At 72.8% G+C, this 57671-nt stretch carries 41 protein-coding genes and 1 pseudogene (2 of these 42 cut by a window edge); 24 read left to right on the top strand and 18 right to left on the bottom strand.

The genetic code is table 11. The features are described 5' to 3' along the window. Positions 1–91, bottom strand: the 5' end (the start) of a protein-coding gene (locus B7P34_RS02065; RefSeq protein WP_223267401.1) for an FxsB family cyclophane-forming radical SAM/SPASM peptide maturase. It extends 1418 nt beyond the left edge of the window; only the first 91 of its 1509 coding nucleotides appear in the window; it begins with the start codon at positions 89–91; its stop codon lies beyond the left edge, outside the window. Positions 92–390: 299 nt separating this feature from the next. Here B7P34_RS02065 and fxsA point away from each other — a divergent pair, with 299 nt between their 5' ends. The 3 genes from fxsA (at position 391) to B7P34_RS02050 (ending at position 5535) form a co-directional block, all read left to right on the top strand. After that, a complete protein-coding gene (gene fxsA, locus B7P34_RS02060) occupies positions 391–597 on the top strand; it encodes an FxSxx-COOH cyclophane-containing RiPP peptide (RefSeq protein WP_189382361.1) in 207 nt (68 codons plus the stop codon). Between the two features lie 154 nt (positions 598–751). Beyond that, entirely contained in the window at positions 752–4435 is a 3684-nt protein-coding gene (fxsT, locus tag B7P34_RS02055; protein ID WP_106674018.1) for an FxSxx-COOH system tetratricopeptide repeat protein, read from the top strand. An 86-nt stretch (positions 4436–4521) separates the two neighbouring features. Beyond that, positions 4522–5535 (top strand): hypothetical protein, encoded by a 1014-nt coding sequence (locus tag B7P34_RS02050; protein ID WP_106674017.1) that lies wholly within the window; start codon positions 4522–4524, stop codon positions 5533–5535. Here B7P34_RS02050 and B7P34_RS02045 read toward each other — a convergent pair. The 4 genes from B7P34_RS02045 to B7P34_RS02030 form a co-directional block, all read right to left on the bottom strand. Continuing rightward, on the bottom strand, positions 5510–7828 hold the full coding sequence (locus tag B7P34_RS02045; protein WP_106674016.1) for a hypothetical protein: 2319 nt from the start codon (positions 7826–7828) through the stop codon (positions 5510–5512). The genes B7P34_RS02050 and B7P34_RS02045 overlap by 26 nt on opposite strands. A 92-nt stretch (positions 7829–7920) precedes the next feature. Next, positions 7921–9048, bottom strand: a complete 1128-nt coding sequence (locus tag B7P34_RS02040; RefSeq protein ID WP_189382359.1) for an ATP-binding protein — start codon at positions 9046–9048, stop codon at positions 7921–7923. Between the two features lie 4 nt (positions 9049–9052). Next, a complete protein-coding gene (locus tag B7P34_RS02035; RefSeq protein WP_146166702.1) occupies positions 9053–10087 on the bottom strand; it encodes a hypothetical protein in 1035 nt (344 codons plus the stop codon). Between the two features lie 95 nt (positions 10088–10182). Continuing rightward, positions 10183–11457 (bottom strand): hypothetical protein, encoded by a 1275-nt coding sequence (locus B7P34_RS02030; RefSeq protein WP_146166701.1) that lies wholly within the window; start codon positions 11455–11457, stop codon positions 10183–10185. A 318-nt stretch (positions 11458–11775) separates the two neighbouring features. Here B7P34_RS02030 and B7P34_RS02025 point away from each other — a divergent pair, with 318 nt between their 5' ends. Then, a complete protein-coding gene (locus tag B7P34_RS02025) occupies positions 11776–12927 on the top strand; it encodes a damage-control phosphatase ARMT1 family protein (protein WP_106674012.1) in 1152 nt (383 codons plus the stop codon). Between the two features lie 39 nt (positions 12928–12966). On the opposite strand, the gene B7P34_RS02020 is transcribed toward B7P34_RS02025, so the two are convergent. After that, positions 12967–14493: an amino acid permease gene (locus B7P34_RS02020; RefSeq protein WP_106674011.1), complete on the bottom strand. Its 1527-nt coding sequence runs from the start codon at positions 14491–14493 to the stop codon at positions 12967–12969. 243 nt (positions 14494–14736) lie between these two features. On the opposite strand from B7P34_RS02020, the gene B7P34_RS02015 reads away from it, so the two are divergent. Together B7P34_RS02015 and galE are read left to right on the top strand one after the other, a co-directional pair. Continuing rightward, a complete protein-coding gene (locus tag B7P34_RS02015; RefSeq protein ID WP_106674102.1) occupies positions 14737–15474 on the top strand; it encodes a class I SAM-dependent DNA methyltransferase in 738 nt (245 codons plus the stop codon). Further along, positions 15456–16568 carry a UDP-glucose 4-epimerase GalE gene (galE, locus tag B7P34_RS02010; protein WP_223267400.1) on the top strand — a complete coding sequence of 371 codons (1113 nt, stop codon included), beginning with the start codon at positions 15456–15458 and terminating at the stop codon, positions 16566–16568. The genes B7P34_RS02015 and galE overlap by 19 nt, the downstream gene beginning before the upstream one ends. Positions 16569–16655: 87 nt before the next feature. Here the strand turns inward: galE and B7P34_RS02005 are convergent, their stop codons facing one another. Genes B7P34_RS02005 through B7P34_RS01985 form a run of 6 tightly spaced genes read right to left on the bottom strand, consistent with a single transcriptional unit; the run spans position 16656 to position 23155 of the window. Next, complete coding sequence (locus B7P34_RS02005; RefSeq protein ID WP_106674009.1) at positions 16656–18044, bottom strand: YcaO-like family protein; 1389 nt, start codon at positions 18042–18044, stop codon at positions 16656–16658. 4 nt (positions 18045–18048) lie between these two features. Continuing rightward, positions 18049–18186 (bottom strand): hypothetical protein, encoded by a 138-nt coding sequence (locus B7P34_RS37140; protein WP_189382356.1) that lies wholly within the window; start codon positions 18184–18186, stop codon positions 18049–18051. After that, positions 18183–19460, bottom strand: a complete 1278-nt coding sequence (locus tag B7P34_RS02000) for an MDR family MFS transporter (protein WP_189382354.1) — start codon at positions 19458–19460, stop codon at positions 18183–18185. Before B7P34_RS02000 ends, B7P34_RS37140 begins: the two co-directional genes overlap by 4 nt. A gap of 38 nt (positions 19461–19498) precedes the next feature. Then, complete coding sequence (locus B7P34_RS01995; protein WP_189382352.1) at positions 19499–20470, bottom strand: cupin domain-containing protein; 972 nt, start codon at positions 20468–20470, stop codon at positions 19499–19501. A 49-nt stretch (positions 20471–20519) separates the two neighbouring features. Then, a complete protein-coding gene (locus B7P34_RS01990) occupies positions 20520–21272 on the bottom strand; it encodes a thioesterase II family protein (RefSeq protein ID WP_106674006.1) in 753 nt (250 codons plus the stop codon). Further along, positions 21269–23155 carry a non-ribosomal peptide synthetase gene (locus B7P34_RS01985; protein ID WP_223267399.1) on the bottom strand — a complete coding sequence of 629 codons (1887 nt, stop codon included), beginning with the start codon at positions 23153–23155 and terminating at the stop codon, positions 21269–21271. The genes B7P34_RS01990 and B7P34_RS01985 overlap by 4 nt, the downstream gene beginning before the upstream one ends. Before the next feature lie 240 nt (positions 23156–23395). On the opposite strand from B7P34_RS01985, the gene B7P34_RS01980 reads away from it, so the two are divergent. Continuing rightward, entirely contained in the window at positions 23396–24292 is an 897-nt protein-coding gene (locus B7P34_RS01980; RefSeq protein ID WP_106674004.1) for a TauD/TfdA dioxygenase family protein, read from the top strand. Between the two features lie 42 nt (positions 24293–24334). Continuing rightward, positions 24335–26329 (top strand): alpha/beta hydrolase family protein, encoded by a 1995-nt coding sequence (locus tag B7P34_RS01975; protein ID WP_106674101.1) that lies wholly within the window; start codon positions 24335–24337, stop codon positions 26327–26329. Between the two features lie 86 nt (positions 26330–26415). Here B7P34_RS01975 and B7P34_RS39245 read toward each other — a convergent pair whose 3' ends face one another. Further along, complete coding sequence (locus tag B7P34_RS39245; RefSeq protein WP_106674003.1) at positions 26416–29388, bottom strand: type I polyketide synthase; 2973 nt, start codon at positions 29386–29388, stop codon at positions 26416–26418. Between the two features lie 130 nt (positions 29389–29518). On the opposite strand from B7P34_RS39245, the gene B7P34_RS01965 reads away from it, so the two are divergent. From B7P34_RS01965 to B7P34_RS01950, 4 genes are all read left to right on the top strand, one after another. Further along, positions 29519–32671, top strand: a complete 3153-nt coding sequence (locus tag B7P34_RS01965) for a non-ribosomal peptide synthetase (RefSeq protein WP_106674002.1) — start codon at positions 29519–29521, stop codon at positions 32669–32671. Further along, positions 32668–33840, top strand: a complete 1173-nt coding sequence (locus B7P34_RS01960) for a cytochrome P450 (protein WP_106674001.1) — start codon at positions 32668–32670, stop codon at positions 33838–33840. The genes B7P34_RS01965 and B7P34_RS01960 overlap by 4 nt, the downstream gene beginning before the upstream one ends. Before the next feature lie 92 nt (positions 33841–33932). Continuing rightward, positions 33933–35339: a RidA family protein gene (locus B7P34_RS01955; RefSeq protein WP_106674000.1), complete on the top strand. Its 1407-nt coding sequence runs from the start codon at positions 33933–33935 to the stop codon at positions 35337–35339. Further along, entirely contained in the window at positions 35336–36346 is a 1011-nt protein-coding gene (locus B7P34_RS01950; protein ID WP_106673999.1) for an alpha/beta hydrolase, read from the top strand. The genes B7P34_RS01955 and B7P34_RS01950 overlap by 4 nt, the downstream gene beginning before the upstream one ends. An 89-nt stretch (positions 36347–36435) precedes the next feature. On the opposite strand, the gene B7P34_RS01945 is transcribed toward B7P34_RS01950, so the two are convergent. After that, positions 36436–37692 carry a helix-turn-helix domain-containing protein gene (locus tag B7P34_RS01945; RefSeq protein WP_106673998.1) on the bottom strand — a complete coding sequence of 419 codons (1257 nt, stop codon included), beginning with the start codon at positions 37690–37692 and terminating at the stop codon, positions 36436–36438. 333 nt (positions 37693–38025) lie between these two features. On the opposite strand from B7P34_RS01945, the gene B7P34_RS01940 reads away from it, so the two are divergent. Both B7P34_RS01940 and B7P34_RS01935 read left to right on the top strand, forming a co-directional pair. Beyond that, positions 38026–38226 (top strand): hypothetical protein, encoded by a 201-nt coding sequence (locus B7P34_RS01940; RefSeq protein WP_106673997.1) that lies wholly within the window; start codon positions 38026–38028, stop codon positions 38224–38226. 5 nt (positions 38227–38231) lie between these two features. Then, on the top strand, positions 38232–39281 hold the full coding sequence (locus tag B7P34_RS01935; RefSeq protein WP_223267398.1) for an aminoglycoside phosphotransferase family protein: 1050 nt from the start codon (positions 38232–38234) through the stop codon (positions 39279–39281). Here the strand turns inward: B7P34_RS01935 and B7P34_RS01930 are convergent. Then, positions 39196–40374 (bottom strand): annotated as a pseudogene (locus B7P34_RS01930) (ATP-grasp domain-containing protein); the annotation flags it as partial. The gene B7P34_RS01935 and the pseudogene B7P34_RS01930 sit on opposite strands and share 86 nt — an antisense overlap. A 208-nt stretch (positions 40375–40582) precedes the next feature. On the opposite strand from B7P34_RS01930, the gene B7P34_RS01925 reads away from it, so the two are divergent. The 9 genes from B7P34_RS01925 (at position 40583) to B7P34_RS01885 (ending at position 50672) form a co-directional block, all read left to right on the top strand. Then, the gene (locus B7P34_RS01925) at positions 40583–41392 is read left to right on the top strand and encodes a phytanoyl-CoA dioxygenase family protein (RefSeq protein WP_223267397.1); all 810 of its coding nucleotides are present in this window, start codon (positions 40583–40585) and stop codon (positions 41390–41392) included. 11 nt (positions 41393–41403) lie between these two features. Beyond that, entirely contained in the window at positions 41404–42453 is a 1050-nt protein-coding gene (locus B7P34_RS01920; RefSeq protein ID WP_106673995.1) for a polysaccharide deacetylase family protein, read from the top strand. Next, the gene (locus tag B7P34_RS01915) at positions 42450–43691 is read left to right on the top strand and encodes an FAD-binding protein (protein ID WP_106673994.1); all 1242 of its coding nucleotides are present in this window, start codon (positions 42450–42452) and stop codon (positions 43689–43691) included. Before B7P34_RS01920 ends, B7P34_RS01915 begins: the two co-directional genes overlap by 4 nt. A 73-nt stretch (positions 43692–43764) precedes the next feature. Next, the gene (locus B7P34_RS01910; protein WP_106673993.1) at positions 43765–44757 is read left to right on the top strand and encodes an aldo/keto reductase; all 993 of its coding nucleotides are present in this window, start codon (positions 43765–43767) and stop codon (positions 44755–44757) included. A gap of 49 nt (positions 44758–44806) precedes the next feature. Beyond that, positions 44807–45598 (top strand): SDR family NAD(P)-dependent oxidoreductase, encoded by a 792-nt coding sequence (locus tag B7P34_RS01905; RefSeq protein WP_106673992.1) that lies wholly within the window; start codon positions 44807–44809, stop codon positions 45596–45598. A 49-nt stretch (positions 45599–45647) separates the two neighbouring features. Further along, the gene (locus B7P34_RS01900; RefSeq protein WP_106673991.1) at positions 45648–46874 is read left to right on the top strand and encodes an ATP-grasp domain-containing protein; all 1227 of its coding nucleotides are present in this window, start codon (positions 45648–45650) and stop codon (positions 46872–46874) included. A 69-nt stretch (positions 46875–46943) separates the two neighbouring features. After that, on the top strand, positions 46944–48167 hold the full coding sequence (locus B7P34_RS01895; RefSeq protein WP_189382350.1) for an ATP-grasp domain-containing protein: 1224 nt from the start codon (positions 46944–46946) through the stop codon (positions 48165–48167). Beyond that, on the top strand, positions 48164–49348 hold the full coding sequence (locus B7P34_RS01890; RefSeq protein ID WP_146166699.1) for an ATP-grasp domain-containing protein: 1185 nt from the start codon (positions 48164–48166) through the stop codon (positions 49346–49348). The genes B7P34_RS01895 and B7P34_RS01890 overlap by 4 nt, the downstream gene beginning before the upstream one ends. After that, positions 49341–50672 carry an MFS transporter gene (locus tag B7P34_RS01885; protein ID WP_106673988.1) on the top strand — a complete coding sequence of 444 codons (1332 nt, stop codon included), beginning with the start codon at positions 49341–49343 and terminating at the stop codon, positions 50670–50672. Before B7P34_RS01890 ends, B7P34_RS01885 begins: the two co-directional genes overlap by 8 nt. Before the next feature lie 739 nt (positions 50673–51411). Here B7P34_RS01885 and B7P34_RS01875 read toward each other — a convergent pair. After that, the gene (locus tag B7P34_RS01875) at positions 51412–52644 is read right to left on the bottom strand and encodes an MFS transporter (protein ID WP_146166698.1); all 1233 of its coding nucleotides are present in this window, start codon (positions 52642–52644) and stop codon (positions 51412–51414) included. Beyond that, on the bottom strand, positions 52635–53960 hold the full coding sequence (locus B7P34_RS37135) for a hypothetical protein (protein WP_189382348.1): 1326 nt from the start codon (positions 53958–53960) through the stop codon (positions 52635–52637). Before B7P34_RS37135 ends, B7P34_RS01875 begins: the two co-directional genes overlap by 10 nt. Before the next feature lie 362 nt (positions 53961–54322). Here B7P34_RS37135 and B7P34_RS01865 point away from each other — a divergent pair, with 362 nt between their 5' ends. Next, on the top strand, positions 54323–56989 hold the full coding sequence (locus tag B7P34_RS01865) for a SpoIIE family protein phosphatase (RefSeq protein ID WP_223267396.1): 2667 nt from the start codon (positions 54323–54325) through the stop codon (positions 56987–56989). A gap of 117 nt (positions 56990–57106) precedes the next feature. Here the strand turns inward: B7P34_RS01865 and B7P34_RS01860 are convergent, their stop codons facing one another. Next, a protein-coding gene (locus B7P34_RS01860) for a GNAT family N-acetyltransferase (protein WP_223267395.1) crosses the window boundary here: on the bottom strand, positions 57107–57671 show its 3' portion. 239 nt of this gene lie beyond the right edge of the window; 565 of the gene's 804 nt are visible here — the last part of the coding sequence; its start codon lies beyond the right edge, outside the window; it ends in the stop codon at positions 57107–57109.

The raw sequence follows: 57671 nt of genomic DNA, 5'->3' as shown, positions 1-57671 counted from the left end.
AGTCACAAGCGAGATCGCAGCGGCTGTGCACCTTGAGGACGAAGGAATGGAGCGGATACGGCTCCCAGCCCGCCGCCTGACGCGCCACCACGTCGGTGGCCCTCGGCCAGGGCGGCCCGGCATGCCTCAGTCGCGGTCGGCTCATCCGCTCCCCCCGAAGACGTGCACCGTCGGCCCGTCGCGTCTCGCACCTCGGGACCGGGGCACACTCCGTGCGGCAAGTATTCGGTCGTCCCGCGCCGACCGTCAACATCACGAATAAGCCAAGAGGGCGTGCGAGGCGCATAGTTGGGGCATTCCGGTGGCGTCTCCGGCTGCCGCGGGGGCATGCTCCGCCGCTACCCTTAAGCGGATACCCGGTTTTCCCGGTCGCACAGGAGGGTGAACCCCGTGACAGTTGCCGAGGACGGCGCACCCGGCCTGAGCGCCCCGGGGGACACGGCCGACGCCGAGTCCGTCGTGGTGGACCTCGTGGGGCTGGACCTCGAGCACATCGCCGCCCTTCCCGACTCCGTGCTCGGTTCCCTGCTGCGCCGGATCCACGACACCTGCGCGGCCGGTGACCCGTTCGTCACGGGTCACCGCGAGAGCCAGTGAGGGGGCTCGCCATGCCCGCCCCTCGGTGCCCACCGGACACGGCGGCCGCCGGGCCCGCCTGCCCGGGAGACCGGGCAGCGGCCCCTATACTGACACCGCCGTACATCCGTTATGTCTATATTTAGCCGCTGTTGCCTCGCCGAGCGGAGAGGTCATGCCAGACACCCGCCCTCAGGACCGCCCGGGTTCGTGCGCCGTCTTCCTCGCGACCTCGGAGAACCTGGGACTGAGCACGACGTTGCGCAACACGGCGGACATCCTTGCCGAGGGCAACCGCAGCGTGCTGCTCGTGGACGGCCGCCCCGGCGCCACGGGCGGCGCCACCGTGCCCGAGCCCGGGCCCGGCCGGGTCGCCACCGTCGCTCGCACCACTCCGCACGCGTTCGCCGCCCTCGGCGACGACGCCGTCGCGGCCCGCTATGACCACATCCTGATCGAGGCACCCGTCCCGGACGCTCCCGACGCGGTGGAGCCGGGCCTGCTGGTGGACTTCGCCGACGCGATCGTGGTCTGCTTCGCACTCACCGCCTGGTCCATCGACGGCGCCGCCGCACTCGCCGAGGACCTCTCCGGCCGCCGCCGCGCCGGCCTGCCCGTACGGCTGCTGGCCCTCGGTCTCAAGAGCGACCCGGCGGTCCGGGACCGGCTGCGCGAAGGACGCGAACGGGTGCGCCGCAAGTTCTCGCCCCTCGCCCGGGCCCGCGGCGAGAGCATGTTCCCCTTCCTGGAGATCCCGTACAACCCCCTCTACCAGGACAGTCGCAGCCTCGCGGTCGAGACCGAGGGCGCCGGGACCGTGACCGGGCTGCGCCCCGCCTACGAGCGGCTCGCCGACTGGTTGCTGGCACACCGCACGACACGGCCCACCGCCGCCACCATCGTCCACTTCCCGCGGCACGCCCCCTGGGCCGCCTGGCTGAGGGAGCGTCTCGCCGAGCAGGGCGTCCGGACCGAGCTGCGCAGGGGAGACATCTACACGGGCGAGAGTCCCGAGCCCGGCCGGGCCCTGCTCTTCCTCGCCCCGGGCGACGCGGACGACACCCTGCGGGCCCAGATCGGCGCGCTCAACCACACCGACGTACGGATCGTGCTCGTCGACGAGCCGTTCCCGGAGGCCGAGGCGGCGCACCACGAGCGGATCGACTTGCGCGAGACCTCCGAGGACGAGGCGCTGCAGGCCCTGTACGCGGGTCTCGGCCTCGGCCCGGCCCGCCCCGGCGAGGGCTCCGCGGCCGCACGCTTCCCGCGCCTGCCCGCGGCCACCAACGTCGCCCCGCGCAACAGAGGATTCGTCGACCGCGACGACCTGCTCACCGCGCTCGAGGAGCAGCTGCGCACGGCCGGCCGCGAGGGCGCGGGCCTGGTGCTGCACGGGCCCGGCGGCTGGGGCAAGAGCGAGACGGCCCGGGAGCTGTGTCACCGCTACGGACCCGGGTACGACGTGGTGTGGTGGGTGCGTGCCTGGGGGCGGGAGCGCATCCGCCGGGGCCTCAGGCCGCTGTCCGCCCTCCTCCGCGCGCCGGAGGAGCGGCGCGGCGCGGTGCCCGAGGACGACGGCGTCGCCCGCCTCCTGACCCGCCTCTCGCGCCCCGGAACGGACTCGCCCAGCTGGCTGATCGTCTACGACGGCGTGGAGGACCCCGCCGACCTGGAGGGCCTGACGCCCGTGCCGCACGAACGGGGGCACGTGCTGATCACCAGCAGGAGCCGGCCGGCCGAGCGGCAGCAGGACGGCCGCCCGCCGTACCTGGCGGCCTTCCCCTTGAGCCCCCTGACGGTCACCGAGGCCCACGTCCTGCTCAGCGAGCGCGTCGCGGAGCTCACCGCCGAGCAGGCCCAGCAGGTGGGCAGCGTCGTGGGCTTCGTCCCCCTCGCCCTGCAGATGGCAGCCCGCTGCCTCGCCGAGAAAGTCGCGGCTCACCACCGCGACGACCACATGAGCCGGGAGACGTCGATCCGCGCGGCCGTCGCGGACCTCTGCGCCGCCTACCGCACCGCCAAGACCGAACTCCTCGCCGAGACCGATGGCGTGTCGCCGGTGGCCGTCATGGTGCGGGTCGCCCGTGAGATCGCGGCAGGCACCCCGGGCGCTGCCGCATGGCGCAACGAGAGCACCGAGCGCGACGCCCTGGGCTGGCTCCTGAACGCCGCCTCCCTGCTCACCGGCCGTGGCATGGGACTCGACCTGCTCCGCTCCCGCCGCATCCTGTCCGAGCTGGCGGGCGACGACCTGGCCGGACCGGAGCAGCCCCCGGCGGGTGCCCTCCGCCCTCGCCACCCCGACGAGGTGCAGCTGCCCGACGAGCACATGGTGAGCGTCGCCCTGTGGTCTCTCGCCCAGGTCGGCCTGCTCGACGTCGACTTCGACAACCGGGATCAGCCCCTGGCGCAGCATCACGCGTTGCGCGACGTGATCCGGAACGGCATGTCCCCCACCGACCGCGCCCACATCGAGTCGGTGCTGCGCGGCGTCCTCGCCGAGTACCGGCGGCAGGACGAGGACCTGCCCCCCGGCTGGGCGCGCGAGGTGTACTCGCTGCGCCTCTGGGAGGACACCCGGCCCCGGGTGCGCCGCTCACTGCTGCGCCACCTCCAGGCGCTCGCCTCCCGTGGCGAGGCCGCCGACCTCGCCCGCCTCCTCGACATCGCCGACCGGGCCCGCGCCTGCTGGCGGCACGAGGGCGACGAGCACAACCCCGAGTACCTGCGCCTGCTCAACCTCACCGCCCAGGCCCACCGGCTGAGCGGCGCGTACGGGAAGTCCCGCGAACTGGCACAGGAAGCCCTGCGCGGACACCGCAGGCTCCTGGGGCTCATGCACCCCCGCACGCTCCTTTCTGCCGACTCGTACGCCGCGACCCTGCGCAGACTCGGCCGGTTCGACGACGCTCTGATGCAGTCCAGGCCGACCTTGGAGGGACTCACCCTGCTGCTCGGCCCGCAGCACCCCGCCACGGTGCAGGTCCAGCACAACCTCGCCCTCACCGAGGCGCTCACCGGCCGGATCGTCGCGGCCCTCGGACGGGTGCTGGAGCACTTCCGCTACCGGCAGGCGGTCGGCGGCCAGGACGACCCGGACGCCTGGCTCTCGGCGGATCTGCTCGCCTACCTGTACCGGGCGACGGGCCAGGACGGAGAGTCCCAGGACCTGCTGCGGCAGCGCCTGCGCCGGCACGGCGACACCTGGGACCGCGAACGCCTGAGGACAGAGGTCGGGCTCGCCATCAGCGAACGCCGCCTCGCCGACGGCTTCCCGGCCGCCAAGGATCCCCGCTACGGCTTCGAGATGGCCTACGAGAGGGACCAGCGAGCCCTGGAGAAGTACGTCCGCCGCTTCGGGGCCGACCGGTACGACACTCTGCGCTGCCGGTTCAGTCTCGCCGCCGACCTGCATGCCCTCGGCAAAGCGGAGGACGCCGAACAGCAGGCACGTGCGATCGGAGAGGCGCTCGCGGCCCTGTTCGGCACGGCCCACCCCTGCACGGCGCTGAGCGACGTCCGGCACGGTGTCTATCTGCGGGCGACGGGCGACTTGGAGCAAGCCGAGGCGAAGGGCCGCTCCGCTCTCGACCGGCTCACCCGCACACTCGGCCTGGCCCACCCGTGGATCGCCGCCGCGGAGAACTCCCTCGCCGCCACCCTCGCCGCGGCCGGCCGCACCGAGGAGGCGGCCGCGGTCGCCGGCGGTGCCCTGGCCCGGCTGCGCGACCTGGGCGCCGCGCGACGGCCGGACGGCCGGCGGGTGAGGGCACACCACGCGTGGCTGACCGGGACCGAGCGCGCCCGCCCGGTCCCGGCTTCGGGCTTCGACATCGACCTGGAGCTGCCCGGGCTGTAGGAAGCCGCACGGGAAGGGGTACAACGTCGTTCAGACCGGCGTCTCCCGTCAGCCTCAGGCAGCCGTCCAGCGAAAGGCGAGCGCACGTGGCAGCTCCCGCACAGCAGTGCACCGAGATCCTCAAAGAGTCCCACTGGACCCAGGAACGGCACGGCCTGATAACGCAGTTGTGCCAGGAGACCGTCTCCTCGAAGGAGTCCGGGATCCGCTCCCTGTCGCACTACACCAACGGCATCCTCGACTTCGCGGTCTGCCGGGCCGGCCGCGGCCCCCTCCGCAGCCCGGCCGCCGACGCCGACGGCGAGCCGCCGGACGAGTCGCTCCCCGGCAGCCGGCTGCTGCTGTGCACCCAGGACCTGGGCGGCATCCTCCGCCCCCTCGGCACCGGAGACCTGATGCGCACCGTCGTCGCCAACGCGGGCGGCGGGCTGTGGGGCGGGCGCGTCAAGACCGGCGAGTTCCTCGCGGCGCTCACCGACGAAGCCGCGAGCGTCGAAGCCATGGACACCGCGATGAACATCCTCGTCACCCGGATCCGCACCGAGGTGCACCGGCTGCCCGACGAACTGCCCGGAGGCGCCCCGGGGGCCGCACCCGGACGCGCCACGTGCCGGGTCCGCCCGCGCATCGACTTCGGGACGGCCGCGCCGCAGAGACCCGTCGACGAGGAGCGGCTGCGCCACCTCCTGCAGGGCCACCTGAACACGACCGACCTGCAGTACGCCGGCTACTACCGGGACTGGACGCTGGTCTGCGTCGGAGACGTCTTCGACGCCCCCGAACTCGGCCCGCGCTTCCTGAACATCAGCGTGCGCAGCCGGCGCAGCGCCTACCGCGACCTCTCCCAGCGCCTGAGCGGGCACCTGAGCCGGCTCACCGACGCCCTGCACCTGGGAGCCCCGCCGGCGCCCGGCGGGGCTCCGGTGGACCGCCTGGTGCTGGACGTGCAGGAAGGGGCGGTGTACGTCGCCTGGATCTCGCCCAGCGAGTTCGTCGTCGGCGTCACGCTCGAACAGCCGCAGGTCGGCAACGCCGAAACGAGGCTCGGCCGGCTGGCCCGCGCACTGGCCGGGGTCACGGCGCCGAACGCGCCTCACTGAGCGCGTCCCACACCTCCTCCGCGAGGGCCTCCACCGTCCGCGCCGCCGTACGGGGGTGCGGGGGACCCGCACTGCCCAGCAGATGCACGGGCAGGACCTCGACCGCGTACTCGTACTCCCGGCAGATCCGACGCAGTTCGCCCAGCCTGTCCTCGGCCGGTGTCCCCGGTGGCGCGGTGCGGTGCCAGGCCGACACGGCCCCCCGGAACTTCTCCGTCAGCGCCCGCACCACGGTGGCACAGCCGACGGTGCCGAGCTCCGCCGGCGACCCGGCTCCCGCACGTCCCCCGGGCCCTTCGGCCGCGCCGCGATCGACCCTGTCCCGCGTGATGACGTCCAGGACGGTGAGCGCCTCCTGGAAGCGGCTTCGCACCGCCCCCGGCAGGTCGGCGGCCGCCGCTTGCGGACCGGGCCGGTCCGGGAGCCGCGCGCCCGCCGGACGCGCCTCCTCCGGGCGGCGCTCCGCGGCCCACTCGGCCATCTCGCGGCGCAGTTCCGCAAGTTGGGCCGACTGCTCCTCCAGGCCGCGCCTCACGCGCTCGCCCAGCCGGACGAGCCCCTGTTCCTGACGGCCGTCCGTCAGCCGCTTGTCGAGCTGCCGCAGCGCCTCGTCCACGCTGTGCGCGAAGTCGCCCTGCCGGTAGACCAGCGGCCGTGAGCCGATCATGCGCCCGAGCCGGTCCTGCATGGGCCCGGAGACATGACCGCGGACCACGAGCAGGGCCTCGAACCGCTGCGGACGCACCGCGTTGCGCAGACCGTGCACGTGGGCGACCACCCGTTCCGCGTCGTCGGCGACGAGGACGGAGTCGGTGAGGACCACCGCGAGACAGGCGTCCGGCGCGGGGGCGAGCCAGTACAGCACCTCTTCGGGCGTCCCCGGCGGGGACGCCCGGCGCGTGGGGACCGGGTCGTGCGTCGCGATGCGCCACTGCCCCAGATCAAGGGCACGGTGCACCTCCTGCGCCACTTGGTGGCGGGACACCCTCTCGTGCAGTTCGCGCACCGCCGCCAGCACCTTGGCGGCCGTCACCTCCCGTACCGTCCGGTCCTCGCCCTCCTCGCTGAGCTGCCATGCCTGGCGGCACGTCTTGAGGACCTCGCGGGGCACGCCCTCGGTCAGCTCGTACAGCAGCCGCAGCGCCTCCGGGCCGAACGGCCCCGCGGGCCGGTGCGCCCCCGCGCGGGAGTCGCCGCCCGCAGCGACATAGGCGGCCACCAGCCGGCCGGTGTCCTGTTCGTCGAGACCGGACGGCCACAGCTGGACCACCCGCTCGTGCACGCTCGGCCGCAGCTTGCGCAACCCCGCCGGCGAGACGCAGAACACCAGCAGACCACCCCCACCCCGGCTCGTGTAGATGTCGATGAGCCGCTCGAAGGCGTCCACGAAGGCGCGCCGGCTCTCGTCCGGCCAGTCGAGCACCTTCTCCAGGGAGTCCATGAGGAGCGCGTACGGGCGGCCCACCCGGCCGTGAAGGAAACCCTGCACCGCCAGAGCGTCGAAGACCCGGTGGATGCCGGCCGCCGACCGCTCCGGCCCGCCGGCCCCTCCCGACGGCCCGATGGCCTCGGTGATGCCCCGCTCGCGCAGCGGCTCGGCCGGTTCGCCGCCCGTGAGCCATTCCCAGACCATCCTGGTGAACGGCGGCTCCTGGAGGAGGGCGAGGGCGATCGCGAACCGGCGGTGTTCGGTGACCTCGCCGAGCGTGCCGAGCAGGTGCGTGTGGATGACGGCGGGGTCGTAGCGCAGCGCGGAGACCACCTTGCCCGGATCGAGACTGCCGTCCCGCAGCCCTGCCGCGACCTCGTCGAGGGCCCCGAGACGGGGGTCGCTTCCCTGCGCGTCGACGCGGTTCGCCGTCACGTACGCGTAGTAGTCCCGGACCAGTTCCTCGAACCCGCGCCGCCCCTCGGGGGTGTCGCCGGGACCGCGTAACCGGTCCCGGTACATCCGTCCCATGTCCTGGACCGGCTCGTCGGCGATCCACACCGCCACGTTGTCCGGCTGGCCGGCGAGCGTGGCGTACACCTCGCGCAGGGCATGGCTCTTCCCCAGCCCGAACCGGCCCACCAGGGCGATCGCCCGTCCCCTGCGGCCACCGGCCGGCCGGTCGGCGAGATAGTCGACGACCAGGTCCGACAGCTCCGCGAGGACGGGAGTCCTGATGCTCGCGTTGCCCGAGTCCGCCGCTTCGACCGGTGCGTCCCCGAGGTCGGCCGAGGGGCCCAGGCGTGCGACGGGGATCAGGGGGAAAGGATTGTCGTGCCAGATGTCTCCACTGTCTGGGCTCACAGCGGCACTCCTTGTATGTGCGAGTCGAGCTGAGCGGCGGACGGGTAGGGGACGGGGCGGGCTGCGGACCGGGCGGAGCGCAGGAGCCGGGATCAGGGGTCGGGCGTGGGGCCGGGCGTGGGGCCGGGCCGGTGAGGCTGACGATCCGGATCCGCCGGGGCGGGACCGGGCCGGGGGTACGGACGGACGGGCCGGCGGCGCAGCGACTGGAGTTGCAGCGGGTCGCGCGCAGCCGCGTGCAGGTTCAGGTCGCGGGCGGTGACCCGGACGGTTCTGCCTTCGCGTATCTGGCCGTCGGCCACCGCGTGGCACGCCTGACGCAGCTCCCTGACGTCGGCGGGCTGCCACGTGGGCAGGGGCGCTTCGTCCGGGTCGGAATGGTCCGCGCCGGTGTCCTGGCTGAACTTCACGGTGTCTCCTTCCCGGAGCCCGCCGAGCATGAGGTGGGTGACCGCGTCGTTGGGCATCAGCGCCTCGACCGCCTCGCCTGCCGTCTCCGTCGTCTCGTGGCTGATCTCGACGAACAGGACGATCCGGCTCTGGGCAGCGCTCAGACAGGTGTCGAGGAACTGGGTCCGAAGGCTTCCCTGGTCGGTCCAGTCGATGTGCGGCACGACCACGAAGAGCAGCGCCTGCTGCTCGGCCAACACGGAGCTGATCCTTCCGAACGCCTTGAACGGTCTCTCCTCGGACATGGAGGGGTCGAGCCCCGCGTTCGGGAAATGGGCGCGCAGCGTGGCGAAGACCTTCTCCCGGATATTGGCGTTGATCACTGCGGCGGACGCGATCTCGCCGTTCTCGTCCCTGCTGATGGCGCGGCCGTTGTTGCCGTACCCGGCGGTCATCGCCACGACGTGCCGAGTGATCGGACGCGGGAACCCGGCCGCGGCGGCATCATCACCCATCTGTTCGATGTGCAGGATCGCCCGGTAGATGCACTGGTGTATGAGAGTGGTCTTTCCCATGCCCCGGGGGCCGGTGACGACCACCAGACTGCCCTGGTCCACGCCGGGGTTGACGAGGTCGGCGATCCTGTCCAGCACCTCGTCGAAGCGCTGCAACTGGTCCTGCGCGTGGTCGACGTCGACCCACTGGCCGGCGTGACTCTCGTCCTGCCATGCGATCAGGGGATGGTCGTCCCGCGGCGGGGACTTCGGGATGCCTCCCCTGGTGACCGGCACGTGCACGGCGTACGGGTTGAAGTGCGTCGGCAGGGTCACGCGGCTACCCCCGGTGCGGTGCGGTGCGGGTCGAGCGCCTGCGCAGCGCACGCCATCTCCAGTACAGCCCACGCCGGTTGATCTCCATCACGGCGCGCGGTTGCGTCTCCACGGACTCCCGTACTTCGCGGCCGAGCCGGGCGCGTCCTTCCGTGCCGAGGATCTCGCCGCCCTGGGCGGCCGGCAGCGGCCGGACCAGAGGGAGCTCTTCGGCGAGCCGCTGGGCCGCCGTGCGGCGTGCGGCGGGCCCCGGTACCTGAGCGAGGACGCCCCGCAGGGCCTCGCGCGAGGTGGCCACCTCCGCGTGGTCCGCCCGGGGGTCGTTCTCGTAGGCCGTGAGGTACTCGTGCACCGCCGCACGGAACGCCGCCTCGCGGCTCGCCAGCTGGTGGCTGAGCTGCCGTCGTTCGGACGATATGCGTTCGGAGAACTGGCCGCCGAGGGTCAGCAGTGCGCCGGCCGCCAGCAGAGGAAGGGACTTCACGAACGCCGTGAGCCAGTCTTCCTCCTCCTTCTCCTCGGCAGCGGTACCCGGGGAGTCGGAGGCAGCGGCCATGAGCGCGGAACAGGACCGCCCGAAGTCCTCCTCGCGGCGCTCGGCCCACTGCTCCAGCGTCATGCTGCCGGCGCCGGCGGCGGAGGGCCGGACGACACCGTCGGGGGTCGCGTCCTGCTGGAGGAGGCCGAGGCGTATCGCGGCCGTGACGAGGGCTCGGCGGTGCTCGGCGTCGAGGCAGTACACGAGCTGGGCGTCCCGCTCCTTCGACCCGCCGGCCGCGGCCGGGACGTACGCCGGGGCGACGGCGTGCGCCGGGGCGGGGACGTACGCGGGAGCGAGGGCATGGGCGGGTGCGGCGGCGTAGGCGGGGGCGGCAGCGGCCATGGTGGTCAGCAGGTAGAGCGCCGAGGCGGCCGTGAGCAGCCGGTGCTCCGGGCCGGCGGTGCGGCCCCGTCGGCCCGGCGGGCGGCCGCGCACACCGCGCCCCGGATGCCCGGCGCGTGGCGACGCCGATGGACCGAGCTCCCGTTCCTGCCTCATGTGCATTCCCCCGTCCGGCTCACTGCCCTGTGCCGGTTGCTCCTCTGACTGCCCGCTTGCCGGTTCCGGGCTCGGGCGCACACCCGGACCGGCTGTCACGCCGGGGAGCGTCCGTCCGGCAGCGGGCCCGGCGCGGTCCTGCTCCTTGCCAAGGACCCCAAGGTCAACGGCCCCTGCCCCGACGGCTCTTCTTGAGGGAGAGGACGCTCCGAACCGGGGTCGCGTTCCTCCTTGTCACTCTGCCCCCGCCCGAAGCGCGGCGGATGCGCCGACAGCACCTGCGCGGTCCCGTGCAGGAGGTTGACGGTGATCACAGCGGGCCCGACGATCGCGACCGTGCCGGGGAAGTCGCGTTCCAGTGTGAGAGTGATAAGGACGGCCGTGATGCCGTTCTGCTGGCCGAGCCCCAGGGCGATCCGGTCCCGCCGGTCCAGGCCGCGCACGAACAGCGGCATGACCCCGAGCGCCACCACAGCCTGCGCGCCGAACGCCGCCAGGCCCAGGACGAACCCCGGCACCACGTCCACGCCCCTCGCCAGGAACAGCCCGAGCGCGAGGAACGCGACTAAGAAGGCGCCGCCGACGGCGCGGTCGAGAGCCTTGCCGAACGCTTTCGTGCGCAGGAAGAGGCCGGCGACCCCGACCGCGAGCATCAGCATGTTCGCTGCGGCGATCACCAGCATCGCCACCACCAGCAGACCCGCCAGGGTCACCCCCGTACGCCGGGCCCGCGGAGAGGACGGCAGCAGCGGCGCGGCCCTCCGGCCGGCCCACCACAGCAGCAGCACGCCCGCCAGCAAAGCGGCGTTCAGGGCGAGACCGGACGCGTAGCCGCCCGCGCCGCCCCCCGCGGCCGCCGGTGCGCCCTCGTGCCCCGCTGCCGCGTAGGCGTAGCCGGCGACGTACAGCGTCAGAAGCACCGTCATCGGGTCGTCGAACGACGCCCAAGCGGACAGCAGGGACCTGGCACGCGGGGACATGCGTCCGTCCCTGCCGAGCGCGGCCACGGACAGGGGATCGATCTGGGCCACCGCGATGCCGAGCACCACGTACTCGGAGCGTCCGAACGCCAGCACCATCACGCCGGCGATCAGGGAAGCCTTGAGGACGACGCCGAGCGTCACCGCCGCCACCACGCCGGGCAGGTCCTCGCGCAGGGCCCTGAGGTCGATCGCGTACGTGCTTCCGAACAGACCGATCGCGAGCAGCAGGCCCGCGCCGAAGACGTAGCCGCCGGTACCGATCAGGGCCGAGAGATCGGCCGCGCGGCCGATGACCGCACCGAGGATCAGAGCGCCCGCTCCGCCGACCACGATGCCGGGGACGGATTCCGGCAGCCACCGGGGCAGCATGCGGTTACGTATCGCCATTCTTCTTCCCCCCTCCTGGCGCGCGTGTTCCTCCCTGAGGGCCTTCCCGCTCCACGGGGCAGGAGAATGGTAGGGGCCGCGGGTACCGTATCGAAAGTCGTACTCCCGCCGACTGGTGCGGGAGTTGATCCATCTCCAGGTGGGCGATGCCTGGAACAATGCGCGCCGGAACCGCCTCCCGCGGCTCTCACTTGAGGATGCCCGTCCGCGGGCGTCGTCGAACGCGGGCCGGCCGGGCGGCCTCCCCCCTGGAGTGGAGCGCCCTGCCCGAGTGGGAACTACGCGGGGTGCGGATGGCCCCGAGAAGGATGGACGCTCATGACCCAGCAGCCCCCGCAGATCATTTCGAGTGAGTCGCCCTTCGCCGGCGACGTGTTCGTCAAGCGGCATCCGGCGCTGATCGAACGGCTGGTCGCCGTCTGGCCCTTCGCCCCCGGGCAGCGCCGGGCGCTGTCCGAGCTCGTGGAGGAGAACGTCCAAGGCGTGATCCGCCCGCTTCCGGACAGCGCCGCTGACGCCGGACTCTGGCGTGACTGGGGGAGTGGCTTGTACGGCCAACCGTGGACGTCGGTGCCGTTCCTGTGGGCGGAATCCTTCTTCTACCGGCGTCTCCTGGAGGCCACCGGTTACTTCGAGCCCGGGCCGTGGCGGGGCGTCGACCCGTTCGCGCCTTTCAAGCAGGCGGAGCTCGCGGGTGAGGCGGTGTCGGCGGAGATCACTGCCCTCGACGACGTTGCCGCACTGGCCGACGACGAACGGGGGCAGGCGCTGCTGCTGTCGAGTCTCTGGGGCAATCGCGCGGACCTGGGCTTCCAGATCACTGCAGGCCGCGGAATCGAGGCCTCCGGCCTGGTGGCCGACGACAGCGCACGTCTGTGGGAGCTGCTCCGATCGGAGGCCGGCGGAACAGTCGCCCTGGTCGCTGACAACGCGGGCAGCGAGATGGTCGCAGACCTGGTCCTCATCGACCACCTCCTCGCGCACGGCCTGGCCGACCAGGTCGTGCTGCACGTGAAGCCGTCGCCCTACTACGTCTCTGACGCCACCTTGGGAGACGTCGCCGACTGCCTGCGAGCGCTCCTGCACAGCAAGGGCAAGGCCCGAGCCGTGGGGGAGAGACTGCGCGAGGCAGCCGCGCTCGGACGGTTGCGCATGCGTGCGGACGCGTACTTCTGCGCACCGTTCGACTTCACCGCCATGCCGGAAGGGTTGCGGCGAGAGTTCGCGCCGGCCACAGTGACGATCTTGAAGGGCGACCTGAACTACCGCCGATTGGCCGGCGACCGCTGGTGGGAACCCACGATCCCGTTTGCTGAGGTGACGGACTACTTCCCGGGCCGGGTCGCGGCGCTGCGCACGCTGAAGTCGGACGTCATCGTCGGCCTCGAGACGAGTACTCTCGCGGGGCTCAACGCGGTGCCGCACTGGCGGACGTCCGGCACTCACGCTGTGGTGCAGGTGCGCTCGTGATCTCGGAGCCGGCGGCACCGATTCGATGGACTTCTGTTATCAGACGATGTTCTCGGCCTCTTCGGTCCGGTCGTGGCCGCTCGCCGTGCCGGAGCGGGGCACGCCGTAGGAGCGGCGCCCGACGCGCCACCACAATGCGGCCATGACGAGGGCCACCAACAAGGCGACGGGCGTGTAGTTGAAGCTCGTGGCGGTGACCGGGTCCGACTGCGGCAGCAGGAACAGCACGGTGGCCCCGGTCGCCCAGAGCACTGCCACCCAGCCGATCGGCCGGCTCCAGCGGCCCAGGTGCCAGGGCCCGGGGGTGAACCGCTCTCGGTGGCGCAGTCGCAGCAGTACGGGGATGGCGTAGGCCGGGGTGAATCCCACCACGGAAATCGCGGTCACCGCGGAGAACGCCGTGGCGGAATACAGGGACGGCAGGGCAAGCACGAAGGCGACGACGACCGCGAGCCACACGGCGTTGGCCGGGACGGCCCTACGGCGGCTGACCTTCTGCCAGTGCGCGGAGCCGGGCAGGGCGCCGTCCCGGGCGAAGGCGTAGATCATGCGACTGGCGGAGGCGGTTACGGTGTAGCCGCACAGGAACTGCGCGACGATGATCACCAGCAGCAACGCCTTCGCCGTCGCCACGCCCAGAGCGTCCAGGAAGATCTGCGCCACCGGGACCCCCGTCTCGCTGCCCAGCGTCGCGGCATAGTCCTGGACGCCGAACAGCAAGGCGGCCAGCAGGGCACCGCCGGCGATCCAGGACACCGCCACCGAGCGGACGATCCCGCGCGCCGCGGCCACGGAAGCACCACTGGTCTCCTCGCTCAGATGGGCCGAGGTGTCGTAGCCGGCCAGAGCGAAGCACGGCAGCAACATGCCCAGCATGACCACGTACACCGGGTTCGACCAGCCGGTGTTGTTGGTGAACTCGGAGAACACGAAGCGGGCCGGCTGGTGGTGGGAGGGGACGAGCGTCAGGGCGCCGATGATGACGACGGCCCCGGTCACGTGCCACCACGCGCTCAGGGAAGTCAGGAAGTTCATCAGCCGGGTGCCGAAGAGATTCAAGACGCCGTGCAGCGCGAGGATGACCGCGTACAGGACCAGCAGGGATCCTGGTGTCGGCACATAGCCGGAGTGCAGGTTCGCCCAGGCCCCGGTGAAGGTCGCGATGCCGTAGTCCTGGGCCGCGATCCCGCCGAGCAGCCCCAGGAGGTTGAGCCAGCCGGTGTACCAGCTCCACCGCTCACCGCCGAGCCGGCGGGCCATGTAGTAGAGGCCGCCGCTGGTGGGATAGCGGGAGGTGATCTCGGCCAGCGCCGCGGCCAGGCACAGCACCAGCGGCCCCACGGCGAGCCACCCCCACACCACCACTGCCGGGCCGCCGCTGTTCAGGCCGTAGCCGAGAAGCAGCAACGTCCCGGACATGATGGAGATGACCGACAAGGAAGCGGAGAAGTTGCCGAAGGCTCCCATGCGCCGGTGCAGTTGCTGGGTATAGCCGAGCTCTTTGAGTGTGCGCTCGTCGTCCAGCGGCTCGGACCGCTGCCATCGTGCACGTGCTGGTGTACGCATCGATATTCTCCGCACGGGGATAGGCAGGAAGGGATAGGCAGGAAGGGATAAGGGGGCAGACGGACGGCGGGAACCGGCGCGGCATGACACGATTGTCGGCCGCCGGGACGCGGTTTGAGGAGCAACGAACCGGCCGCTGCCCGCGGGACAGCGGCACATCAGCCGTTGCAAGCTCCCGGCGGGCGAGCCGGACGTGGCAAATGAGTCGACACCGTCCCTCAGCGCACGGCAAAGTTGTTGACCATGACGAGCAGTGAGCTGTGGACCCGTGCGACCGCTGACCGCTATGACGCCGAAGAGACCGAGATGTCCTCGGCCGCCGTTCTCGGACCGACTCTCGCCTTCCTCGCCGAGCTCGCCGGAGACGGCAGGGCACTGGAGTTCGCCGTCGGCACCGGACGAGTGGGGATCCCGCTCCGGGAACGGGGCGTGCCGGTGGTGGGCATCGAACTGTCCGAGCACATGGCAGCGGTCCTGCGGCGCAAGATCGACGAGGACATGCTCCCCGTGGCCATCGGGGACATGGCCACCACCGTCGTCTCCGGAGAGTTCACCCTGGTCTATCTCGTCTACAACACCATCACGAACCTGCTCACGCAGGACGAGCAGGTCGAATGCTTCCGCAACGCCGCACGTCACCTGAAGCCCGGCGGCCGATTCGTCATCGAGCTGGGTGTGCCGCCGCTGCGGTTCCTGCCCCCCGGCCAGGTCGCGGTGCCGTTCGACGTCTCCGAGCAGCATCTCGGCTTCGACACTTTCGACCTGGTCGAGCAGGTTCTCGTCTCGCACCACTTCACCCGCGACGACGACGGCCGCTACCGCCGGGACAACTCCCGGCACCGGTACGCTTGGCCGGCGGAGCTCGATCTGATGGCCCGGATCGCCGGGCTCGAGCTGGAACGCCGCGTCGCGGACTGGGACGGGACGCCGTTCACCCAGGACTCCGCAAAGCACATCTCCGTGTGGCGCAAGCCGGCCTGAGGCCGGCCGCCGGACCGGATCCGCCCGTTTCGCGGGGCAACCCCGAGGGACTTGTTGTCAATTGCCCGTGGCTTTCCAAGGTTCAGGGAGAGAAGATCGTGTCTGTTCTTATTGCCGGGGGAGCCGGATACATCGGAAGCACCATTGCTTCGGCCTGCCTGGACGAGGGAATCACCCCGGTGATTCTCGACAGTCTCGTCCGGGGCCGCCGCGAGTTCACCGGTGACCGGATCTTCTACGAGGGCGACATCTCCGACGGCGCGCTGATCGACCGGATCTTCTCCGAGCACCCGGACATCTCCGCGGTGGTGCACTGCGCGGCGTTGATCGTGGTGCCGGAGTCCGTTGAGGACCCGATCGGCTACTACGAGGCGAACGTCGCCAAGAGCCTGGCCTTTCTCGGCCATCTCCGCAGGGCAGGCTGTGACCGGCTGATCTTCAGTTCCTCGGCCTCCGTCTATCAGGCCGACGACGGATCCTCCGTCAACGAGGACTCTCCGCTCAGGCCGCAGAGCCCCTACGCGCGCACCAAAGCCGTGTGCGAGCAGATGTTCGCGGACATCGCCGCCGCCGGCCGGATGCGCGTGCTCTCGCTGCGCTACTTCAACCCCATAGGGGCGGACCCCAGGATGCGGACCGGGCTTCAGCTCAAGCGGCCCAGCCACGCTCTGGGCAAGATGATCCAGGCGCACCAGGAGGGCACGGCCTTCCCCGTGACCGGGACCGACTACCCCACGCGCGACGGGACCGGAATCCGGGACTACGTGCACGTCTGGGACCTGGCCGCCGCCCATGTGGCGGCGATCGGCCGCTTCGACTCCCTGCTCACGGACTCGGAGCCGTCGATGGCGGTCAATCTGGGCACGGGCTCGGGCACCACCGTGCGGGAGCTGTGCGCCGCCTTCAACCGGGTCGTCGACACGCCGCTCGCCACGGTCGACGCGGAGCCACGGCCCGGTGACGTCGCCGGCGGCTACACCAAGAGCGACCGGGCCCGCAGGCTCCTGGGCTGGACGCCGCGGCTCTCCCTGGAGGAGGGGATCCGGTCCTCGCTGGACTGGATCCCGGTGCGCGACGCGATGCTGAAGGACTGACCGCTCGCCCCTCAGGGCTCCTTCGAGCCTCCTTTCCAGCTTCAGCCGGGAGACGGGCAAGCTTTGAGCTTGCCCTGAAACCGCCTGTCAGGAATGGGGCATGGGGAAGGCGTTGAGTTCTTTCCCGGGAAGCGGGGACCGGCTCCAGCCCAGGCGGTCGGCGGCCTTGCGGAGGCGGTCCGCGCCCAGGAACGGGTAAGCGGCCGGGGCGGTGGTGGTGGTTCCCGGCACGACGGCCCGGACGGTGTGGACGCCTGAGGCCGCTGCTTGCGGGGCGGTGATGTCCACGCTGATGACCTCGTATCCCTCGGCGCGGACCCTGTCGAGCAGGGCTCCGGGATCGTCGCGCGGCAGGGCGGGGACGTCCGACCAGAGGGCGTCCGGTCGGGTCCAGGTCCAGGGCGCTACGCGGTCGGCCGCCCGGCGGTCCAGGTAGAGCTGCTGCTGGCAGAGTTGCTCGACGACGTCCGAGGAGTCGTCGCGGTAGGAGTCCAGGTAGCGGCGGTCACGGCGCCAGGGTTTGAGCGGGGAGGGGCGGCCGGGGGTCCGGACGGTCGCCGTGGGGTTTTCCAGGGTGCGGCAGGTGACGTGCAGGGTGTACGCCTCGGCCAGGGCCTTGGCCGCGGCTTCGACCGGGTCGTGGCGGAGAGCGAATCCATAGGTCAGCCAGCCCTCCTCCCGGCTGCGGACCCCGGCGGCGATCACCGGGGCCCCGAACTCGTTCTCCAGGTACGTCAGCCGGATGTCGAAGTCACGGGGCGCGCCGCTGATCAGGGTGCGCAGATACGGGGTCGGCGGGAGGGCGGGCAATGGCCGCGCGTTGGCCCACCACACCGCGGCGGCGTCGCGCTCCACGACTTCTTCCAGGGCGGAGCGCAGGGCGTGTCCGAGGGTGGGGCCCGCTGCGGTGCCGCCCAGGGCGGGGAAGGCGTACCGCGGCTCGGGGTGCTCGTGGGGCATGCGCCGCCAGGCCGTGTACACGAGGAAGGCGGGGACGAGGACGGGCTCGTCGCCGTCCGCGGAGCGGCCTTCGATCCAGTGGGCCGGGGAGTCCCGCAGGAAGGGGCGGAACGGAAAGCCGGGGGTCGCGTACTGGCGCGGCGAGTACAGGACGAGGCGGCGGGGGTCCAGCGCGGGGACGCCCCGGCGGGTGAGGTCGTCGTGGGTTCCGTAGTGGACACGGGCGGGTGCGGGGGGTACGGAGCCGCAGAACCGTTCCACGGCTTCTCCTTCGGCGGAGCGCCGGGCCTGCTCGGGGACGTTCCAGGAGGTGCCGAACGCTTGCCGGTCGGCCTGCCACGGCCGCGCCGGGCCGGGGTCGGCCAGATCGCTGACAGCCAGGTGCAGGGCGGGCGGGGTGCCGGCCGGTCCGGTGAGGACCCGGGTTCCGGTGATGACGGGCGGGTACGGGCCGGAGCCCGGCACCGGACGGCGGGCGCCGTCCGGGCCGGTCTCCGGGGTGCGGGTGAGTGTCATCGGCTCACACGTAGGCGGCGACGCAGTTGTTGACGACGAGCTCGTCGGTGTCCACGTAGGCGGCGACGCAGTTGTTGACGATGACCTCGTCGGTGTCCACGTAAGCAGCGACGCAGTTGTTGACGATGATCTGCTCGTTCATGAGGTGTTCCCTTCGTCTGGGTTTCCTCGTCCCGGTCGGGAGGAGGCGGTGGGAAGCGGAGTGCCGCTTCCCTCCCGTGCGGTACTCGGGGAGCCCGTACGGAAGTTCTTGTGGCGGGCGGTGACCAGTGCGCCGCCCAGGCCGGCCGTGGTGGCGAGGAGCGCGCACAGGGCCCACAGGGTGGTGGCGCCCCAGTGGTCGAGGATCCAGCCGCCGCCCGCGGGTGCCAGGAACGCGGCGGCCGACCACGCGCCCCCGTACACGCCCTGGTAGCGGCCGCGTTGGTGGGCGGGGGCGCGGTCGGCGGTGACGGCGATGCCGGCGGGGGCCTGCAGGATTTCGCCGAGGGTCCAGATGAGGACGGTGCAGGCGAAGGCCGCGGCACTGTCCGCGAACATCGTCAGGCCGAAGCCGCCGCCGAGGAGCAGGCCGGCGGCCGGCAGGACCACGGCGGGCGGGCGTCCGCTCACCAGCCGGGTCAGGGGGATCTGCAGGGCCACGATCATCAGCCCGTTGGCGGCGCTGACCAGGCTGTACGTCTCGGGCGGGTGGCCCTCGGCGGTCATGACGACCGGCAGGGTGGAGAACCCCTGTTGAAAGACCATGGCGAAGACCGCGGTCATCAGGACGAACAGCATGAAGGGGCCGTCGCGGTGCACCGGTACCGATGTGGTCGTGCCGGCGCCCGGGAGCGGGGCCGTGGGCTCCGGGGTGGGGGAGGGGCGGGTTTCGGGGACCTTGGCCAGGACCAGGACGCCGCAGGCGAGTGTCGCGGCGCCGTCGGCCAGGAAGATCGGGGTGTAGCCGTGGCTGACCATGAGGCCGGCCAGTACCGCCGCGACCGCTCCTCCGGCGTTCAGGGCCCAGTAGTTGAGGGAGAAGGCCCGCTGACGGTCCTCGGGCCGGACCAGGTCCGTGAGCGAGGCCTGCATCGCGGGGCGGACCGCTGCGGCGCCGCCCCCCATGGCCAGGGCGGACGCGGCCACGGCCCACGGCCCGTCGCTCAGCCCGAGCAGGGCCATGCTCGCCGCCGTCCAGAGGTGTGCGGCGAACATGGTCGTGCGCCGCCCGATCCGGTCGGCGAGCGCCCCGCCCAGGAACGTGCCGGCGATCCCGCCGAGTCCGACGAGGGACAGGACGAGCCCCGCGGACGACGCCGAGTAGCCGCGCCCCGCGGTCAGCGACATGGCCAGCATGGGCCCGGCGAAGCCGCCGATCCAGTTCACGAGGACGCTCAGCCAGATCCACCAGAACGCGGGCGGCAGACCGCGCACGGCGGCCGGTGCGATCAGGCGTGCCCGAGCCGGGCGGGTCACCGGGTGCCGGCCGTGTCCGGGAGGGTGAACTGCGGCCGGTGCGGAGCTCCGCCGCCGGCCCGCTCGGCCAGCTCCTCGAGGAGGCCCGGCTCGCGGGCGGCGGTGACCAGGACCTCGCGCAGGGCCGCGTACCAGTCCTGCGCGCGGTCCGCGGCGGCGAACCTCGGCAGGTCCTGGCGTACGAGTGGGTGGCTGCGGGCCAGGTGGACGAGCAGGCGCCGCAGCAGGTCGCCGGCGGAGGGAAGCCGGGTGCCGAGGGTCAGGTGGAGCGAAGGGCGGCCTTCGACGGCCCTGACGGTGTGCCACCAGCCGCGCGGCAGGTAGAGCACGTCGCCTTCGGTGAGATCCCCGGACCACGTGGCGGCGCCCACGGCCGGCGGAGGCGGATCGCTGAGCACTCCGACGGGGTGCTCCTCGGTCGGCGGGTGGATGTCCCAGTGCTTGGCGCCCTCGGCCTGGAGGACGAGGACGTCGTGGTCGTCCCAGTGGGTGTGGAAGCCCTGCGGGGCGCCGCCGAGGTTCACGTAGAGATTGGCCTGGACGAGCGAGCGCAGGGACCCTTCGACGGCGGTGACCAGGGCGCGCAGCGGGGCGTGGAGTTCCTCGACGCCGTCGATGGCGAGGGTGCTGCCGGCGTGGAGCGTCTCGTACAGCCGCTCCGGGCGGAGCCGGGACGGGCGTCCGCGCGGGGACAGCTGCGGGACGGGTTCCGCGCAGGAGGCCAGCGGCACCCCGTCCGCGGACCGCACCAGGTGGATGCGGGACGCGTCGGTGCGGGTGGAGGCGAGGAGCTCGTTGAGCCGGGACCAGCCGAAGAGGCCGCGGAAGCGGCCTTCCCGTCCTCTGATCACCACGGGTTCGGTCCCCAGCCGGTCGCGGAGGAACTCCTGCTCGGTGAGCGGGGAGAGGAGGCCGGCGAGGCCGTCGGCGGGGGCGCAGTGGGCTGCGCCCGCCTCAAGTGTGTGCACAGCGACTCCGGTTCCTCGGTGGGTGCGCGGGCGGGGGATCGCGAGGTGGTCAGGCGGCCGGCCGAGCGGGGACCGCGGCCAGGGTTTCCCGGATCAGGGAGTGCGGAGGGTTGGCCACCAGGTAGAAGTGGTCGCCCCGTGTGCTCTGTTCACGGACGCCGCCCGTGGTCAGTTCGCTCCAGGGACGGCGGTCCGTGTCCGCGTCGGCGTCGCCGGCGATGGTGGTGACGGGGCACCGCACGACGGTGCCGGGGCGGGTGGTGTAGGCGTGGAACATGTTCGCGTCCGCCCGTACGTAGGGCAGGACCAGTTCCTGGAACTCCGGGTCCGCGGCCAGTTCGGGGTCGGTGCCGCCGAGGGTGAGGAGCCGTTCGATGACGGCCGGGTCGTCCTCCTCGCCCGGGTCCGCCCACTCCTCGGGGGACGGGTAGGCGGCGTCGCACGAGCCCGATGCGAACAGGTGGACGGGGTCGATGCCGCGTGCCTCCAGCGCCGCGGCCGTCTCCAGGGCGATCGGCGCGCCCATGCTGTGGCCGAACAGGGCGAGGGGAAGGTCGGCCAGAGGGGCCGCCGCGTCGGCGACGGCGCGGGCGAGCTCGCGCAGATCGGTCGCCAACGGCTCGCCGAGTCGCTCGGCGCGGCCCGGGTAGCGGACCGCGTACACCTCGACCCCGGGGATCCGCTGACCCCAGTCGCGGAAGAAGGAAGCGGATCCCCCGGCGTGCGGGAAGCAGATCAGGCGGGCGACCGGGTCGGTGACGGGAGCGGTGCGGTGCAGCCACAGAGCGGTGTCGGTGTTCACTTGGCGGCCTCCTGAGCCGGGTCCTGTCGTCGGGCGCGCAGGGCGCGGGCGCGTCGTGCGGCGGCGCGTCGTGCGGCCGGGTCGGTGCTGTCGGCGCCCGCGGTGGAGCCGCCGCCCTCGCGCAGCATCGTGACCTGGTCGGCGACGGTGGTGTGCTTGAACAGTGCGATCACCGGCGGCCGCTTGCCGGTATGCCGCTCCAGGGCCTCCCTGAGCTGGAACATCGCGAGGGAGTGCCCGCCCACGTCGAAGAAGTTGGCGTCCAGCGGGACGTGCGGGGTCTTCAGGACCTCGGACCAGGCCGCGGTGACCTGTGCGGTCAGGTCGCCCCGGGGCGTCGGCGCGTCCGCGGGTGCGGGGGCAGGAGCAGGGGCGGTCTCTCCCTCGGCGCGGGCCCGCAGGGCCGCACGGTCCGCCTTACCGTTGACGGTACGCGGGAACACGTCGAGGAGGACGATCCGGGCCGGGACCATGACGGCAGGGAGCCGGTCGGCGAGCTGTTCGCGCAGGGTCTCGGGGGCCGGTGCGGAGCCGGACGGGGAGAGGACGAAGCCGGTCAGCGTGGTGCTCGTGGCGTCCGGGACGACGACGGCCTCCCGCACCCCGGGCAGGGCGGACAACTGTGCCTCGATCATGGCCGGTTCCACCCGGTGACCGCGGATCTTGACCTGGTGGTCACGGCGGCCGCGGAAGGCGAGGGTGCCGTCCGGGTTCCAGCCGGCGCGGTCGCCCGTCCGGTACATACGGGCCCCCGGAGCATCCGCGAAGGGGTCGTCCAGGAAGGCGCGGGCGGTGGCCTCCGGCCGGCCGTGGTAGCCGCGGGACACTCCGGCGCCCCCGATGAAGAGTTCGCCTTCGGCGCCCCGGGGCACCGGGCGGAGCTCGTCGTCGAGCAGGTAAAGCCGTGCACCGGGGACCGCCCGGCCGATGGAGACGGGGCCGGGGGCGTCGAAGCGCCGGTAGCTGGCCCAGACGGTCGCCTCGGTGGGGCCGTACTCGTTGACCAGCGCGGCGGGGGCGGTGCGCACCTCGAAGTGACGCTCGACCAGTTCGGGGGGCAGGGGTTCGCCGGCGACGATGACGGTTTCGAGGGAGCGCAGGCGGTCGCCGCCGAGGGAGCGGGCGGCGTCGAGCAGGACGCTGTAGAGGGACGGCACGCACAGCGTCTGTGTGACCTGGTGCCGCTCGACGAGTTCGACCAGCCGCTCGGGGTCGCGCACTTCGTCCCGGGAGGCGACGACCAGGTGACCGCCTGCGGTGAGGGTGCCCCACAGGCCGGCCACGGACGAGTCGAAGGCCAGTGGCGAGACGAGGAGGAAGACGGGCTGCCCGGGGTAGACCGTGCGGCGGGCCAGGGTGGAGGCGGCCAGCTGCCCGTGCTCGACGACGACCCCCTTGGGTTCGCCGGTGCTGCCGGAGGTGTAGATGAGGTACGCGGCGTCCTCGTCCGCCACCGGGACGCCGGGCGACTCCGGTTCGCGGCCGGAGGCCTTTCCGGTGGCGGGGCCGCCGGCCGGTTCCCGGGCGGTGGCCCCGGCGTCGACCAGGGGTACGTCGAGCCCGGTGAGGCGCCCGCGGGAGGCGCCGGTGACGAGCACGGCGTCGACCCGGGCGTCCGTGAGGATGTCGGTGACACGCAGGTCGGGATGGGAGACGTCGACGGGTACGTAGGCGGCTCCGCAGCGCAGCGCGCCGAGCACGGCGGCGACCATCGCGACGGACGGCTCGATGAGCACACCGACACGGCTGCCCCGGCGGACGCCCGCCTCGGTGAGCGAAGCCGCGATGCGGCCGGCCCAGGCGTCGAGGTCTCCGTAGGCGATGCTGCTCGCGCCGCTGCTGACGGCGGTGCGGGCGGGGGCGGTCCGGGCGAATCCGGCCACGAGTTCATGGACCGGCGGGCGCGGGCCGGCGGGCAGGGGTTCGCCGAGGCCTTCCGGGCGAGGCGCGGCGGTCGGGGGGCCCGGAGGGGTGGTCAAGGTCGGCGTTGCCATCAAAAGTCCTCCGTCTTCAGGAGCTTCATGGCATGCATGTTGCCAGGTGAGTCACAAGCGTGGCAACCTCTTGCCTCGTCTGGAAAGTCAATCCGGTGATCCAGAACCCCGATGGGAAGGGCAAGAGCCATGACCGAAACCCTGCAAGCGCAGACCGGTGTGACCGTCACTCCGCTGACCGGGAACATCGGCGCCGTCATCGGCGGCGTGGACGCGGGCGCCGCACTGAGCGACGAGACCATCGCCCTGATCCGCGCGGCGCTGCTCCGGCACAAGGTGGTGTTCCTGCGCGACCAGGACCTGGACTACGCCGCGCAGACCGCCTTCGCGTCCCGCTTCGGCAAGCTGACGCTCGGACACCCGATCTACGACGCTCCCGAGGGCCGTCCCAACCTCCGGGAGATGGACTCGAAGCAGGGCACGCGCGCCAACCACTGGCACACGGACCTCACCTTCATCGAGCGCCCGCCCGCCTTCGCGTTCCTGCACAGCAAGGTGATCCCCCCGGTGGGCGGCGACACCGTGTGGGCCAACGCCGCGACCGCGTACGCCTCCATGCCGGCGGAGCTGCGCCAGTTCGCCGACCAGCTGCGGATCGTCCACAGCAACGACTGCGACTTCACCGACGACACCGTCATCGAGCGCGGGGCCTACATCTCGACGCCGTACGAGGCCGAGCACCCCGCGGTCCGCGTCCACCCCGAGACGGGCGAGCGGTCACTGCTGCTCGGCGGGTTCGCCCGCCGCGTGGTGGGATACGCCCCGCAGGCCTCCCGCGACCTGATCAGGGTCCTGCAGGAGTACCTGACGAAGCCCGAGCAGACAGTGCGCTGGCAGTGGCGGGTCGGCGACATCGCCATCTGGGACAACCAGTCGACGGCACACTACGCGATCTACGACTACGGCAACCAGTACCGCCGCGGCGAGCGCGTCACGGTCGTGGCCCCCACGCCGGTCGGTGTGGACGGCCGGCCCAGCGTGGCGCTGCGCGGCGACACCACCTCCTACAGCACCGGCCGGGCCTGATCGGCCGGCCCCCCCCCGCACACGGAGACCATGACCTCGGACATGACGGAGACACAGGTGCGCACGTCGCCTTACGGAACCTGGACTTCACCGATCGGCGCCACCGCGGCGGCCGCCGGGCAGAAAAAAGTGGAGTGGGCCGCTTTCGTCGGCGAGGAGGTGTGGTGGACGGAGTGGCGCCCCAGCGAATCCGGGCGCGTGGCGCTGGTACGACGGGCCCCCGACGGCTCGGTCGCCGATGCACTGGAGCCCCGCTGGAACGTGCGCACCCGGGTCATCGAGTACGGGGGACGGCCGTGGCTGCCGCTCGGCACGGACCCCGCCGCCGGGTTCGTGTTCACCCACTGGGACGACCAGCGGGTGTACCGGGCAGTGCCCGGAGGCACTCCGGAGCCGATCAGCCCGGAGCCCGGGCTGCCCGGCGGTGTGCACTACGGCGACTTCTGCCTCGTCGGGGACGAGGTCTGGTGCCTGCGCGAAGTGGCGCTCACCCCGGACCGCGCCAAGGTCCGCCGGGACCTGGTCGCGCTGCCGCTGAACGGCAGCGCGGTCGCGGACCCGGACGCCGTGCGGGTCCTGGCCGCGAGCCACCACCTGATGACCGGCCCCAAGGTCTCCCCGGACGGGCGGTACGCGTGCTGGCTGGGCTGGGACCACCCGCGGATGCCGTGGGACGGCACGGAGCTGATGTGCGCGCCGATCGGTCCGGACGGCACGCCGGGCCCCGCCCGGGTCCTGGCCGGCGGGCCGGGCGTCGCCGTCAGCCAGGCGGAGTGGGCCCCGGACCGGCCCGGTGTGCTGTACGTGCTGAGCGACACCACCGGCTGGTGGAACCTTCACGAGCTCGGCCTGGACGGCTCCGCCCGCCCGCTGTGCCCCCGGGAGGAGGAGTTCGGCGACGCGCTGTGGCGCATCGGCGCGCAGTGGTTCCTTCCGGTGGGCGGCGGCCGGATGTTCGTCACGCACGGGGTGGGCGCGCGGCGGCTCGCGTTGCTGGAGGCGGACGGCTCGCTGCGCGAGCTGGACGGCGGCGAGGACCTCACGGAGTGGGCGGCGCTGACCACCGACGGCCGCCGCGTGGTGGCCACGGCCGCCGGCCCCCGCAGCAGCAGCGCGCTGCTGCTGCTCGATCCCGGCAGCGACGCGGCGGCGCCCGAGGTGCTGCGCGGAGCGGACACCGCGTACGCGGACCATCTGCCCCCGGGATACCACGAGGTGTTCCGGGGCCCTCAGGGCGAGGAAGTGCACGCCTACGTGTACCCGCCGTACAACCCCGGCTTCACCGCGCCGGACGGGGAACTCCCCCCGTACGTGGTACAGGCGCACGGCGGTCCCACCACCCGCAGCCAGCTGGTGGCGGACTTCTCCACCGCCTTCTTCACCAGCCGGGGCATCGGCGTGGTGGACGTCCAGTACGGCGGGTCCACCGGCTTCGGCCAGGCCTACCGCGAACGGCTGCGGGAGGCCTGGGGCGTGGTCGACGTACGCGACTGCGCGACCGCGATCCGCGGCCTGGCCGCGCAGGGGAAGGCCGATCCCGACCGCATCGGCATCCGCGGCGGCAGCGCCGGGGGCTGGACCGCCGCGGCGTCGCTGGCCGCCGAACCGGAGCTGTACCGGGTCGCCGGGATCTACTTCCCCCTCCTGGATCCGGAGGAGTGGCGGGAGCGGGGCACGCACGACTTCGAGTCGCGCTACCTGGAGAGCCTCATCGGGCCGTGGCCCCGGGCGGCCGCGCGCTACGCGCAGGTGTCGCCGCTGCGGCAGGCCGGCCGGGTGCGCGCACCGTTCGTCCTGATGCAGGGCCTTGAGGACACCGTCTGCCCCCCGGTCCAGGCCGAGAGCTTTCTGGAGCGGATGCGGGAGAACGGGGTGCCGCACGCGTATCTCGCGTTCGAGGGCGAGCAGCACGGCTTCCGTCAGGCGGAGACCGTCGTCTCCTGCCTGCACGCCGAACTCTCCGCCTATGCGCAGGTGTTCGGATTCGAGGCGCCGGGCGTGCCCCGGACCGACCTCTCGGTGGCGCGGCGCCCCTGACGGCCGGCCGCCCCGTACGCCGAAGCCGTCCCCGGGATCATCCCGGGGACGGCTTCGGCGTTCCGGAGCGCGGGCGGTCGCGCGGGTCAGCCGGCCTCGGCCGCGCCGGGGGCCGCGGCCCGGGCGGCGAGGGCGGTGACGACCTCCGTCTGGCGGCCGAGCGTCCGGGCGAGGAGCAGATCGCGGATCGGGACCCGGATGCCGAGCTCCGCGCCGAGCCGGCGCGCGAGGCGGGTGACGAGCAGGGAGTCCCCGCCCAGCGCGAAGAAGTCGGCGTCCGCGGCGAACTCCCCGTGGCCGAGCAGCTCCGCCCACAGGCCCGCGACCTTCGCGGGTACGTCGAGCGGGGCCGGGGAGGCGGGCTGCCCGCCGGGGGCGGCGGATTCCGGCAGCGCGGCCGCCGGGTCCGCTTCGACGACGCGGCGGGCGGCGTCCTGGCGCAGGACGGCCTCGGGCGCGATACGGCGCGGCCCGGCGAAGGGGTATCCGGGCAGGCGGACGGGGCGGCCCCGGTCGCAGACGCGTGCGGTGTCGAGCGGCTGGCCCATGGTCCAGAGCGTGCCCAGCGCGGTGAGGACGTCCTCGGGCCGCGCGGCACGGCCGGCGGCCAGGGGAACGGCCGTCAGGTCCGCGGCCTCCGCCAGCGCCGACAGCGTCCGGCCGGGACCGGCCTCCACGACCACCGCGCGGGGCAGGTGCCGGGCGACCGAGTCGAGGGCCCGGGCGAAGTACACCGTGTCGCGGGCCGCGGCGGCGAAGGAGTCAGGTCGGACCTCGGTGCCGGGCAGGACGAGCCGTCCGTCGTCGGTCGCCCAGGGCAGCGCCGGCGGGTGCACGGTGGTCCGGGAAAGCTCCGCGGCGAGGAGGGGGACGGCCGGCTCGATGAGGGACGAGTGGAAGGCCCGTTCGGTGCGCAGCCGGTGCGTGGCGACGCGCCCCGTGAGCCGGGCGTCGAATTCCTCGACCGCTTCGCGGGTGCCGGCCACCACCGTGGCGTCCGTGGAGTTGACGGCCGCGATCTCCAGCGGGAGGCCGCATGCGGCCAGCAGCTCAAGGGCGGTGTCCTCGTCGCAGCCGAGGGAGAGCATGGCGCCCTCCGGGCAGTCCTGCATGGCTCGGCCGCGCAAGGTCACGAACCGGGCGGCGTCGGGTAGTTCCAGGACGCCCGCGACGCAGGCCGCGGTGATCTCGCCGAGGCTGTGGCCGATCACGGCCCCGGGAACGAGCCCGAGACCGCGCAGTGCGGCGGCGACCGCGTACCCGACCGCGAAGAGGGCGGGCTGAGCCAGCCGGGTCTGCGCGAGGCCGTCCTTGGGGAACCCCGGGTCGTGCAAGGGCCGTTCGAGCTCGCCGGCCAGGCCGGGCTCGAACGCGCCGAGGCAGTCGGAGAGTGCCTCGGCGAAGCCGGGCAGGGCCCGGGCGAAGGGCAGGGCCATGCCCGGGTACTGCGATCCCTGGCCGGGGAAGGCCAGGACGAGAGGAGCCGGTCCGGCCTCGGGGCCGCGTCCGCGCACCGCGGCGGCACCGGTGGCGAGGCGCTCGGCGAGTTCGGCCGTGGTGCGGCCCACGACGGCGAGGCGCTCGGGCAGGGCGGCGCGACCGGTGGCGAGGGTGCGGGTCACGTCGGCCGGGGCGGGGGAGTGGGCGGCGAGGTGGCGGCCGAGGCGCTCGGCGGAGCGCGTGAGGGCCTCGCCGTCGGCGGCGGAGAGCAGGGCGAGGTGTCCGGCCTCATGCTCGCTCTGCTCCTCGGACCGGGGGGTGGGCGCGGGCGGGGCCTCGACGAGAACGTGCGCGTTGGTGCCGCCCACGCCGAAGGAGCTGACCCCGGCCCGCCTCGGCTCGGGGCCGGACCACGGCGCGGCGTCAGCAGGCACGTACAGCGGCGAGTCCTCCGTGTCCAGAAGGGGGTTCAGCCGGGTGAATCCGGCGACCGGCGGGACGACGCCCTCGCGGACCACGAACAGTGCCTTGATCAGCCCGGCCAGCCCCGCAGCGTTGTCCATGTGGCCGGTGTTCGCCTTGAGCGCCCCCACGGCGACCTGGCCCGGGGCGGCGCCCGCCGCGCGCAGGGCCGAGGAGGCGGCGGACCACTCGATGGGGTCGCCGACGCGGGTGCCGGTCCCGTGCGTCTCCAGGTAGCCGATGCTCGCGCCGTCGACGTCCGCGGCCTCCAGGGCGGCCCGGATGACGGCCTCCTGCCCGCCGACGGACGGGGCGTAGTACCCCGCCTTGGCTGAACCGTCGTTGTTGACCGCCGTACCGAGGACGACCCCGTAGGGCTCCACGCCGTCCGCGAGCGCGTCCTCCAGCCGGCGCAGGACGACGCAGGCCACTCCGGAGCCCGCCACCACGCCGTCGGCGTGTTCGTCGAACGGCCGGCAGGCCCCGGAGGCGCTGTGGATGCCGCCGGGCACGTGCAGATGGCCGGCCTGGGGGTAGGCGACGCCGGCGCCCACGACGAGGGCCTGGTCGCATTCGCCGTTCAGCAGCGCCTGGACGGCCGTGTGGACGGCGACCAGTGAGGAGGAGCAGGCCGTCTGGACGGCGATGGCGGGCCCCGTCAGGTTGAGCTTGTAGGAGATGAGGCTCGCCATGAAGTCCGGCTCGTTGCCGTGGACGGCGTCCTCCAGGGTCATGGGGTCGAGCCCGCCGCCGGCCACCATGGCGCGGAGATAGCCGCTGCCGCTGGCGGAGGCGTAGACGCCGGTGGTGAGCGCGGTGTCGAGGGGGCTGCGTCCGGCGTCCTCCAGGGCCGCCCACGCGCACTCCAGCATCAGCCGGTGCTGCGGGTCCATCATCTCGGCCTCGCGCGGGCTCACCCGGAACAGGGTGTTGTCGAAGCGGTCGGCGTCGGCCAGGTGGCCGTGCACCGGCACGAAGTCCGGGTCGTCCAGCAGGGCCCGGGACACCCCGGACGCTCTCAGCCGCTGCATGTCGTACCGCGTGGTGAGGACCCGTCCCTCCACGAGGGCCTCCCACCAGTCGGCCAGGTCGGACGACCCGGGGAACCGGCCGCAGACTCCGGTCACGGCTATGTCGAGGGAACGGTCGCGCGTCATGTACCCACCTTCGGTCAGTTTCGCCGGCGCAGATCAACAAGATTGCCAGATCGGGCAACTTGCTGGCAATCTTGTTGCCACCGGCTTATCCGGCAGTTGGGCAACCCGGAACTGAGGGGAGAGGGACGGCTTGCAACCAGACCCGAAGTGGGCTGCTGGCCCACGGAACACCGCACCCGGCGGGGGACTCCACGAGGCGTTCGCCCGCAGGGCGGCGGAACGCCCCGAGTCCGTCGCCCTCGTCGAAGGAGACCGCACCACCACGTACGCGGAGCTCGACACCACGGCCGACGCCTGGGCCGCGGGGCTGGCCGCCGCGGGCGTCGCGCCCGGCTCTCTGGTGCCCGTACTGCTGCCCAGGAGCACGGAACTGGTCACCGCGCTCCTCGCGGTCCTGAAGACCGGTGCGGCCTACGCGCTGCTCGATCCCGACTGGCCGCAGAACCGGCTCCGGGACGTACTGCGCGACCTCGAACCGCCCCTCCTGATCGCCCCGGGCACCCGTGCGGCACCGGAAGGACTCACGCTTCCCGTATGGTCGCCGCCCTCCGCAAGGACCACTGCTCCGGCCGGCTTCTCGCCCGCGGCGGTCGACGCCGGTGATCCGTGCTGCGTCTTCTTCACCTCCGGGACCACGGGCCGGCCCAAGGGCGTGCTCAGCCCGCACCGGGCGACCGCACGCCTCTTCCAGCCGGGCTCCTTCGCCGAGTTCACCACCCGGACGGTGATGCCACTGGCCGCCGCCACCCCTTGGGACGCCTTCTCCCTCGAACTGTGGTCGGTACTGCTCAACGGCGGCACCTCGCTGATCGTGAGCGACCCCTACCTCTCACCCGTGGCCCTGGGCGACGCCGTGTCCCGCCACCGCGCGGACACCGTCTGGCTCACCAGCAGCCTCTTCAACATGATCGTGGACGAGGCCCCGGAAGCCTTCCGCGGGCTGCGGCAGGTCGCGATCGGCGGGGAACGGCTCTCGGCCGGCCACGTCCGCCGGTTCCTGGGCCGGCACCCCGGCATCGTGCTCCTCAACGGCTACGGGCCGGTCGAGTCCACCGTCTTCGCCACCACTCACCGCATCACCGCGGCCGATTGCGACCTCCCCGGCGGCATCCCTCTCGGGCGTCCGGTCCCCGGCACGCAGGTCCACGTCCTGGACGGGACCCGGCCGTGCGCTGTGGACGAGACCGGGGAGATCTGCCTCGCGGGCGACGGGCTGGCGCTCGGATACCTCGGCGACGCCGCCCTCACGGCGCAGAAGTTCACCCGTGTCAGCATCGACGGGCGGGAGGTGCGCGTCTACCGGACCGGCGACCTCGGCCGCTGGGACCGGGACGGGCTGCTGCATTACCAGGGCCGGTCCGACCGGCAGTTGAAGATCCGCGGCCACCGCGTCGAGTCGGCGGAGGTCGAGCGCCAGGTGGAGCGGCTGCTGCCCGCCGTGCGCCACTGCCGGGTGCTGGCCCGCGGCGACGCCGCCCGCGGCGAACGCGAACTGGTCGCCTTCTGCGTGCCCGTGCGGCCGCGGGACCCGCTGGACGGCGCGCTCGCCGTGCTGCACGAGGCTCTGGTCGCCTACCAGCGGCCCGCTTCGGTGGTGAGCGTCGACGCCTTCCCCGTCACCGCGCAGGGCAAGCTGGACGAACGCGCACTGCTGACGCTGGCCGGCACAGCTGCTCCCGGGAGCGCCCGGGGTGCGGCGGCGCACCCGGTGCCGCCCGGCATCAGGCCCGCCGAGCTCCGGGACCAGGTCGTGCGCGCCGTCGCGGAGTCCTTCGCCGCCGTCCTGGAACTCGACGCCGTTCCCCTCGACGTGTCCTTCGTCCGGCTGGGCGGGACCTCGCTCGGCGCGGGCCGGGTGTGCGCGCGGCTGGCGGCCGGCCTGTCCCGGCCGGTCCCGGTCTCCTGGCTGTACCAAGACCCGACCGTCCGCGGCCTCGCCCGCCGGCTGGCCGCCGCGCCGGCTCCGGCCGACGACGCCGCGGCTCCGGCCGGCCACGCGGCCTCCGCCGGCACGCCGCTGTCACCCATGCAGCTGCTGTACCTCACCCCGCAGCTGCTGGACCCCGCGGACCGCACGGGGCACTGCCTGCTGGCATGGGCGGTCGAGGGCGACCTGGACCGGGACGCGCTGGAGGCGGCCGTCGCCGAGGTGCACCGCCGGCACGAGCCCCTGCGTGCGGCCTACGTGCTCGACCCGCGGCCCGCCGCCCAGCTCGTGGACATCCCCCCGCCCCCGCTGGAGGTGCTGCCCGCCCGGGAGTCCGTCGCCGCCGCCGCCCGCGCGGCCCGCGCCGAACTCGCCGGGGAACTGGCTCCGGACGTCGGGGACGTGTGGCGCACCGTCCTGGTCCCCGTCACCGGCGGAACACCCGGGACGAGCACCGCGGTCTTCGGTTGCGCGGTGCACCACGTCGCCTTCGACGGCTGGTCGGAAGGAGTCCTCGCCGAGGACCTGAGCGCCGCCTACCGTACGGCGGTGGCCCGCGGCACCGCCGAGCTGAGCCCCCGCCCGACACTGGCGGAGGTGCACCGGGAGCGCGAGGCACGCCGGCGGGAGGCCGCGCCCGAGACCCATCACGCCTTCCTGCGGAACGAGTTGTCCGGCGTACCGGAGATGCGGTGGCCGAGCGGACCGGAGCCACGGGAGGCGGGGGCGCCGGGCCTGGTCGAGGCGGTGCTGGGAGCCGAGGCGGTCGCCAGGGCCGACGCCGCAGCCGCCGCGGCGGGGGTCACCCGCTTCGTCGTCCTGCTCTCCCTGTGGGCCGCGAGCCTCTCGGAAGCGACCGGGCAGCGGGACTTCGCCGTCGGCGTTCCCGTCGCCCAGCGCGACGGCGCGGGGCTGGAGCGCGCCGTCGGATGCCACATCAACATGCTGTGCCTGCGACTGCGCGGGGCCGCTCTGGACGGCGACGGAGCCGCCCTCGAACGGGTCGCCGAGACCGCCGCCCGCTCCTTCGCCGCCCAGGACGTGCCGTTCCCGGACGTCGTGTCGCTGGTGGACCCGCCGAGGAACGGCCGGCCCCCGCTCTACCAGACCCTCTTCGCCTGCCAGGACAACACCCCGGCGCGGCTCGGACTCGTGGGTGCGAACACCACCCTGCTGCGGCAGCCCTACCTGGACCTGCCCCTCGAACTGCACACCGAGCTGTGGCCCGCGGACGACGGCGGGCTGCTCGTACACATCGCCTTCCGGCCCGACGCCGTCGCGGAGAGCACCGCGCGGGAGGTCGCCAAGCGCTTCGCGGAGCGTGTGCGCACCCTTTACCCAGGAGTCACGCCATGACAACGACCGCCGTTTCCCCCGCCGGGCTGACCGACCCCGGCCTGCACGCCCACGGTGACCCGCACGCGGTGTGGCGGTGGATGCGCGCTCACGACCCGGTGCACCGTCACCAGGAGGCGGAGCTGCCCGCGTTCTGGTCGCTGACCCGCCACGAGGACATCCGGTCCGTGTACCGGGACGCGGCCGGCTTCAGCTCGGCGCGCGGTGTGCTGCTGCGCTCCGGCGACGACCCCGGCGGCGGCATGACGCTCGCGCTGAGCGACGCGCCGAGGCACAGGCAGCTGCGCGGCCTGATGGCGGACTGGTTCCACACGCGCGCCGTGCGCGGCCTGGAGGGCTACGTCCGGGCGGCGACGCGCAGCGTGCTCGGCCGTGCCCTGGAGCTCGGTGAGTGCGACTTCGCGCACGACGTGGCAGGACGGCTGTCGCTGTCGGTGATCTGCCACATCCTGGGCATACCCGAGCGCGACCACGAGGACCTGTACCGGTGGACGAACGAGGCGTTCGAGGCACACCGGTCGCTGGTCTCGCACCCGTTGCTCGTGGAGTACTTCATGGAGCTGCTGTACCAGCGGATGGAAGAGCCCACCGACGACCTGGTCAGCTCCCTCGTCAACGGCACGGTGGACGGCGAGCTGCTGACCGAGGAGGAGGCGGTCTTCAACTGCGAGAACCTCATCGGGGCCACCGAGAACGGGCGGCTGGCCCTGATCGGCGGCATGCAGGCCTTCCTGGAGCACCCGGACCAGTGGCAGCGGCTGGCCGACGACCGGAGCCTGATGCCCGGCGCCGTCGAGGAGGTCCTGCGCTGGACCTCCAGCGCGACGCACAGCATGCGCGTCGCCACCCGCCCCCACGAGATCCGGGGCGCGCGCATCGAGGCCGGGGACCGCGTCGTGCTGTGGCTGCCCTCGGGCAACCGCGACGAGGAGGTCTTCACCGACCCTTACCGGTTCGACGTCTCCCGCAGCCCCAACCGGCACATCGCCCTGGCCACCGGGGAGCACGTCTGCATCGGTGGCACGCTGGCGAGGGCCGAGATGCGCGTCCTGTTCACGGAACTGCTGGACGGAGTGGGCCGGATCGAGCAGAGCGGCCCCGTCCGGCGGCTGCGGTCCATCGAGGTCAACGGCCCGGAGAGCCTGCCGGTCCGCCTCACCGCGAAGTGACGGCCGCCCTGGGCGCCGAACCCTCCCTCCACTCCCGAACTCCCTCCCTCCCGTCCCACACCCACATCGCGAACCCGTCCAGGAGTGAAGACATGACGGACAAGAAGGTGCTGCTGCTCGGCGGACACCTCGAAACGCCGGCCGTCCTGCGCGGCCTCGGCGCCGACGTCACCCACGTACACGCCGCCGCCGGCGCCGGCGAGGCACCGGCGGACCTGCCCACCAGTGCCCGCGGCATCCCCGTGACGGACCCGGCCGACCCCCGGTCGGTGACGGCCGGACTGCGACGGTACGGAATCGCCGTCACGGAGTTCGACCTCGTCTGCACGCCGGACGAGGACCTGCTGGCCACCGCGGCGGTGCTGGACGGAGGCCGCGGCGGTGCGGCACCCGCCGACGCGCTGCTGCCCGGCGAGGCGGACCTGCGGGAGAAGCAGCTGACCGGAGCGGGCATCCCGGTCGCCGGGCCGTGGCCGCAGGCCGGACACGCGCACGCGCCGGAGGACCACGCCCTGCGGATCGACGGCGTGGTCCGTGACGGGGACGTGCTGTTCGTCTCCGTCGGCCGCCGCCTGCCGCAGGACGTCCGAGAGCAAGACATCCCGCCGGGGCACGACACGGTCGTGGCGACCCAGCTGCTGCACCCCGGTGCGCACGAGGAACTGTACGACCGTGCCCGTGAGCTGGCGGGGCGGTCCGCCGCGGCGCTCGGGCACCGGGACGGAGTCTTCCGTCTTGAGGCCCTCGGCGAACAGGGCCGGCTCGCCGTCGCCTCGTACGCCACCGGCGTCCCCACCGGAGCCCTCGCCTCCGCGATCCGGCTGCAGCACGGGGTGGACCTGGAGCAGGAGTGGGCGCGGTCCGTGCTCGGACTGGGGCCGGCGGCGGCGTCCGCACCGGCGGCGGCGTGCTTCGGCGTCCTGTCCCTCGCCGGTGCGACCGGCGTGGACGACGAGCACGCCGTCACGGCCGTCGTGGAGGGCCCCGACGAACAGCGTCTGGCCGGACGTCTGCTCCGGCTGGCCCGGGGTCTCTCCGCGCGCACGGGCGGTGGGCCGGAGGCGGCGCGGGCCGGGAGCGGACAAGACCGGGGCCTCGTGCATCTGTCCCACCCCGCCGGGGTGGCCCCCAGCTCCGGCTACACCCATGTCGTCACCGGAACGGGACGGGTGGCCGCGATCGCCGGCCAGATGCCCTTCGACGCGGCCGGAGAGCTGGTCGGACCCGGCGACCCCACGGCTCAGGCCCGGCAGGTCTTCACCAACATGGAACGCTGCCTCGCCGCCGCCGGAGCCACGTTCGACGACGTCATCAAGCTCACGTACTTCGTGACCGACATCGCCTTCGTTCCCCGGATCCTGTCAGCGCGGGACGAGTTCATCGACACCGAGCGCCCGCCGGCGAGCACGGTGGTCCAGATCGTGGCGCTCTACCGCCCCGACCTGCTGCTCGAAGTGGACGCCCTCGCCCTGCTGCCCGTCGTGCAAGGAGCATCATGACCATCCCCACTTCCCTCTCCCCTCATCAGGCGGGCCTCCAGGCGCCGCCGCCCCCGTTCGACGCCGAGCTGGCCGGGCCCGTACGCGAGATCCTCGGCGGACTCCCGATGCCCCTGACCCCTGAGCTGATCCCCGACCGGCGGCGTCGCTCCGCATCGGGCCGGCTGAGCGACGAGGAGATCCGCCGCGGCGGGGCGTTCGAGATCGAGGAGCGGACGGTGCCCGGCCCGGCCGGAGCCCCCGCGATCACGCTTCTGATCTGCCGGCCTGTGTCGGCCGCCCGGCCCGTGCCGGTCATCTACCACACGCACGGCGGTGGCATGGTTGCCGGCAGCCACCGCAGTACCGAGCTGATCGGCGAGCTGGACCGGGCCCAGGACCTGGGGGCGGCCGTGGTCGCCGTCGAGTACCGGCTGGCGCCGGAGCACCCGGACCCGGCACCGGTGGAGGACTGTTACGCCGGGCTGTGCTGGCTGGCGGAGCACGCCGGCGGCCTCGGCCTCGACCCGGGCCGCGTCTTCCTCAGCGGCAACAGCGCCGGCGGTGCGCTCGCCGCGGGACTCGCGCTGCTGGCCAGGGACCGCTCCGGTCCCCGTCCGGTCGGTCAGGTACTGCAGTTCCCGATGCTCGACGACCGCTGCGGCACCTTCTCGGCCGGGCAGATGGCGCGCGTGGGGCTCTGGGACGGCGAGTCGAACCTGGCGGGGTGGACGGCCCTGCTGGGCGAACGGCGCGGCACACCGGACGTCTCCTGCTATGCGGCTCCGGGCCGGGCCGAGGACCTCTCCGGGCTCCCGCCCGCCTTCATCGAGGTCGGCTCCGTGGAGGCGCTGCGCGACGAGGGGATCGCCTACGCCTCGCGCATCTGGGAGGCCGCCGGCGAGGCCGAACTCCACGTGTGGTCGGGGGCCTTCCACAGCTTCGACGAATGGGTTCCGGACGCCGTGGTGTCGCGCGCCGCGCATCGGACGCGGGTGGCCTGGATGCGCCGGGTACTGGCCGGGTGAGCACACCGGACGGACGCGCGCTCCGGGGGCCCGGCACGTGCCGGGCCCCCGGAGCGCTTGCACACGATGGGACGGAGCCGGCGGCTCCGTCAGCGCCGGTCGGCGGTGCCCGCCTGCGCGGCGTTCTCCAGCGTCTCGGCCAGGACCCGCCAGATCTCGGCGGCCAGGTCCATGTTCGACGCGCGGCGGGCCTCCTCGCCCAGCTGCTTGAGCCGGGCGCGCCCCTCCTGCTCGTGCCCCTCCACGATCAGCAGCAGGCTGTCGAGCGTCTGCAAGCGGATGCGGTCGCGGTAGGTCAGCACCAAATTGTCGAAGTCCAGCTGGTCGTGTGCCGCGCGGGCATCCGCGTACCGGCCCTCCTCGAACGCGAGGTGTGCCTGGAGGACCAGCAGTTCCTGCTGCTGGACGGGCGTGCCGATGAGCAAGAGCGCCGTCTCGGCCTGCGCGAGGCATATCCGGGCCTCCTCGGTGAGGGCGGGCCTGGACTGCAGGTAGAGGGAGGCCGCGGCGAGCCGCAGCCGCGCCCACAGGATGGGGTCGGCCCGGCTGTCGAGCGCCTGCATCGCCTGCCCCAGGTACTCGTGCACCGCCTCGTCGTCCCCCTGCCGGGAGCAGACGGTGGCCGCTGACCAGAGCGCTTCAGCGCGCAGCGCGTCCGGCCCGCCTTCCACGAGCGCGACGAGCTCCAGGGAATGCGCCCGGGCGTCCGCCAGACGGCCGGCCTCCGCCTCGGCCGAAACGAGCGCCAGCAGGGCGGTCCCGGTGTCGGAGACGGAGAGCCCGGAGTCCTTGGCCGTGTGGTAGGCGCTCTCGGCGAGCTCGAGTGCGCGGGCGACCTGGCCCACGGAGCGAAGAGAGCGGGCGAGCTGGGTCCTGGACCTGCACTGCAGCGCGGGGAGCCCGAGCCCGTCGGCCACCTCGGCCAGCTTCTCCAGGCACGCCAGTTCCTCGGTGCGCTCGCCCTTGCTGTGCCAGAACCTGGCGATCAGCCACAGGGCCTGCCAGCGCAGCTGGGGGTCCTCCTCGTCGGCGGTCGCGACGGTGTCGATGAGGTCTTCGACGGGCTCGTCGTCGGCACAGGAGGCGGCGATGCTGAGCGTCCGCGCCAGCGCACTGCCACCTCCGGTGGGAGTGCCGGCCGCGGGCAGTGCGTCGAACGCCATGCGGTCCACGCCCAGTTGCCCGGCGAGATACGTGATCACCCGCTCGGTGGGCTGCCGCGCGCCTGATTCAAGGCGCGACAGGTATCCCGTGGAGATCTCCTTGCCGGCCAGTGAGGCCTGGGAGAGTCCCCGTTCCAGCCTCAAAGCCTTGAGGCGCGCGCCGAAAGATGACTCGTCTGTCATGTGGAGCCCTGCAATCAATACTCGGATACAACCTGATCGCGTTCCCCCCGCAAGATCGCATTGACCGCCATCGTAGCCTCCCCACCGATTCGTTGGCAAGCAACTTGCCGGAGGGGTGCCTCGCGTAACTCACACACGGCTCACGGTTCTCATGACTGACCGATGGAACGGTTGGCAACCTTTGGCAAATCCCTTGCCATCCGGAGTCGGACGGTCTAGGTTGATCACGTTCGAGCCGCTTCGAGCAGTTATCGAGCGGATATCTACAACTGTCCGATCCTTTGTCATAGGATCTTCCATTCGGAGCCGAACATGCGTGCACGCGTACTTGCCATGTCCGCCGCTACCCTGCTCACCCTCGCCGTGGCCGCCACCTCAACCCCCGACCCCGGCATCGACTGGCCGGCGACGTCCGCCTCCCGGATCGCCGGCGACGGTGAGAGGGGCATCGACTGGCCGCTTTCCCCCGCGCCCGCCACCGCCTCCGCCGCCGGCATCCGCGACGGCGGGACCGGTGCCGTCGACTGGTCCTGAGACACATGGCCAAGATGCATCCGGACGAGGCGGACACCGATGAGGACCTCGTCCGGCGGCTGCTCCGCGGCCAGTTCCCCCACTGGGCGGACCTGCCGGTACGGCGGCTGGAGTCGGGTGGGACCGTCAACGCGATCTACCGGGTCGGCACCGGGCTGACCGTCCGGCTGCCGCTCACCGCGGGCGGCGCCGGAACGCTCCACCGGGAGGCCTTCTGGCTGCCGCGGCTGGCACCCCTGGTGCCCGTGCCCGTGCCGGAGGTCGTGGGGCGGGGCGAGCCCGCCGAGGGCTATCCGTGGGAGTGGGCCGTACACCGGTGGATCGACGGCGAGGTGCTGGTCGAGGGCCGGGTGGACGAGCCCGGGCAACTGGCCCGCGACCTCGCGGCCTTCGTCACCGCCCTGCGCGAGGTGGCCACCGACGGAGGGCCTCCGGCTCACCGGGGCGATCCCCTGGCCGCGGCCGACGCGGAGACCCGCGCCGCGATCAAGGAGCTCCGGCACACCGACGAGCCGTTCGACGCCGAGGCGGCCCTCGCCGCGTGGGAGGAGGCGCTCGCCGCCCCCGCGTGGCCGGGGCGGCCGCGGTGGATCCACTCCGACCTCATGCCCAGCAATCTGCTGGGCGCCGGCGGCCGGCTGGCCGCAGTGATCGACTTCGGCACCGCCGGCCTCGGTGATCCCGCCGTCGACCTCATCCCGGCGTGGAACCTGCTGCCGTCCGCCGCGCGGCAGGTCTTCCGGGACGGGGTGGACACCGACGAGGCCACCTGGGTCCGCGGCCGCGGGTGGGCGCTGTCCATGGCGGTCATCCAGCTTCCGTACTACAGGAACACCAACCCGGTCATCTCGGCCAACGCCCGCCATGTGATCCCTCTCGTCGTGCCGGGGACAGCCTTCAGGCGAGCCGGAACACCGCCCTGGACAGGGCCTCGACCCGGGCCCGGTCGCGGCCCAGGGCGGCCGCGTCGGAGTGGGCCATGTGCACGGTCAGGGGACTGGACGGCAGGTCAATGGTGGGCCGGATCCGGTCGCCCGGCCCCTTCTTCACCGTGACCGCCCGCACCGACCCGACGTTCTCGATCTCTGCCAGGACCGATGTGTCCACGCCCGCCACGACCCCCGTGAGGTCCGTGGCGACGTGGTACACGAACGCCTCCTGGAGCTGCCGGTAGGTGCGGCCGGCGAACTCCCGTGCGAACTCGTCCGGGCGCAGCCAGGCCAGCGCGGCGGCCCGCGCCTGGTCGGCGCCACAGCATCCGGTGTCGAACTCGGGGTGCATGGCCCCGTTCATCCGGGCGCCGATCTCGACGAGCGCGGGCCCGTCGGCGGTCATCATCACCTCCGCGTGCGCCGCGCCGAACTCGATGCCGAGCGCGTCCAGGACGTCGTGGGTGTAAGAGGTCAGCTCCGCGACCACCGGGTCGTCCGGCGGGACGAGCACGTCGCGGTGGGAGACGTTGTGGGCACCCCGGCGGCGCTTGTCGTAGCGCCACACGCCGGCGTCGTAGCGGCTGCCGCGGCAGGACACGGTGTCGACGATGTACTCGGTGCCCGCGAGGTAGGACTGCGCCAGGACCTCGACGTTGGTCTGCCCGTACATGGTGACGGTGCCGAGGACGGCCGCTGCGGCGCGGCGCACCTCGGCCGCGTCGGCGCAGATGGACACGCCCTGGGCGCCCGAGGCGGCCAGCGGCTTGACCACGACCGGGTAGTCGCCCTGCTCCCGCGCCCACGCCACGACCGCGTCGACGTCGTCGGACTTGAACTGGCGGGCGCAGCGCACGCCGGCCTTCCGCACGGCCTCGATCATGAGGTACTTGTCCCGGCGCGCCGCCGACAGGGCGGAGCCGTTGGTCGCCAGGCCGAGCATCTCGGAGAGGGTGTCGGCGAGCGGTACGCCGGGCTCCTGCCCGGCCACCACCGCGTCCGGGCGCAGTTCGGCGAGCCGGTGCGCGGTCTCGGCGGGATCGCCGGCGACCAGGGCCGCCGTGTAGCTGCCGAGGTCGGGCGCCTTCATGGACTTCAGGGGTTCGGGCGTGCTCGACAGGTGCACGACGTCCGCGCCGAGGCCGGCGAAGGCCGCTCGAAGGTGTCTGCCCGTCCCGTACGCGTCGACGAGGACGACCAGGGGGTGATCAGCTCGCATGTGCTGCCTCCGTGGGGCATCCGGTTGCCATATGAGGCAACGTTAGTTGCCAAAATTATTGACCATGTAGGTAACATCTGTCACGCTTTCCGGGCAGAGCCGCTCCACTGAGCCCGAGCATCCGGCCGCCGGACGTGCCGGCCGCGCGCCGTTGTCCCCGCGCAATGCGATGTGGCGAGTTCATCCATACAGAACGGAGCCCTTATCTATGCCTGTCCAGACGATGCACACCCGCACCCGGCTGTCCGGACTCGACGACACGCAGAGAGCCCGCTTCGAGGAGTCCGGTTTCCTCGTGTTGCCGGGCTTCCTCCCGGACGACCTGGTGACCCGGGTCAAACAGGAAGTGGACACATGGGTCGACACCGGGCTGCGGGCCCGGTCCATCGCGTCCGCGCTGGCCTACGACACCCACGGAGTGCCGGACGTCATGGAGTTCGACCTCCCCGCGCACGGCGAACTCCTCGCCCACGAGCCACTGCTCCAGGTGGTCGGAGAGCTGCTGGGACCGGGGTTCGGTTTCCACCACATGCACAGCGACCGGCACGCACCCGACCTCCCCGGCAAGGGGTGGCACCACGACTACGAGCAGAGCGTCCAGTCACGCCGCACGCACACCATGCTCCACGCGCTGCACTACCTCGACGGCATCGACTCCGACATGGCCGGACTCGCCGTACTCCCCGGCTCGCACCGGGAGGTGGCCGGGAAGACGGCGTGCGCCCACCTGGGCACCAGCGTGCTGCCCGGCGAGGTGTACCTGGAGGAGCTGCCGGCCGGATCGACCGTCCTGCTGCACTCCGCCCTCTTCCACGCCCGCCGGGCCAAGCCGGAGTTCCCGGGGCGCCCGCGCTACTTCGTCGACTCCTCGTACTGCCAGGCCGGGACGGCGTGGCCGCCGGTGAAGCCGTACTGGCGCGAGATGCTGGCCCGCGCGCGACAGCTCGGACTCGCGGGCCCGCACTGGCCGGACCTCTTCGCCGAGCACCACTTCAGCGAATACACCAAGCCCGAGTGAGGGGCGATCAGATGCTGCACGCGGGAATCTCATGGCACCCGGGCGGGTACCGGCTCGCGGTGATCGGCCCCGACGGCCGCCCCGTCCGCACGCCCGGCGACTACCCGTCGCACCGGGCCGACGAATTGATCACGGAGCTGCGCCGGCTGGGCGACGGGCTCACCATCGTGGTGGAGAGCACCAACGGCACCCTGGACGGCCGCATGATGGCGGCCGGCCTGCGCGTCCACCGCGCCGACCCCTGGCTGCTGCCGGACCGCCCGCTGCTGGGCTCGGTCCCGGCGGAGGAACTGGCCCTCGTGAGCCTGCGCACCGGGCACGGCCTGGTCCGGCTGGAAGCCCACCGGGGCACCCAGACCGGCCGCGAGGACGAACTGGCCGCCCAGATCGCCTCGTCGGCGGACGCCGACCGTGAACTCGCCGCGGCGGGCCGCTTCTTCAGCCACGGTGACCGCGAGCGCCGCGAGGTCGCGCTCACCTTCGACGACGGTCCGCTGCCGCCCTACACCGGCCGGATCCTCGACGTCCTGGAGCGCTACGGCGTCCCGGCGACGTTCTTCTGCGTCGGGATCAACGCGGGCGGCTTCGCCGAGGACCTGGCGCGGATGCGCGAGCACGGCCACGCCATCGGCAACCACACCTGGTCGCACCCCTTCCTTCCCGAGCTGTCGCGGCCGCAGCTGGCCGAGCAGATCGACCGCACCGCCGAGGCGATCGCCGAGGCGAGCGGAGGCGGGCGACCCCGGCTGTTCCGGCCGCCGTACGGATCGCGGACACCGGAGGTGATGGGCTGGCTCAAGGAGTCCGGCACCACCACCGTGCTGTGGGACGTGGCGCCGGACGACTGGGCCCTGCGGCAGGCCGACGCCATCGCGCGCGACGTGCTGGCCGACGTCCGGCCCGGCTCCGTGATCCTGCTCCACGACGGCGGCGGCGACCGGTCGCCCACCGTGGACTCGCTGCCGCTCATCATCGAGGGCCTGCTGGAGCGCGGGTTCGACTTCGTCCGGGTGGACGACATGATCGAACACGACCGGTCCGGGCTGGTGGTGCCCTCATGAGGAACTGGGCGGGCAACATCGACCACGGGGCGACCCCGGTGGCCCGGCCCGGGTCCGTGGACGCGCTGCGCCGGATCGTCGCGAACAACCGACGGGTGCGCGCGCTGGGCGCCGGGCACTCGTTCAGCGGGATCCTGGCCACGACGGGCGGGTTCGTCCGGCTCGACGGACTGCCGCCGGCCGTCGACATCGACCCGGCGGCGGCCACCGTCACGGTGACCGCCGGCATGCGGTACACCGACGTGGCCGCCAAGCTGCACCGGGCGGGCTACGCACTGGCGAACCTGGCGTCCCTCCCCGACCTCACGGTCGCCGGGGCGACCGCCACCGGCACCCACGGGTCCGGCGACGGCCGGCAGAGCCTCGCGGCCGCCGTGACCGGACTGGAGCTGGTCGGCCCCGAAGGGGACCTGGTCCGGCTGCGCCGCGACGTGGACCACGACACCTTCGCAGGATCGGTGGTCTCCCTCGGTGCACTGGGTCTCGTCACCCGGGTGACCCTGGAGATCGAGCCGTCGTTCCAGGTGGCCCAGTCGGTGCACACGCAAGTGCCGCTCGACGAGGTCCGGGACCGGTTCGACGAGGTGCTGGGCGCCGCCTACAGCGTCAGCGTGTTCACCAAGTGGGGCCACGACGCCACCGTGTGGCTGAAGCGCCGCACCGACCGGCCCGTGGTCGAGCTGGAACTCGGCACGCCCGCACGGAGCCCGCTGCATCCGGTGCCCGGGGCCGACCCGGCGTCGTGCACGGCCCAGCTGGGGGAAGCCGGCCCGTGGCACCTGCGGCTGCCGCACTTCCGCCCCGGCACCGTGGCCGACGTCGGCGACGAACTGCAGTCCGAGTACTTCCTCCCGCGTTCCGCAGCCCGTGCCGCCTTCGACGCGCTGCGCGGGATCGGCGGGCTCATCGGGCCGGTCCTGCACGTGGCCGAGGTCCGGACCGTGCGCGGCGACGACCTGTGGCTGAGCCCGGCGTACGAACGGGACTCGGCGGCGTTCCACTTCACCTGGGTCAAGGACCCGGCCCGCGTGCTGCCGGTGATCGCCGCCGTGGAGGAGCTCCTGGTGCCGCTGGGGGCGCGGCCCCACTGGGCGAAGCTGACGGCCATGACCGGGGCCGCCATCCGCTCGGGCTACCGCCGCGCGTCCGACTTCGACGAGCTGAGGGCCAAATTCGACCCCGACGGCAAGTTCGGCAACGCGTTCGTCGACGAGCTGCTGCGCGACGGGGCGCCGTGACCCGCCGCAGCAGGTCCGCTCCGGACCGGACCGATCCCCATCCCTTGACCCAGCGATCGTGGAAGGCACACGCGTGGAAAAGCGACTTCTGACCAGGACCGGGCGGAAGGTCTCCGTCGTCGGTCTCGGCACCTGGCAGTTCGGCGACGGATGGGACCACGTGCGCGAGCACGACGTCCGCGCCATCCTGGAGGCGGCCGTCGAATCCGGTGTCGACTTCATCGACACCGCCGACGTCTACGGCGACGGCCGCAGCGAGCGGCTGATCGGCCGGTTCCTGCGGGAGTTCCGCACGTCGCCGGGCGGACCGCCCACCGTGGCGACCAAGCTTGGACGCCGTGGCCCCCAGGAGACCGGGGCGTTCACCCTCGACAACTTCCGCGCCTGGACCGACCGCTCCCGGGCCAACCTGGGCACGGACGTGCTCGACCTCGTACAGCTCCACACCCCGCCGGACGCCGTGTTCGAGTCCGACGCGGTCTTCGACGCTCTCGACGTACTGGTCGACGAGGGCCGCATCAAGGCCTACGGGGTGAGCGTGGAGAGCTGCGCCCAGGCCATGACCGCCATCGCCCGGCCGAACGTCGCGTCGGTGCAGATCATCCTGAACGTGTTCCGCCGCAAGCCGCTGGAGCAGGTCCTGCCCGCCGCCCGGGCCGCGGGCGTGGGCATCATCGCCCGGGTTCCGCTGGCCTCGGGCCTGCTGTCCGGGAAGTTCCGGAAGGACACGGTCTTCGCCGCGACCGACCACCGCAACTACAACCGGCACGGCGAGCAGTTCGACGTCGGCGAGACCTTCTCCGGCGTCGACTACGAGACCGGTCTCGCGGCCGCGGGCGAGTTCACCGGCCTGGTGCCCCCCGGCGCCACGCCCGCACAGCTCGCCCTGCGGTGGGTCACCCAGCAGGACGGCGTCACCACGGTCATCCCGGGCGCCACCTCGGTGGGCCAGGCGCGGGCCAACGCCGCGGTCGGGTCCATGGAGCCGCTGTCCGAAGCGACCCTGGAACGGCTGCGCGAACTGTACGACCGCCGGATCCGCGCCCAGGTGCACCACCTCTGGTGACCCCCCGAACCCGAGACCGCGCGCACATTCCCCTTCCCCGGAGCCGCAGATGAAGATCGCCGGAGAGACCGTCCTGCTCACCGGTGCGACCGGAGGCATCGGCCGGGCGCTTGCCGCACGTCTGACCGAGGCCGGCGCCGACCTGATCGTGACCGGTCGCGACGCCGAAGCGCTGCGAGCGCTGGCGGACGGACTGGGCGCCCGGTGGGTGGCCGCCGACCTCGCCGACCCGTACGACGTGGAACACCTCGCGCAGGCGTGCGCCGGCACGGGGATTCTGGTGGCGAACGCGGCCCTGCCCGCCAGCGGTGACCTGCTGGAGTACACCCCGGAGCAGATCGACCGTGCCCTGGCGGTGAACCTGCGCTCGGCGGTCGTGCTCGCCCGGATGCTCGCGCCGGCGATGGCCGCAGCGGGCCGCGGACACCTCGCGTTCGTGGGATCGATGTCGGGGAAGGCCGCCACCCCCCACTCATCGCTGTACACCGCGTCGAAGTTCGGTCTGCGCGGCTTCGCCCACGCCCTGCGGCTCGACCTGCGCACAGCCGGCGTCGGGGTCTCGCTGGTCCAGCCGGGATTCGTCGCAGAAGCGGGCATGTTCGCCAGGACCGGGGCACCGCTGCCGCGTGGGGCGCGCGCGGTCACACCGGACCAGGTGGCATCGGCGGTGCTCAGGGCCGTCGAACAGGACCGCGGCGAGGTCAACATCGCCCCGGTCAAGCTGCGGCTGCTCTGCGCCCTGTCGGTGCAGTTCCCCGCCGCCGCGGCCCGGCTCCGGGGGAGGGGCGCCCCGGACGAGGGCGCCCGGCGCATCGTCGAAGCACAACGGGCGTCGCGATGAGGTGCCGGGCGGACGCGCGGTCCACGACAACCTCACGAGGAGTGAGCACATGAAGGAAAGCGTTCTCGTCATCGGCTCGGGCTACCTCCACTTCCGGGAGTACGCGCTCCGGGGGCTGGCCGAGCACTACCGTGTCGTCCTCATCGGTGCGCGCCCGCTGGACTGGCAGCTGCCGTACGCGGCCGAGTACCGGGAGACCGACCTCCAGGACGAGGCCGCGGTGTTCGCCGCCGCCGAGGAGCTGGCGGCGGGCAACCGCATCACCGGCGTGATCACATGGGAGGAGATGCTGATCGCGCGGGCCGCCGCGGTCGGCGCCCGGCTGGGCGTCCCGGCCATGCCGGTCGAGGCCGCGCGGGCATGCCGCGACAAGGCCGAGCAGCGCCGGCTCTTCCAGGAGGCCGGCGTCCCTTCGGCGCGGTTCCACCTCGCGGGTTCCGTGGCCGAGGCGGTCGCCGCCGCGGACGCCATCGGCTACCCCGTGGTGGTCAAGCCCCGCGGCCGGGCCGCGAGCGTCGCGGTCCAGATCGTCCGCTCCGAGGCCGAGCTGCGGGCGGCGTTCGACTTCGCCCGCAGCTCGGAGAACGCGTCCATCGCGGACGGGCTCGTCCTCGTCGAGGAGTTCCTCGCCGGCCCGGAGATCAGCGTGGACAGCTGGGTGCTCGACGGCAGGGTCGAGCCCTACGCGATCGCGCTCAAGCGCACCGGTTACGCGCCCTTCTTCGAGGAGGTCGCGCACGTGGTCGGCACGGTCCTCGACAGCGCGACCGAGGCCGCGGTCCGCGACGTGGTGATCCGCTCCAACAACGCCCTGGGCATCGATCGGACGGTCACGCACACCGAGCTGATGCTCACCGCCGACGGTCCCAAGGTGGTCGAGGTCAACGGCCGGCTGGGCGGGGAGCTCATCCCGCGCCTGGCCGAGATCGCGATCCCGGGCCTGTCGATCGGGGCGGTCCTCGGCGCGGTCGCCACCGGCCGCGAGCCCGACCCGATCCCGGCGCCCGGACAGCTGGTCGGCATCCGCTTCCTCTACCCCGCCGAAGACCTGACGTTCGACGACCTCGAGGTCCCGGCCGCCCTCCTCGGCGAGCCCTGGGTGCACGAGGTGCGGCGGGTCAGCGAGCCGGGCACCGAACTGCGGCTGCCTCCACGGCAGTTCCTGGGGCGGGCCGGATACGTCATCGCCACGGGCGCCGACGTCGCCGAGATCGACGCGCGGCTGCTGAAGCTCGCCGAAGCCACGGCCGTGCTCGGCGAACCCCTGCACATCTGAGCCTCCCGTACCACGAGCGCCCACGGTGGGCGCTCCGTTTCCCCTTCACCACGGATGGAGACACACCCCATGAAGAAGGCCCTGATCTTCGGCGAGTACAAGATCGCCCGGTTCCTTCCGGTCCTGCGCGAGCGCGGCTACACAAGCTTCGTCGTGTATTCGGCCGTCGAGTTCGACGCGGCCCTGGAGTTCGACAACGAGGGTGTCGAGGTCAAGCTGCTGAGCCTGGACTGGGACGCGGAGGACGTGCTTCGCGTGCTGGACACCGAGCGGCCCGACGTGGCCATCGCCAACCCGTACGCGCACGGCCAGGAGCAGCTGCCCATCGTCTACGGCCGGGCCGCCGCGCGGTGGGACGGCCGGTTCGTCGCCCACTCCGCCGAGTTCGCCGAGGTGGCCTGCGACAAGGTCAAGCTGCACGAGACCGGTGTGGAGCGCGGGTGGCCGGTCCCGGAGGGTGCGGTCTGCACGGACGCCGCCGCGGTCGCCGGCGCCGCCCGGGAACTGGGCTTCCCGCTCGTGATCAAGGAGGCCCAGGCCCAGGCGGGCGACGGACGGTTCTTCGCGGCATCGGCCGCGGAACTCGACGCCGTGCTCGCCCGGGGCCTGGCGTTCCCCGCGATCGTGCAGGCCTTCAAGGTGGGCGTCGAGACCGGCATCGAGCTGATCACCGCCGGCGGCGAGCTGATGCGCTGGCCGGTGGTGTCCATGGGCCCGCTGGACGCCGGGCTCGACCCCTCCCTGCGGGCGCGCGTCACACCGTACGCGCTCCCCGAGCGTGCCGCGGCGCGTCTCGACGCGTTCCTGACCGACATCCAGGACAACTTCGCCCCCTTCGGCCCGTGGCAGATCGACTTCGCCGTGGTCGAGGACGACATCGTCGTCCTGGAGATCAACCCGCGCCTCGGCGGCCTGTCCGACCTGGGGCTCACCGGCACCGGCACCGACCCGCACGCGGTGTTCACCGCGGCCGCGCTCGGCGAACCGCTGCCGCAGGTCACGACGCGCGCGGTGACCATCGAGCTGCCGTCGTCGGAGATCCCGGGCGTCGAGGTGCCCGCGCACCCCGAGGGGGCCGAGGTCATGCGGGTGACCGCGCGCAAGCCCACCAACCGGTGCTTCATCAACACCGACCGCATGCAGCTGGTCACCACGATCGGCAACCTGGACGCGGGCAAGCGCTGGGTGAAGGAGCTCGACGCCGCGGGCCTGCTGCGCTGCTCGGTCGAGTCCGCGTTCCAGCAGCTGGAGCAGGGCTTCGGCGTGTTCGGCGGGAAGGCGGAGTCGCTGTGAGGGTGCTGATCGCCGGGCTCGGTGACAACAAGGATTTCGGGCTCAAGTCGCTGCGTGACGCCGGGCACTTCGTCGGGGTCATCGACCTGCCGCACCGCGTCCCCGTCAACCACTGCGACTGGTGGCGCGCGGGCGACCGGTTCTCGGTCGACTCGATGTTCGAAGCGGCGAGTTCGGCCGGCTTCGCGTGGGACGCGGTCCTCTGCTGGGAGGAGCTGTCCACCGACATCGCCCGGGAGGTCGCGCAGAAGCTCGGCGTGCCGGCGCCACGGATGCCCGCGGGCCATTTCCGCGACAAGGGCGTCATGCACGGCCGCCTGCGCGAGCAGGGCGTCCCCTCACCCCAGCTCGGCGTGGCCCGCACCGCCGAGGAGTGCGAGCGGCTCGCCGGCGGGCGCTTCCCGGTCGTGGTCAAGCCGACCGACTACGGCGGCAGCGGCGGGGTCAAGGTCGTCGACGACCCGCGCGACCTCGCCGAGGCCTTCCGGGCCGCGGCTGCGCTGGCGGCGAGCGGACGGGTCGCGGTGGACCGCTACGTGGTCGGGAAGGAGTACAGCGTCGAGGCGGTGACATGGGCACCCGGTGAGACACAGGTCCTCGCGATCACCGACAAGTACCTGACCAGGCCGCCGTACTGCGTCGAGACGGGCCACGTGTCACCCGCGGCGGCATCGGACGAGGACCGTGAGCTGCTGACGGCGGCGACGGTCCGCGCGCTCGACGCGCTCGGCATGGAGGCGGGCGTCTCCCACGCGGAATTCCGCATGACCGGGACGGGCCCCGTCCTGATGGAGATCGCGGGACGTCCGGCAGGCGGCCAGATCCCGAGACTCGTCGAACTGGCCACCGGATGGAACCTGAACACCGCGGAACTCGCGGCCGTGGTGGGCGAACGCACGGTACCGGGGGCGCCGGCCGCCGAGTGCTCGGCCATCCGGTTCTTCGTCGGTGACGGCCGGACGCCGTTCCGTCACCCGGTGACGTGGGAGAAGGCGAGCCGGCCGCCGCTCGCGGGGGCGCTGCGCGAGCTGCGCTACTTCGCGGGCGAGGGCGCGGTGGCGCGGGTGCCGCGCGGCCCGGAGGACCGGCTGGGGTACGCGATCTTCGCGGGCACCCGGGCGGAGACCATGGCGGCGCTGGCCGCGCTCGACGACGGCACCGAGGAGTACCGCGGTGACTAGCACCCCTGCCCGCCCGGCCGGTCCGGGCGGGCAGGAAGGGCGCCCCCTCACGCAGGGGGCGCCGGCCGCCACGCCGGACCGGGGCCTGTGGCACAACCACGACTTCCTCAAGCTGTGGTCGGGGGAGACGGTTGCCGCGCTCGGCTCCCAGGTCACCCAGCTGGCACTTCCGCTGCTGGTGCTGGGCACACTGGGCGGCAGCCCGTCGCAGATCGGACTCGTCACGGCGATGCAGTTCCTGCCGGCGCTGTGCGTCACCCCGTTCGCCGGCCTGGTGATCGACCTGTTCGACCGCCGGCTGATCATCCTGGTGGCCAACGCGGTGCGTGCCGTGGCACTGGCCACGGTGCCGGTTCTCTACATGACCGACACCCTGTCCGTCCCGGCGCTGTGCGCGATCGCGTTCGTGGTCGGCTCGGGCACCGCGGTGTTCGACGTCGGCTATCTGGCCTACCTCCCCGCGCTCGTGCCGCAGCGTCACCTCGTGGACGCCAACAGCAAGTTGCAGGGCTCCTACGCCGTCGCCCAGATCGGCGGCTCCGGAGTGGGCGGCCTGCTGATCAAGCTGCTGGGCGCGTGGTTCGCGATCCTGGTGAACGTCGTGGCCTACCTGGCGGCGTTCGCGACCATGTTCCTGATCCGGCACCGGGAGCCGCCCCGCGACCCGTCGGCCGCTCACAGGCCGCGGCCGGCCGACATCCTGACGAGCTTCGGCCTGCTGTGGCGCAACCGGACCCTGCGCATGCTGAGCGCGCGGGCAGGCTGGTTCAACATGTGCGAACAGGCGATCCTCACGCTGTTCCTCGTCTACGCCGTGAAGGAACTCGGAATGGACGCGGGCGGGGTCGGCTTCGTCCTCGCCTTCGGCAGCGTCGCCTCGCTCGCCGGGGCGGCGGTGGCCAAGCGGGTCGGCAACCGTTTCGGGTTCCCGAGGATCCTGATCCTGGCCAGCAGCGCCTCGTCCGTCGCGCCGATGCTTCTGCTGCCGACCGGAGGGGCGGGCACCGGATGGAACTTCGCGCTGGCGACGCTGACGTTCGCCGTCTACGGGTTCGGCCTGACCATCTACAACGTCCACGTGGTCGCGTTCCGGCAGACGGTGATCCCGTCCGAGGTGCTGGGCCGGGCCACCGCCGCGTACCGGATGCTCACCTACGGGCCGTTCCCGCTCGGTGCTTTCCTCGGAGGCGTGATGGGCGAGCGGCTCGGGCTGTGGAACTCACTGCTCGTCTTCGCGGTCGCCTCGCTCGCGGGGTGGGTGCTGTTCGTCCTCGCCTGCACGAGGCTGACGGAGACGGAGACGGCGCAGCCGGTGTCATCCTGATCGCAGGCTCCGGCGAAGAGCCCGGGGCCGCCGTCCGGCCGGGCAGCGGTGGCTGCCGCACCTCGCCCCGCACGTGCCGCCGGCCGTGCCGGTGCCGCTGGGGCAGGGCCTTCCGAGCGAGGACTACGGCGGGTGCAGGGCCTTCCGGGCGAGGACTACGGCCTCGCCCGGTCGGTGTGCTGACGGCTCGACGGCGAGAACCTCTTCGACGCACCCGTCGTCGAACCGCACGCCGCCGCCGTCGGCCTTGGTTGCTTCGTCGCGGCGCCGCGACGCGTCGGGTCCGCCGGCGCGCCGCGGTCGTTCCGCGGTGATCCGGGGACCCGGCCGGTGCCGAGGTCCGCGCCGCGGTCAGGGATCCGGGCGCGGACGGCACGGTGGACCCGGGGCGGCGGCCGGGCCCTGCGCTTCGGGCTCACCGCGGAGCATTGCCGGCACGGCCTCAAGCCCGTGCCGGCAGGTGCAGGCCACCGCGCAGCGGCCGAGACCATCGCCGGCCACCACAACTCCTGACGCCCGGTACCGAAGTCCCCGTTGCCGGCCCGCCCTCCGGGTGGCCGGCAGCGGGGACTCGGCGTCCTTGTAGCAGTCCGTCAGCCCGTACGTAACGTGAAGCGGCCCGGAGCAGGAGCTCCGGGCCGGAACGGGGCGGCCCCCACGGCGGGGGCCGAAGGGGCCGTGGCCGGCGGGCACGGGTGCCGGGCCGGCCGGATGGCTGCGGCCCGGCACGGCACCCGGGTCAGACGGCCGGCCGGGTCCTGCCCGCCCACGCCACGAGGGGCCCGCTGCCCAGGCCGACGAACAGCAGGAGGGCGCCGAGCAGCAGCCAGCCGGGCAGCCCCATCCCGAGGGGCAGCAGACTCATCACCGCGGGTGCGACCGCCTCCACGGCTCCGCTGCCCAGCCCGAACACCCCGGCGTACTGGCCCTGGAGGTGAGCCGGCGCCAGGCCGAAGCAGTACTCGGTCGAGGCAGCCGCGTACCAGAGCTCGCCGAGCGCGAAGACGGCCATGCCGCCCAGCAGCAGCCCCGTCGCCACCCAGCGGGAGGGGCCGTGGGCCGACGCCATGAGCATGAGCCCGGAGGCGAACGCCGTCCCCGCCCAGGCCATGCGCCGGCCGGCCGCCCGCACGTCGTGCACACCACGGCTCACCTTGACCTGGAGCAGCACCACGAAGGCCATGTTGAGCACCAGGACCGCCGAGACCGCCCACCGGGGCGCGCTCGTGTGGGCGACGATCCACAGGGGGAGCAGGAACCCGGACACGGCGTAGTTCAGCGACAGCACCGCGTGGGCCGCCGTGGCACTGAGATAGGTGCGGTCGCGCAGCGCGGCCCAGCCGCGCTCCCCTCTCTCCGCGGTTGCCGTGATCCGCGGCAGCCGCAGGAGGATGAGCCCGCAGCTCACGTACGCCAGGGCCCGGCAGACCACCAGGGCCAGGTACGCGGGCCTGGTGTCGATCTGGATGGCGAAGCCGGCGGCGACCGAGCCCAGCGCGAGGGCCAGGTTGGTCACCGACCGCAGGTAGCCGATGAACACCGTGGGGTTTCCCTCGGAGACCCCGCGGATGAGCGGCGCCTTGCTGGCCACGTCCGCCGGGATGATCATGCCCGCGACCAGCGAGACCGCGAGGAAGGACCAGAACGAGCCGACGAGCGTGAAGCAGGAGATGGCCGCCCCGCCGCTGAGCATCACCGAGACGTGGACGCGCTTGGGCCCCCACTGGTCCGCCAGCCGCCCGACCAGGACCCCGGCGACCAGACCCGTCATGGCTCCGCCGAACAGGCCCACGGCGACCTGCCCGGCCGGCAGCCCGACGACACGGGTGAAGTACAGCGCGCTCGCGGTGGTGAACATCCCGCCGCCGAAGCTGTTCGCGAACGTGGCGAAGGTCAGGATCCGCTGCGCCGGTGACTCGGGCAGCAGCCTGCGCACACCACGGACGGGCGCGCGCACGGACGTCACTGCCACAGCGCGTCCCCGAAGTGGACGCCCGGCCTCAACACGGTCTGCAGCTCGCGCAGTTCCCGCGGCTTGAGGCCGTCCGGGACGACCCGCAGCTGCGGGCCGAACCAGTCCCAGACCTCGTCGAACCGCTCCTGGAGTTCCTCGGCGGTGTCCGCCATCACCAGGAACTGGCCGATCCGGTGGTCCGTGCCGGCGACGGAAGGACTGCGGTCACCGACGGGCCGCTCGATCCGGACGAACTCCACCCCGGGCCTTGCCATGACCTCGGCCGCGGAGGGGTAGCCGAGCAGCAGCCCCGGAGGAGCGGTGAGGTACGCGCCGCCGACGGCGCCAGGGAGGATCTTGACGTCCAGCTCGGGACGCCGCCCGAGCGCGACCTGGATCGCCGTCTCTGCCAGATCTACGTTGAACTTGGCCTGCACGACTTCCTGCACCAGAGCGCCGCCCCGGCGCGCGGCACACTCGCCGAAGGTGAGCGCACCGCTTTCGGGATCGTGGAAGAGCTCCATGTGGAACATCCCCTGCCGCAGCCCCAGGGCCGCGAGCGAGGCCGTGATCACGGGAAGCGCCCGGTCGTAGGCCCAGCTCTCCCGGGCGGGGTCGAAGTGGCGGAAGTTGAGCGGCCGGCCGGTGTCCACCGCGGTCAGGCACGGATCGCCGTACCGGCCGAGCGCGCAGAAGAGCAACTCGCCGTCGAACAGGACGCCGTCCGCGATCCACTCCTCGCCGCGGACGAACTCCTCCAGGACGAAGGTGCGCTGCTCGGTGCGCTGCCGCCGGTACTCCGCGCTTCGGCGGCGCAGGTCCGCCACCGAGGAGACGACGGAGGTCCGCACGGTGGCCGCCCCCGCCACCGGCTTCAGCACGGCTTTGGCGAAGCCGAGCTCGGTCACGCCCGAGACCTCGTGGACGTCGTCGACGACGACGGCACCCGCCGTGGCCAGGCCGGCCGCCCTGATGTGCTGCTTCTGCACCGACTTGTCCCGGAAGCGCACCGCGACCTCGGGCGGGACGGCCGGCAGTCCGAGATGCGCGGCCAGCAGACCGACCATCACCAGGGAGTCCTCGGCGGTGGTGTACACGGCGTCGAAGGACCGGGAGGTCAGCCCGGCGCGGGCGAGTGCCATGAGGACGGCCTCGGCGCTGGTGTGGTCGTCGACGAGGAGCACCGTCACCTCGTCCGGTATCGCGATGTGTCCCTGGTCCCAGGAGGCCGCCCCGCAGATGACGGTGGTCTCCAGGCCGAGGCGTACGCATGCCCGCATGCCGTAGCGGTCGAGGCCCACGATCAGGATCCTGGGTGGGTTGGTGTGCTCCATGCGCTGCCTTCCTCGTGCTCTGAAGTCGTGCCACGGAGTTGCCGTCTTCGGCAACGGTCTGGCGACTTATTAACCCAGCATTGAAAGTGGGTTGTCAATTATGGCAAGAAATATTGCCTATATGGGGCAACACGGCTCCGCGGGCTGAGAAGGCAAGGCGGGTCGCGATGCGGGGGCGCGGTGCGGGCGGGTCTTCGTTGCGGGCGACCCGGCCGCTGTCCTCACCCGTATGGCCGCGATCGCCGCCATGTGGCGAGCCCCACCCGCCCGGCGCGTCATTGTTCGGCGGACCTGATCGACCACGGGAAAATAGTGATCACGAGCTCTCTCGGGGACGCGAGCTCTCCGGACGAGAAGCGGAGATGAATGCAGGGGTGAAGGTCTTCGGTGGTCCGGTCGAGTCCGCCGCGCCGCTCGCGCCCGGCCCGGCCGCAGGCGAGAAGGGGCTCAAGGCCGGTGCCCTGGGACTGGCCTCCTCGGTCGCCATGGGCCTGTCCTCCACCGCCCCGGCGTACAGCCTGGCGGCGACGCTCGGCCTGATCGTCGCGGCGGTCGGCCTCCAGGCCCCGATCGTGACGATGCTGGCCTTCGTCCCGATGCTGCTCATCGCGTACGCCTACCGGGAGCTCAACGCGGGCGACGCCGACTGCGGGACCACCTTCACGTGGGCCTCCCGCGCCTTCGGCCCGCGCATCGGCTGGATGGGCGGCTGGGGCATCATCGTCGCCGACGTCATCGCCATGGCGAACCTCGCGGAGATCGCCGGCATCTACGGCTTCCGGCTGCTGGGGTTCGACTCGCTCGCCGAGGACCGGCTGTGGACCACCGTCGCGGGGGTCACCTGGATCGCCGCGATGACCGCGGTCTGCTACGTGGGCATCGAAGTGTCGGCGGTCCTCCAGCGCTGGCTGGTGTGCGCCGAACTTGCGGTGCTGATCTTCTTCGCGGTGACCGCCCTGGTCAAGGCCTACACCGACGGGCCGCCGACGGCGATCCACGTCTCCGTCTCCTGGTTCAACCCCCTCCACGTGCCGTCGGTCAGGGAGCTGACCGCGGGCCTCCTCGCCGCGGTCTTCATCTACTGGGGCTGGGACACCGCCGTCGCGGTCAACGAGGAGACCGCCGACAGCAGGAACGTCCCCGGACGGGCGGCGGTCGTCTCCACCGTGCTCCTGCTGGGCATCTACGCCCTGGTGGCGACCTCGGCGCAGGCGTACGCCGGGATCGGCACCGAGGGCACCGGCCTGGGCAACACGGCGAACTCCGGAGACGTGCTCTCCGGCCTGGGCGGTGCCGTCTTCGGCACCACGGGCCCCGGCTGGTTCTTCACCAAGGTGCTCATCTTCACGGTGCTGACCTCGGCGGTGGCATCCACCCAGACCACCATCCTGCCGCTGGCCCGCACCGTCTTCTCCATGGCGGCCCACAAGGCCGTCCCCTCGCGCTTCGCCCGCGTGCACCACAGGTTCCTCACCCCGACCTGGTCGACCGTCGGCATGGGCCTCATCTCCATCGGCTTCCTCGTCCTCCTGACCGTGATCAGCCGCGACGTGCTGGCCGACTCCATCAAGGCGGTCGGCCTGGCGATCGCCTTCTACTACGGCCTCACCGGCTTCGCCTGCGTCTGGTCCTATCGCGGGCGGCTCACGCGCAGCCCCCGGGACCTGCTGTACAAGGGGGTGCTTCCGGGGCTGGGCGGGCTCCTGATGCTCAGTCTGTTCTGCTACGCCGCCTTCGTGGTCTACGCCGCCCCGGACTACGGCTCGACCTCCTTCGACCTGCCGCTCCTCGGGCGAACCGGCAGTGTGAGCGTCGTGGGCCTGAGCGCCCTGCTGGTCGGTGTCGTCCTGATGCTGATCATCACGCGGGAACACACCGCCGCCCTCAAACTGCAACGCGATCTGCTGCCCCCCGACCTGCCGTCGCTGTCCGGTGTCGAGGCGGCCAGCCGCTACGTGCCCGCCGACAGCCGCTCCGGGGTGGGCGGCGACTGGTTCGACGTCATCCCGCTGTCGAGCTCCCGTGTCGGCCTGGTGGTCGGGGACGTGCGCGGCCACGGGCTGCGCGCCGCCGCCACCATGGGCCGGCTGCAGACGAGCGTACGTGTCCTGGCCCGGCTCGACCTCGCCCCGGACGAGCTGCTCGCGCACCTGGACGACGTGGTCGGGCGGACCGCCGAGGAGCGCGCCGCCGAGGAGCGGGCGCACGGCCGCGGCGGGGGCACGCCGGCGGCGGACGGCGACGAGGCCCTGGGGGTCACTTGCCTGTACGCCGTCTACGACCCGGTGTCCGGGCAGTGCAGCATGGCCCGCGCGGGCCACTCGCCGCCCGCCGTCGTCGACCCCGCTCGCGGTGCCGTCAGCCTTCCGGGCCTCCCGGAGGGCCCGCCCCTGGGCCTGGGCGGCGCGCCCTTCCAGAGCGTGGAACTCCAGCTGCCCGCCGGCAGCCTGCTCGCCCTGTTCACCGACGGTCTCGTCCAGGCCCCGGGCCACGACACCGGGACGGCGCTCGGCCTGCTCACCGGCGTCCTCACCGAGTGCCGGCGCCCCCTGGAGGAGCTCTGCGACCGCACCATGGCCGAGCTGCTGCCCGGCCCGGTGGACGACGACGCGGCCCTGCTCCTGGTCCGTACCCGGATGCTCGGCGAGCACCAAGTGGTGGTCTGGAAGCTGGACGCCGCCCCCGCGAGCGCCGCGCGGGCCCGGTCCCTCACCAGTGGGCAACTGGACGAGTGGGGGCTCGAGGACCTGTCGTTCACGACCGAGCTGATCGTCAGTGAGCTGGTGACCAACGCCGTCCGCCACGCCTCCGGCGGACCGGTCCACGTCCGGCTGATCCGTGACCGCAGCCTCGTCTGCGAGGTCGCCGACACCGGCCACACCTCGCCCCACCTGCGCCACGCCGCCGCCGACGACGAGGGTGGCAGGGGCCTGTTCATCGTCGCCCAGGTCACCCAGCGGTGGGGCACCCGCTACACCCCCACGGGCAAGACCATCTGGACCGAGCAGCCTCTCCCGGCCGCGGAGTAAGCCCCCGGCCCCCGGAGCCCGGCCCCCGGCTCAGTGTTGACACCGGCGACCAGGGCGAGCGGCGGCCCGGCGTGTGCAAAGCCGCCACTTCTACAGACGTTCACGCCTCCGTGGTGGTCATTGCGAGGACCACCAGGTCGACGAGGTGACGGCGGTGAAGCCCAGCGACTCGTACAGCGGCCGTCCGAGCCGTGAGGCAGTGAGCGTCACCGGAAGGTTCGCCATGGGCGCGAGCGAGCCGAGCATGACGGCCCGCCCGGCGCCGCGGGAGCGGTGCGCCGACGGCGTGCCGACCCAGTAGTGGCTGCCGAACCCGTCGTGGACGACCGTGACTCCGGCTCCGACCGTCTCGCCGTCGAGGACGGCGAGAAAGACGTCCACGCCCGGCTGCTCGGTCAGCGCCGGGGGGAACATCTCGCCGGGACGGTAGGGGGTGAATCTGGTCAGCCCGAAGCCGTCGATCACGATCTGCTCGGCAGCCTGCAGCTCGTGCGTCTGCTGGGCCCGGACCACCTCCATCGCGGGGGCGGCGACAGGGCCGGGCGGGCGCAGCATGATCGGCATCTGCCAGTTGCGCATGCCCAGGTGACTCAGGTCGGTGGAACTGAACGGATCCTCGACGTCCACCGGTCCGGTCGATCGGCCGGCCAGCTCGGTCAGCTCGGCGAGCTCGTCCGCGTCG

Origin of the sequence: Streptosporangium nondiastaticum (assembly GCF_003011965.1) — a bacterium.
Taxonomy (GTDB): Bacteria; Actinomycetota; Actinomycetes; order Streptomycetales; family Streptomycetaceae; genus Streptomyces; species Streptomyces nondiastaticus.
This window is presented reverse-complemented; position numbering and strand designations above follow the sequence as displayed.

Excerpts from the sequence above, each read along its gene's own strand:
- fxsT (WP_106674018.1), top strand. The coding sequence starts at position 752 with ATGCCAGACACCCGCCCTCAGGACCGCCCGGGTTCGTGCGCCGTCTTC.
- B7P34_RS02035 (WP_146166702.1), bottom strand. The coding sequence starts at position 10,087 with ATGAGGCAGGAACGGGAGCTCGGTCCATCGGCGTCGCCACGCGCCGGG.
- B7P34_RS02030 (WP_146166701.1), bottom strand. The coding sequence starts at position 11,457 with ATGGCGATACGTAACCGCATGCTGCCCCGGTGGCTGCCGGAATCCGTC.
- B7P34_RS02025 (WP_106674012.1), top strand. The coding sequence starts at position 11,776 with ATGACCCAGCAGCCCCCGCAGATCATTTCGAGTGAGTCGCCCTTCGCC.
- B7P34_RS02020 (WP_106674011.1), bottom strand. The coding sequence starts at position 14,493 with ATGCGTACACCAGCACGTGCACGATGGCAGCGGTCCGAGCCGCTGGAC.
- B7P34_RS02015 (WP_106674102.1), top strand. The coding sequence starts at position 14,737 with ATGACGAGCAGTGAGCTGTGGACCCGTGCGACCGCTGACCGCTATGAC.
- B7P34_RS02005 (WP_106674009.1), bottom strand. The coding sequence starts at position 18,044 with ATGACACTCACCCGCACCCCGGAGACCGGCCCGGACGGCGCCCGCCGT.
- B7P34_RS37140 (WP_189382356.1), bottom strand. The coding sequence starts at position 18,186 with ATGAACGAGCAGATCATCGTCAACAACTGCGTCGCTGCTTACGTGGAC.
- B7P34_RS01980 (WP_106674004.1), top strand. The coding sequence starts at position 23,396 with ATGACCGAAACCCTGCAAGCGCAGACCGGTGTGACCGTCACTCCGCTG.
- B7P34_RS01975 (WP_106674101.1), top strand. The coding sequence starts at position 24,335 with ATGACGGAGACACAGGTGCGCACGTCGCCTTACGGAACCTGGACTTCA.
- B7P34_RS39245 (WP_106674003.1), bottom strand. The coding sequence starts at position 29,388 with ATGACGCGCGACCGTTCCCTCGACATAGCCGTGACCGGAGTCTGCGGC.
- B7P34_RS01960 (WP_106674001.1), top strand. The coding sequence starts at position 32,668 with ATGACAACGACCGCCGTTTCCCCCGCCGGGCTGACCGACCCCGGCCTG.
- B7P34_RS01955 (WP_106674000.1), top strand. The coding sequence starts at position 33,933 with ATGACGGACAAGAAGGTGCTGCTGCTCGGCGGACACCTCGAAACGCCG.
- B7P34_RS01950 (WP_106673999.1), top strand. The coding sequence starts at position 35,336 with ATGACCATCCCCACTTCCCTCTCCCCTCATCAGGCGGGCCTCCAGGCG.
- B7P34_RS01945 (WP_106673998.1), bottom strand. The coding sequence starts at position 37,692 with ATGACAGACGAGTCATCTTTCGGCGCGCGCCTCAAGGCTTTGAGGCTG.
- B7P34_RS01940 (WP_106673997.1), top strand. The coding sequence starts at position 38,026 with ATGTCCGCCGCTACCCTGCTCACCCTCGCCGTGGCCGCCACCTCAACC.
- B7P34_RS01935 (WP_223267398.1), top strand. The coding sequence starts at position 38,232 with ATGGCCAAGATGCATCCGGACGAGGCGGACACCGATGAGGACCTCGTC.
- B7P34_RS01925 (WP_223267397.1), top strand. The coding sequence starts at position 40,583 with ATGCCTGTCCAGACGATGCACACCCGCACCCGGCTGTCCGGACTCGAC.
- B7P34_RS01920 (WP_106673995.1), top strand. The coding sequence starts at position 41,404 with ATGCTGCACGCGGGAATCTCATGGCACCCGGGCGGGTACCGGCTCGCG.
- B7P34_RS01915 (WP_106673994.1), top strand. The coding sequence starts at position 42,450 with ATGAGGAACTGGGCGGGCAACATCGACCACGGGGCGACCCCGGTGGCC.
- B7P34_RS01905 (WP_106673992.1), top strand. The coding sequence starts at position 44,807 with ATGAAGATCGCCGGAGAGACCGTCCTGCTCACCGGTGCGACCGGAGGC.
- B7P34_RS01900 (WP_106673991.1), top strand. The coding sequence starts at position 45,648 with ATGAAGGAAAGCGTTCTCGTCATCGGCTCGGGCTACCTCCACTTCCGG.
- B7P34_RS01895 (WP_189382350.1), top strand. The coding sequence starts at position 46,944 with ATGAAGAAGGCCCTGATCTTCGGCGAGTACAAGATCGCCCGGTTCCTT.
- B7P34_RS37135 (WP_189382348.1), bottom strand. The coding sequence starts at position 53,960 with ATGGAGCACACCAACCCACCCAGGATCCTGATCGTGGGCCTCGACCGC.
- B7P34_RS01865 (WP_223267396.1), top strand. The coding sequence starts at position 54,323 with ATGAATGCAGGGGTGAAGGTCTTCGGTGGTCCGGTCGAGTCCGCCGCG.